General features: G+C 69.3%; 54 protein-coding genes (2 of these 54 only partly in view). 30 read left to right on the forward strand and 24 right to left on the reverse strand.

What is annotated here, in order from left to right; all coding sequences use genetic code 11:
- The 6 genes in view from NVS83_RS13610 to NVS83_RS13635 are tightly spaced (at most 15 nt apart) and all read left to right on the forward strand, a layout consistent with a single transcriptional unit that may run on beyond the window.
- Window positions 1-582 carry the end of an adenylate/guanylate cyclase domain-containing protein gene (locus NVS83_RS13610; RefSeq protein ID WP_258739818.1) on the forward strand. The gene continues 1,143 nt to the left of window position 1, outside the view, so the window shows 582 of its 1,725 coding nt (coding positions 1,144-1,725); the start codon falls outside the window, past its left edge; the stop codon is at window positions 580-582.
- A 3-nt stretch (window positions 583-585) separates the two neighbouring features.
- A complete protein-coding gene (locus tag NVS83_RS13615) occupies window positions 586-2,463 on the forward strand; it encodes an ABC transporter ATP-binding protein (RefSeq protein ID WP_258739819.1) in 1,878 nt (625 codons plus the stop codon).
- 9 nt (window positions 2,464-2,472) lie between these two features.
- Window positions 2,473-4,425, forward strand: a complete 1,953-nt coding sequence (locus NVS83_RS13620; protein ID WP_258739820.1) for an ABC transporter substrate-binding protein — start codon at window positions 2,473-2,475, stop codon at window positions 4,423-4,425.
- Window positions 4,426-4,431: 6 nt separating this feature from the next.
- The gene (locus NVS83_RS13625; protein ID WP_258734277.1) at window positions 4,432-5,430 is read left to right on the forward strand and encodes an ABC transporter permease; all 999 of its coding nucleotides are present in this window, start codon (window positions 4,432-4,434) and stop codon (window positions 5,428-5,430) included.
- Window positions 5,427-6,611: an ABC transporter permease gene (locus tag NVS83_RS13630; protein ID WP_258739821.1), complete on the forward strand. Its 1,185-nt coding sequence runs from the start codon at window positions 5,427-5,429 to the stop codon at window positions 6,609-6,611. The genes NVS83_RS13625 and NVS83_RS13630 overlap by 4 nt, the downstream gene beginning before the upstream one ends.
- A 15-nt stretch (window positions 6,612-6,626) precedes the next feature.
- Window positions 6,627-7,142 (forward strand): class I SAM-dependent methyltransferase, encoded by a 516-nt coding sequence (locus NVS83_RS13635; protein ID WP_258739822.1) that lies wholly within the window; start codon window positions 6,627-6,629, stop codon window positions 7,140-7,142.
- On the opposite strand, the gene NVS83_RS13640 is transcribed toward NVS83_RS13635, so the two are convergent.
- From NVS83_RS13640 to NVS83_RS13675, 8 genes are all read right to left on the reverse strand, one after another.
- Window positions 7,124-9,049, reverse strand: a complete 1,926-nt coding sequence (locus tag NVS83_RS13640; protein ID WP_258739823.1) for a glycosyltransferase — start codon at window positions 9,047-9,049, stop codon at window positions 7,124-7,126. The two genes, NVS83_RS13635 and NVS83_RS13640, sit on opposite strands and share 19 nt — an antisense overlap.
- The gene (locus tag NVS83_RS13645) at window positions 9,046-10,179 is read right to left on the reverse strand and encodes a glycosyltransferase family 4 protein (RefSeq protein ID WP_258739824.1); all 1,134 of its coding nucleotides are present in this window, start codon (window positions 10,177-10,179) and stop codon (window positions 9,046-9,048) included. The genes NVS83_RS13640 and NVS83_RS13645 overlap by 4 nt, the downstream gene beginning before the upstream one ends.
- Window positions 10,180-10,183: 4 nt before the next feature.
- Window positions 10,184-11,527 carry a glycosyltransferase family 4 protein gene (locus NVS83_RS13650; RefSeq protein WP_258739825.1) on the reverse strand — a complete coding sequence of 448 codons (1,344 nt, stop codon included), beginning with the start codon at window positions 11,525-11,527 and terminating at the stop codon, window positions 10,184-10,186.
- Window position 11,528: 1 nt separating this feature from the next.
- Entirely contained in the window at window positions 11,529-12,731 is a 1,203-nt protein-coding gene (locus tag NVS83_RS13655; RefSeq protein WP_258739826.1) for a glycosyltransferase family protein, read from the reverse strand.
- A gap of 410 nt (window positions 12,732-13,141) precedes the next feature.
- A complete protein-coding gene (arsB, locus tag NVS83_RS13660) occupies window positions 13,142-14,200 on the reverse strand; it encodes an ACR3 family arsenite efflux transporter (RefSeq protein ID WP_258739827.1) in 1,059 nt (352 codons plus the stop codon).
- A 6-nt stretch (window positions 14,201-14,206) separates the two neighbouring features.
- Window positions 14,207-15,034, reverse strand: coding sequence for an arsenate reductase (glutaredoxin) (arsC, locus tag NVS83_RS13665; RefSeq protein ID WP_258739828.1), 828 nt, complete (start codon window positions 15,032-15,034; stop codon window positions 14,207-14,209).
- A 14-nt stretch (window positions 15,035-15,048) separates the two neighbouring features.
- Window positions 15,049-15,591, reverse strand: coding sequence for an arsenate reductase ArsC (locus tag NVS83_RS13670; protein WP_258739829.1), 543 nt, complete (start codon window positions 15,589-15,591; stop codon window positions 15,049-15,051).
- On the reverse strand, window positions 15,584-15,955 hold the full coding sequence (locus NVS83_RS13675) for an ArsR/SmtB family transcription factor (RefSeq protein ID WP_258739830.1): 372 nt from the start codon (window positions 15,953-15,955) through the stop codon (window positions 15,584-15,586). The genes NVS83_RS13670 and NVS83_RS13675 overlap by 8 nt, the downstream gene beginning before the upstream one ends.
- 178 nt (window positions 15,956-16,133) lie before the next feature.
- Here NVS83_RS13675 and pncA point away from each other — a divergent pair, with 178 nt between their 5' ends.
- The 7 genes from pncA to NVS83_RS13710 all read left to right on the forward strand — a co-directional run bounded on the left by pncA (window position 16,134) and on the right by NVS83_RS13710 (window position 22,385).
- Window positions 16,134-16,787 carry a bifunctional nicotinamidase/pyrazinamidase gene (gene pncA / locus NVS83_RS13680; RefSeq protein WP_258739831.1) on the forward strand — a complete coding sequence of 218 codons (654 nt, stop codon included), beginning with the start codon at window positions 16,134-16,136 and terminating at the stop codon, window positions 16,785-16,787.
- Between the two features lie 82 nt (window positions 16,788-16,869).
- A complete protein-coding gene (locus NVS83_RS13685) occupies window positions 16,870-17,319 on the forward strand; it encodes a DUF3775 domain-containing protein (RefSeq protein WP_258739832.1) in 450 nt (149 codons plus the stop codon).
- A gap of 66 nt (window positions 17,320-17,385) precedes the next feature.
- Window positions 17,386-17,604 (forward strand): ChaB family protein, encoded by a 219-nt coding sequence (locus NVS83_RS13690; protein WP_258739833.1) that lies wholly within the window; start codon window positions 17,386-17,388, stop codon window positions 17,602-17,604.
- Window positions 17,605-17,673: 69 nt separating this feature from the next.
- Window positions 17,674-18,765: a polyhydroxyalkanoate synthase family protein gene (locus NVS83_RS13695; protein ID WP_258739834.1), complete on the forward strand. Its 1,092-nt coding sequence runs from the start codon at window positions 17,674-17,676 to the stop codon at window positions 18,763-18,765.
- An 18-nt stretch (window positions 18,766-18,783) separates the two neighbouring features.
- Complete coding sequence (locus NVS83_RS13700; protein WP_258739835.1) at window positions 18,784-19,455, forward strand: phosphoribosyltransferase; 672 nt, start codon at window positions 18,784-18,786, stop codon at window positions 19,453-19,455.
- Between the two features lie 105 nt (window positions 19,456-19,560).
- Window positions 19,561-21,606, forward strand: coding sequence for an NAD(+) synthase (locus NVS83_RS13705; RefSeq protein WP_258739836.1), 2,046 nt, complete (start codon window positions 19,561-19,563; stop codon window positions 21,604-21,606).
- On the forward strand, window positions 21,603-22,385 hold the full coding sequence (locus NVS83_RS13710) for an LOG family protein (RefSeq protein ID WP_258739838.1): 783 nt from the start codon (window positions 21,603-21,605) through the stop codon (window positions 22,383-22,385). Before NVS83_RS13705 ends, NVS83_RS13710 begins: the two co-directional genes overlap by 4 nt.
- A 27-nt stretch (window positions 22,386-22,412) precedes the next feature.
- Here the strand turns inward: NVS83_RS13710 and NVS83_RS13715 are convergent, their stop codons facing one another.
- Complete coding sequence (locus NVS83_RS13715) at window positions 22,413-24,131, reverse strand: alpha-amylase family glycosyl hydrolase (RefSeq protein WP_258739839.1); 1,719 nt, start codon at window positions 24,129-24,131, stop codon at window positions 22,413-22,415.
- Window positions 24,128-25,744, reverse strand: coding sequence for an alpha-glucosidase (locus tag NVS83_RS13720; protein ID WP_258739840.1), 1,617 nt, complete (start codon window positions 25,742-25,744; stop codon window positions 24,128-24,130). Before NVS83_RS13720 ends, NVS83_RS13715 begins: the two co-directional genes overlap by 4 nt.
- A gap of 274 nt (window positions 25,745-26,018) precedes the next feature.
- Between NVS83_RS13720 and NVS83_RS13725 the strand changes: the two genes are divergently transcribed.
- On the forward strand, window positions 26,019-27,848 hold the full coding sequence (locus NVS83_RS13725; RefSeq protein WP_374115064.1) for a methanol/ethanol family PQQ-dependent dehydrogenase: 1,830 nt from the start codon (window positions 26,019-26,021) through the stop codon (window positions 27,846-27,848).
- A gap of 15 nt (window positions 27,849-27,863) precedes the next feature.
- Here the strand turns inward: NVS83_RS13725 and NVS83_RS13730 are convergent, their stop codons facing one another.
- Genes NVS83_RS13730 through atpD form a run of 9 tightly spaced genes read right to left on the reverse strand, consistent with a single transcriptional unit; the run spans window position 27,864 to window position 34,569 of the window.
- The gene (locus NVS83_RS13730; protein WP_258739841.1) at window positions 27,864-28,721 is read right to left on the reverse strand and encodes a F0F1 ATP synthase subunit gamma; all 858 of its coding nucleotides are present in this window, start codon (window positions 28,719-28,721) and stop codon (window positions 27,864-27,866) included.
- A 24-nt stretch (window positions 28,722-28,745) separates the two neighbouring features.
- Window positions 28,746-30,326: a F0F1 ATP synthase subunit alpha gene (locus NVS83_RS13735; RefSeq protein ID WP_258739842.1), complete on the reverse strand. Its 1,581-nt coding sequence runs from the start codon at window positions 30,324-30,326 to the stop codon at window positions 28,746-28,748.
- Complete coding sequence (locus NVS83_RS13740) at window positions 30,323-31,099, reverse strand: F0F1 ATP synthase subunit delta (RefSeq protein WP_258739843.1); 777 nt, start codon at window positions 31,097-31,099, stop codon at window positions 30,323-30,325. Before NVS83_RS13740 ends, NVS83_RS13735 begins: the two co-directional genes overlap by 4 nt.
- 13 nt (window positions 31,100-31,112) lie before the next feature.
- On the reverse strand, window positions 31,113-31,361 hold the full coding sequence (locus NVS83_RS13745; RefSeq protein WP_258734197.1) for a F0F1 ATP synthase subunit C: 249 nt from the start codon (window positions 31,359-31,361) through the stop codon (window positions 31,113-31,115).
- Window positions 31,358-32,059, reverse strand: coding sequence for a F0F1 ATP synthase subunit A (locus tag NVS83_RS13750; protein WP_258739844.1), 702 nt, complete (start codon window positions 32,057-32,059; stop codon window positions 31,358-31,360). Before NVS83_RS13750 ends, NVS83_RS13745 begins: the two co-directional genes overlap by 4 nt.
- Window positions 32,056-32,352 carry an N-ATPase subunit AtpR gene (locus NVS83_RS13755; RefSeq protein ID WP_258739845.1) on the reverse strand — a complete coding sequence of 99 codons (297 nt, stop codon included), beginning with the start codon at window positions 32,350-32,352 and terminating at the stop codon, window positions 32,056-32,058. Before NVS83_RS13755 ends, NVS83_RS13750 begins: the two co-directional genes overlap by 4 nt.
- The gene (locus tag NVS83_RS13760) at window positions 32,349-32,651 is read right to left on the reverse strand and encodes an AtpZ/AtpI family protein (protein WP_258739846.1); all 303 of its coding nucleotides are present in this window, start codon (window positions 32,649-32,651) and stop codon (window positions 32,349-32,351) included. Before NVS83_RS13760 ends, NVS83_RS13755 begins: the two co-directional genes overlap by 4 nt.
- Window positions 32,648-33,109 (reverse strand): F0F1 ATP synthase subunit epsilon, encoded by a 462-nt coding sequence (locus tag NVS83_RS13765; RefSeq protein ID WP_258739847.1) that lies wholly within the window; start codon window positions 33,107-33,109, stop codon window positions 32,648-32,650. The genes NVS83_RS13760 and NVS83_RS13765 overlap by 4 nt, the downstream gene beginning before the upstream one ends.
- Window positions 33,106-34,569 (reverse strand): F0F1 ATP synthase subunit beta, encoded by a 1,464-nt coding sequence (atpD, locus tag NVS83_RS13770; protein ID WP_258739848.1) that lies wholly within the window; start codon window positions 34,567-34,569, stop codon window positions 33,106-33,108. Before atpD ends, NVS83_RS13765 begins: the two co-directional genes overlap by 4 nt.
- A gap of 391 nt (window positions 34,570-34,960) precedes the next feature.
- On the opposite strand from atpD, the gene scpC reads away from it, so the two are divergent.
- The 5 genes from scpC (at window position 34,961) to NVS83_RS13795 (ending at window position 40,876) form a co-directional block, all read left to right on the forward strand.
- Window positions 34,961-36,454 carry a succinyl-CoA:acetate CoA-transferase ScpC gene (gene scpC, locus NVS83_RS13775; RefSeq protein WP_258739849.1) on the forward strand — a complete coding sequence of 498 codons (1,494 nt, stop codon included), beginning with the start codon at window positions 34,961-34,963 and terminating at the stop codon, window positions 36,452-36,454.
- A gap of 85 nt (window positions 36,455-36,539) precedes the next feature.
- Window positions 36,540-37,121, forward strand: a complete 582-nt coding sequence (locus tag NVS83_RS13780) for a nucleoside 2-deoxyribosyltransferase (protein WP_258739850.1) — start codon at window positions 36,540-36,542, stop codon at window positions 37,119-37,121.
- Window positions 37,122-37,271: 150 nt separating this feature from the next.
- Window positions 37,272-38,531, forward strand: a complete 1,260-nt coding sequence (locus NVS83_RS13785; protein WP_258739851.1) for an aminopeptidase — start codon at window positions 37,272-37,274, stop codon at window positions 38,529-38,531.
- 100 nt (window positions 38,532-38,631) lie between these two features.
- On the forward strand, window positions 38,632-40,734 hold the full coding sequence (locus tag NVS83_RS13790) for an OmpA family protein (protein ID WP_258739852.1): 2,103 nt from the start codon (window positions 38,632-38,634) through the stop codon (window positions 40,732-40,734).
- A gap of 7 nt (window positions 40,735-40,741) precedes the next feature.
- The gene (locus tag NVS83_RS13795) at window positions 40,742-40,876 is read left to right on the forward strand and encodes a hypothetical protein (RefSeq protein ID WP_258734187.1); all 135 of its coding nucleotides are present in this window, start codon (window positions 40,742-40,744) and stop codon (window positions 40,874-40,876) included.
- Window positions 40,877-41,032: 156 nt separating this feature from the next.
- Here the strand turns inward: NVS83_RS13795 and NVS83_RS13800 are convergent, their stop codons facing one another.
- Window positions 41,033-43,255, reverse strand: a complete 2,223-nt coding sequence (locus tag NVS83_RS13800) for a lytic transglycosylase domain-containing protein (RefSeq protein WP_258739853.1) — start codon at window positions 43,253-43,255, stop codon at window positions 41,033-41,035.
- Between the two features lie 365 nt (window positions 43,256-43,620).
- Here NVS83_RS13800 and dapA point away from each other — a divergent pair, with 365 nt between their 5' ends.
- The 3 genes from dapA to NVS83_RS13815 are packed head-to-tail and all read left to right on the forward strand — an operon-like array spanning window position 43,621 to window position 45,618.
- Window positions 43,621-44,511 carry a 4-hydroxy-tetrahydrodipicolinate synthase gene (gene dapA, locus NVS83_RS13805; RefSeq protein ID WP_258739854.1) on the forward strand — a complete coding sequence of 297 codons (891 nt, stop codon included), beginning with the start codon at window positions 43,621-43,623 and terminating at the stop codon, window positions 44,509-44,511.
- A gap of 39 nt (window positions 44,512-44,550) precedes the next feature.
- Window positions 44,551-45,024: an SsrA-binding protein SmpB gene (smpB, locus tag NVS83_RS13810; protein ID WP_258734184.1), complete on the forward strand. Its 474-nt coding sequence runs from the start codon at window positions 44,551-44,553 to the stop codon at window positions 45,022-45,024.
- Between the two features lie 27 nt (window positions 45,025-45,051).
- Complete coding sequence (locus NVS83_RS13815) at window positions 45,052-45,618, forward strand: peroxiredoxin (RefSeq protein ID WP_258739855.1); 567 nt, start codon at window positions 45,052-45,054, stop codon at window positions 45,616-45,618.
- 79 nt (window positions 45,619-45,697) lie between these two features.
- On the opposite strand, the gene efp is transcribed toward NVS83_RS13815, so the two are convergent.
- On the reverse strand, window positions 45,698-46,267 hold the full coding sequence (gene efp / locus NVS83_RS13820; protein WP_258734182.1) for an elongation factor P: 570 nt from the start codon (window positions 46,265-46,267) through the stop codon (window positions 45,698-45,700).
- A 136-nt stretch (window positions 46,268-46,403) separates the two neighbouring features.
- On the opposite strand from efp, the gene epmA reads away from it, so the two are divergent.
- The gene (gene epmA, locus NVS83_RS13825; protein ID WP_258739856.1) at window positions 46,404-47,447 is read left to right on the forward strand and encodes an EF-P lysine aminoacylase EpmA; all 1,044 of its coding nucleotides are present in this window, start codon (window positions 46,404-46,406) and stop codon (window positions 47,445-47,447) included.
- A gap of 12 nt (window positions 47,448-47,459) precedes the next feature.
- Here the strand turns inward: epmA and NVS83_RS13830 are convergent, their stop codons facing one another.
- Both NVS83_RS13830 and NVS83_RS13835 read right to left on the reverse strand, forming a co-directional pair.
- Window positions 47,460-48,104, reverse strand: a complete 645-nt coding sequence (locus tag NVS83_RS13830) for a uracil-DNA glycosylase (RefSeq protein ID WP_258740111.1) — start codon at window positions 48,102-48,104, stop codon at window positions 47,460-47,462.
- A 59-nt stretch (window positions 48,105-48,163) separates the two neighbouring features.
- On the reverse strand, window positions 48,164-48,775 hold the full coding sequence (locus NVS83_RS13835; protein ID WP_258734180.1) for a LabA-like NYN domain-containing protein: 612 nt from the start codon (window positions 48,773-48,775) through the stop codon (window positions 48,164-48,166).
- 258 nt (window positions 48,776-49,033) lie between these two features.
- Here NVS83_RS13835 and rpoZ point away from each other — a divergent pair, with 258 nt between their 5' ends.
- On the forward strand, window positions 49,034-49,423 hold the full coding sequence (rpoZ, locus tag NVS83_RS13840; RefSeq protein WP_258734179.1) for a DNA-directed RNA polymerase subunit omega: 390 nt from the start codon (window positions 49,034-49,036) through the stop codon (window positions 49,421-49,423).
- A gap of 132 nt (window positions 49,424-49,555) precedes the next feature.
- Here rpoZ and NVS83_RS13845 read toward each other — a convergent pair whose 3' ends face one another.
- The gene (locus NVS83_RS13845; protein ID WP_258739857.1) at window positions 49,556-49,699 is read right to left on the reverse strand and encodes a Z-ring associated ZapG family protein; all 144 of its coding nucleotides are present in this window, start codon (window positions 49,697-49,699) and stop codon (window positions 49,556-49,558) included.
- Between the two features lie 200 nt (window positions 49,700-49,899).
- On the opposite strand from NVS83_RS13845, the gene NVS83_RS13850 reads away from it, so the two are divergent.
- The 6 genes from NVS83_RS13850 to lepB form a co-directional block, all read left to right on the forward strand.
- Window positions 49,900-52,107, forward strand: coding sequence for a RelA/SpoT family protein (locus NVS83_RS13850; protein WP_258734177.1), 2,208 nt, complete (start codon window positions 49,900-49,902; stop codon window positions 52,105-52,107).
- Window positions 52,108-52,235: 128 nt separating this feature from the next.
- Window positions 52,236-53,072, forward strand: coding sequence for a transglutaminase-like domain-containing protein (locus NVS83_RS13855; RefSeq protein WP_258739858.1), 837 nt, complete (start codon window positions 52,236-52,238; stop codon window positions 53,070-53,072).
- A 74-nt stretch (window positions 53,073-53,146) separates the two neighbouring features.
- Window positions 53,147-53,740, forward strand: a complete 594-nt coding sequence (gene pyrE, locus NVS83_RS13860; RefSeq protein WP_258739859.1) for an orotate phosphoribosyltransferase — start codon at window positions 53,147-53,149, stop codon at window positions 53,738-53,740.
- Between the two features lie 5 nt (window positions 53,741-53,745).
- Window positions 53,746-54,516, forward strand: coding sequence for a pyridoxine 5'-phosphate synthase (locus tag NVS83_RS13865; protein ID WP_258739860.1), 771 nt, complete (start codon window positions 53,746-53,748; stop codon window positions 54,514-54,516).
- Between the two features lie 7 nt (window positions 54,517-54,523).
- Window positions 54,524-54,964: a holo-ACP synthase gene (gene acpS / locus NVS83_RS13870; protein WP_258734173.1), complete on the forward strand. Its 441-nt coding sequence runs from the start codon at window positions 54,524-54,526 to the stop codon at window positions 54,962-54,964.
- Window positions 54,965-55,089: 125 nt separating this feature from the next.
- Window positions 55,090-55,433 carry the 5' end (the start) of a signal peptidase I gene (gene lepB / locus NVS83_RS13875; RefSeq protein ID WP_258734172.1) on the forward strand. It continues 412 nt past the right edge of the window, so the window shows 344 of its 756 coding nt (coding positions 1-344); it begins with the start codon at window positions 55,090-55,092; the stop codon falls past the right edge of the window.

Below are 55,433 nucleotides of genomic sequence, written 5' to 3' on the forward strand. Positions count from 1 at the left end.
ACGCTGACCCAGAACCGGCTGCCCTACGAGATCGCGGTGCTGGTCAACCGCTTCTCCAACGAGATGCGCCAGGCGGTGGACAGCCATAGCGGGCGTATCGACGTGATGTATGGCGACGGGCTGACCGCCGTGTTCGACCAGTCCGAGAATCGCGCCACGAACGCCCGCTCCGCGCTGCGCGCCGCGCAGGACATGGGCCGGGTGCTGGAGATGCTGAACGGCGAGATGCGCGGCGTGCTGCCGATCCCGATCCGCGCCGGCATCGGCATCCATAGCGGGCGCGTCGTGCTCGCCCGCATCGGCGACGGCGTCCACCAGCAGGAGATCCGGGCGATCGGCGACACGCTTACCGTCGCCGCGGCGCTGGAGACCGCGTCGAAGGACTTCATCGCCGACTGCATGGTCTCAAAGGAGACCGCCGACGCCTCCGGCTTCAACTTCGCAGGTATGATGTTGCGTGAAGTGATGCTTGACGGCGGCCACGCCAGCGTTCAGGCCTATGCCATTCCCGATGCGGGCCGGCTCGAAGAGGTGACGTCCACCAATCCTGTGCTCGGCACGCTGAAACTGGCGGGGGCCTAGGGCGTGAAGGAGACGGCGTCGAAGGATCTGCTGCGCATCGAGGACCTGCACGTCTCCTTTGCCGTCCATGGCCAGCTCAACGAGGTCGTCAAGGGCATATCGCTGCGCGTGCCGGCGGGGCGGACCGTGGCGCTGGTGGGCGAATCCGGCTCGGGCAAGACGGTGATCTCGCAGTCGGTCATGGGCCTGCTGCCGCGCAACGGCGTGGTCCATGGCGGGCGGATCCTGTTCGCCGACCCGGCCAAGGAGGGCAAGGTGATCGACATCGCCGCGCTCGACCGCGACGGCAAGAAGATCCGCCATCTGCGCGGCGGGCGCATCGGCATGATCTTCCAGGAGCCGATGTCGTCGCTTTCGCCGGTGCACACGATCGGCAACCAGATCCAGGAAGCGCTCCAGCTCCATCGCCCGCATCCGCGCAAGGAGGCGCGCGCCGTCACCGAGGAGATGCTGCGCCTCGTGGGCTTCCGCAATCCGCACCACAGCTACGACCAGTATCCGTTCGAGCTTTCGGGCGGCCTTCGCCAGCGCGCCATGCTGGCCATGGCGCTGATCTGCCGCCCGGCGCTGCTGATCGCCGACGAGCCGACCACCGCGCTCGACGTCACCATCCAGGCCCAGGTGCTGAAGCTGATGAAGGAGCTTCAGAGCGAGATGGGCATGGCGATCCTGCTCATCACCCACGATCTCGGCGTGGTCGCCAACATGGCGGACGAGGTGGTGGTGGTCTATCGCGGCCGGGTGATGGAGGCGGGCACGGTCGACGACATCTTCCGCCACCCCCGGCATCCCTATCTGAAGGCGCTGCTGAAGGCCTCGCCCGATTTCGACATGGCCGAGGGCGAGCGCCTGGTTGCGCTGCGCGAGGTGCCGCCCACCGCCCCGCCGGCGGATCTGCGCCACGAGCCGGTGCTCCGCGCCGCGCCGACGCCGCTCCTGAACGTGCGCAACCTGCGCAAGACCTATGGCAGCAAGCACGGGGCGAGCATCGTCGCGGTCGAGGATGTGAGCTTCGACATCCTGCGCGGCCAGTGCTTCGGGCTGGTCGGCGAGAGCGGCTCGGGCAAGACCACCGTCGGCAACATGATCATGCGCGCGCGCAGCGCCGATTCCGGCTCGGTGATCTTCAACGACCGCACCGGCCCGGTCGACGTGCTGGCGCTGCAGGAAGAGGAGCTGCGCACCTTCCGGCCGCGCATGCAGATGATCTTCCAGGACCCCGTCTCCTCGCTGTCGCCGCGCATGACGGTGCTCGACATCATCCGCGAGCCGATGATCGTGCAGGGGCGCGGCACCGACGCCGAGCAGAAGAAGCGGGCCGTGGAACTGATGGAGTGCGTCGGGCTCGACCCGCGCTTCCTCAGCCGCTACCCGCACAGCTTCTCCGGCGGCCAGCGCCAGCGCATCGGCATTGCCCGCGCGCTCGCGCTCAACCCGGACCTCATCATCTGCGACGAGCCGGTCTCCGCGCTCGACGTCTCCGTGCAGGCGCAGGTGCTGAACCTCCTGAAGGACCTCCAGGCCTCGCTCGGCCTGACGTACCTGTTCGTCTCCCACAACCTCGCCGTGGTGCACTACATGGCCGAGCAGATCGCGGTCATGGCACGCGGGCGCATCGTCGAGATCGGCCCGCGCGAGGCGCTGTTCCGCCGGCCCGCGCATCCCTATACGTGCGCGCTGCTGAAGGCGGTGCCGCTGCCGGACCTCGACCGCAAGCTCGACTTCGACGTCGCCTTCACCGGCGGCGCCTCCGATCCGGCGAGCTGGCCGGAGGAGTTCCGCGCCACCGCGCCCGGCTCGCTCGAGATGATTGATCTCGGCGGCGGACATTTCGTGCTCGCCGACCGCGCCTGCACCGCGCGCGACGTCACGGCGGCATAGGGGCAGGCCATGCTGACGCGACGCGCATTCGGGATTCTCAGCCTCCTGCTCCCGGCGAGCGGGCTCCTGCGGCCGGGCCGCGCGCTCGCCGAGCCGCGCGACCTCTCGCTCGAGCCGCCCTCCTTCGTGCGCGACATCTGGGAGGGGCGGCTTCCCGAGCTGGCGGAGCGGCTGCCGCAGGACCCGCGGGTCATCGACCTGCCGGCGATGGGCCGCGCGCCGGGCCATTATGGCGGCACGATGCGGATGCTGATGGGCGACCAGCGCGACATCCGCATGATGACCGTCTACAGCTACGCCCGGCTGGTGGTGTTCGACCTGAAGGGCGACATCGTCCCCGACATCCTCGCCAAGGTGGACATCGAGCAGGGCCGCATCTTCACGCTGCACCTGCGCAAGGGGCATCGCTGGTCGGACGGCCATCCCTTCACCTCGGAAGACTTCCGCTACTGGTGGGACGACGTTGCCAACAACGCGCATCTGAGCCCGGACGGCCCGCCGCTGCAGCTCGTGGTGAAGGGCGAGCGCCCGGTCTTCGAGGTGGTGGACGAGACCACCGTGCGCTTCATCTGGTCGACGCCCAATCCCGGCTTCCTGCCGGCGCTGGCGGGGGCGCAGCCGGTGCTGATCATGCTGCCCGCCCACTACATGAAGCAGTTCCACCAGCGCTACGCCGACCCGGTGCGGCTCGGGGCGCTGATCCGCGGCGAGCGGGTGAAGGGCTGGGGCGCGCTGCACGACCGCATGGCGCGTTCCTACCGCCCGGAAAACCCGGACCTGCCGACGCTTTCTGCCTGGATGCCCACCACCAAGCCGCCGGCGGAGTTCTTCGTCTTTAAGCGCAATCCCTACTACCACCGGGTCGACGAGCAGGGACGCCAGCTCCCCTATGTCGACGAGGTCACCATGTCGATCGGCACCTCGTCGCTGATCCCGGCGAAGGTGGCGGCCGGCGCGGCCGACCTTCAGGCGCGCTACATCAGCTTCGCCGACTACACCTTCCTGAAGGAGGGCGAGCATAACGGGCACTACCATGTGCGCCTGTGGGAGCGCGGGGAGGGTGCCTATGTCACGCTGGTGCCCAACCTCAACGTCACCGATCCGGGCTGGCGGGCAGTGCTGCGCGACGTCAGGGTGCGCCGGGCGCTGTCGGTGGCGATCAACCGGCGCGACATCAACCAGGTGATCTTCTTCGGGCTCGGCCACGAGGGCGCCAATACGGTGCTGCCCGGCAGTCCGCTCTACGAGTCTCGGTACGACCATGCCTGGGCGCAGTACGACCCCGCGCTCGCCAACAAGCTTCTCGACGAGGCCGGGCTCGACAAGCGCGACGACGACGGCATCCGCCTGCTGCCGAACGGGCGCCGCGCCGAGATCACGATCGAAACCGCCGGCGACAACACCGAGGAGACCGACATCCTCGAGCTGGTCGGCTACGACTGGGAAAAGATCGGCATCAAGCTCTATGCGCGCGGCGTGCAGCGCGACCTGCTGCGGCGCAGCGTCATCGCCGGCAACGCCACCATGGCGGTCTGGCCGGGGCTCGACAACGCCACCGCCGGGCCGAACATGCCCCCGGATTCGCTCGCCCCCACCAGCTCCATGCAGTTCCAGTGGCCGCTCTGGGGCCAGTATGTCGACACGATGGGTCGCGAGGGCGAGAAGCCGGACCTGCCGGCCGCCGAGGAACTGGTCGACCTCGCCAAGCAGTGGCGCCGCTCCGTCACGCCGGAGGAGCGCCGCCAGATCTGGGAGAAGATGCTCCAGATCAATGCCGACCAGGTGTTCACCATCGGCATCGTCAACCGCACCTCGCAGCCCGTCGTGGTCAATGACCGGCTGCGCAACGTGCCGGAGGTCGGGATCTACAGCTTCGAGCCGGGCGCCTATTTCGGCATCTACCTGATCGACACCTTCTGGTTCGAGGACGGCAACGCCGCCCTCGAGGTGAAAAGGGACTGAGGGATGCTGCTGCGCTACATCCTCCGCCGCATCCTCATCATGGTCCCGACGCTGCTCGTCACCAGCGCGCTGATCTTCACCGTGATGGAGCTGCCGCCGAGTGACTATTTCGAGACCCTACAGGCCGAGATGGCGGCGCAGGGGGAGCACGCCGACACCAGCCGCATCGAGTTCCTCAAGCGCGAATACGGCTTCGACCGCCCGCCGGTCGAACGCTATTTCCGCTGGATCGGCGGCTTCGTGCGGGGGGATTTCGGCTATTCCTTCGAATATGAGATGCCGGTGCGCGACCTCGTCGGCGAGCGGCTCGGCCTTACGATACTGGTGTCGTTCAGCACCATCTTGCTGACCTGGCTGGTTGCCTTCCCGATCGGCATCTATTCGGCCACCCATCCCTATAGCTGGGGGGATTACGGTCTCACCTTCGTCGGCCTGCTCGGCATCGCCGTGCCGCACTTCCTGCTGGCGCTGATCACCATGTACTTCGCCAATGTGTGGTTCGGCCTGTCGATCGGCGGGCTGATGGACCCGATCTATTTCAACGAGCCCATGAGCTGGGCCAAGGTGCAGTCGATCCTCGCCCATCTGTGGATTCCGGTGATCATCATCGGTGCCGGCGGAACCGGAACCATGGTGCGCGCAATCCGCGCCAACCTCCTGGATGAACTCCAGAAACAGTACTATGTGACCGCCAAGGCCAAGGGCCTGCCGCCCGGCAAGGCGCTGGTGAAATACCCGCTGCGCATGTCACTCAACTTCTTCGTCTCGAACATCGGCGACATCCTGCCGACGGTGGTCTCGGGCTCGGAGCTCACCGCCGTCGTGCTCTCGCTGCAGACCACCGGCCCGCTGCTGCTGCGGGCGCTGCAGAGCCAGGACATGTATCTGGCCGGTTCGTTCCTGCTGTTCCTGTCCTGCCTGACCGTGATCGGCGTGCTGATCTCGGACATCGCGCTCGCCTTCCTCGACCCGCGCATCCGGCTTCAGGGGGGCAGCCTGAAATGAGCGCGACCACCCACTCGCTGCCGCCGCCAGGCGCGCCGCTGGATCACTTCGTCGACGACGCGCCGTTCGATCCCTACGCCACCGAGCCGATGACCAAGGCGCAGGAGCGGATCTATCTCGCTTCGCAGCTCACCCTGATGTGGTGGAAGTTCAAGCGCCACCGCCTCGCCGTCGTCTCCGGGCTGTTCCTCGCAGTGCTCTACGCCTCGATCCTCATCAGCGAGTTCCTTGCGCCGTATAATTATACCGAGCGGCACACCGACTTCATCCGCAGCCCGCCGCAGGCGGTCCACCTGTTTCATGACGGCAATTTCATCGGTCCGTTCACCTATGGGCTGACCTACACGCTCGACATGGAGAAGCTGCGCCGCAACTACACCGAGGACACCAGCCGCATCTATCCGGTGCGGTTCTTCTGCCGCGGCGACAGCTACCGGTTCTGGGGCCTCATCGAGGGCAATCTGCACCTCGTATGCCCGGGGGAGGGTGGCACGCTGTTCGTGCTGGGAACCGACCGGCTCGGCCGCGACATGCTCTCGCGGCTGATCTACGGCGCGCGGATCTCGCTCACCATCGGCCTGATCGGCATCTCGGTCAGCTTCGGGCTCGGCATCATCATCGGCGGGCTGGCGGGCTATTACGGCGGCTGGTTCGACCTCTTGACCCAGCGCGCCATTGAGGTAGTCCAGTCGCTGCCGCATATCCCGCTCTGGCTGGCGCTCTCGTCGGTGATGCCGCCGACCTGGAGCCCGCTGCTGGTCTATTTCGGCATCACCATCATCCTCGGGCTGATGGACTGGACCGGGCTGGCACGCGCGGTGCGCTCCAAGCTGCTGTCGCTGCGCGAGGACGACTATGTGGTCGCCGCCCAGCTCATGGGCGCGAAGACGCCGCGCATCGTGTTCCGCCACCTCGTGCCGGGCTTCATGAGCCATCTCATCGCCATGGCGACCATCGCCATTCCGAGCATGATCCTCGGCGAGACGGCGCTCTCCTTTCTCGGCCTCGGCCTGCGCCCGCCCATCACGAGCTGGGGCGTGATGCTGAACGAGGCGCAGAACATCAACATCGTCGTGCTCTATCCCTGGCTCATCCTGCCGGTCGTTCCCGTCATCGCGGTGATCCTCGCCTTCAACTTCCTGGGCGACGGGCTTCGCGACGCGGCCGATCCCTATCGCTGAGATTTTTCCCGCCGCATGTCCGACACCTCCCCCTCCGAGATTTCCCGCCTCGAGAAGACGCTGTTCCGCCTCCAGGCCCAGCATGCCTGCCTCGCCTATGCCTTCGACGCCATCGCGGACCGGCCCGGGCCGGTGGTCGAGCTCGGGCTCGGGCTCGGGCGCACCTTCGATCATCTGCGCCGGCACTTGCCCGGGCGCGAGATCTACGTCTTCGACCGGGTGAACAAAGCCTATGAGGACTGCCGGCCGGACCCGGCGCATCTCTTCCTCGGCGAGATCGAGGAGACGCTGCCGGCGCTCGGCGAGCGGCTGGCGGGGCGGGTGGTGCTGGCCAATTCCGACCTCGGCTCGTTCGACCGCGAGCTGAACCGCCGCGTCGCCGCCATGTCGGCGCGGCTGCTGCCGCCGGTGATGGCGCCGGGCGGGATCGTGATGTCCGACCTGCCGCTGGAGCTCGACGGGTTCGAGGCGCTGCCGCTGCCGCCCGGCGCGCGCGAAGGCCGCTACTATCTCTACCGCCGCCCTTCCTGAGCTGGCAGCAACTCGGCCAGCGAGCGGAAGCGGGCGGCGCCGGAGCCGAGCAGGCGCCCGATCAGCTTGTCGAGGAAGCGGTCGATCCAGCCATCGTGCACCAGATGGTGGGTGAGGAGGCCGATCGGCTCGAGCGTGCCCGGCGGGGCGTCGAGCTCCTCCTCGACCAGACGCGCGAACTGCTCGATCAGCACCGTCTCGTCGACCAGCCCGCCGCCGCCGTGCCAGTCGATCGGATCGAGATGGGTGTTGACGGCGACAAGGCCGGGGGCGTGCGCAGGGCGGCGCTGATAGGTCGAGATGATTTGATAGCCGGCTTCGGAAAGACGGCCCGCGAGGGCGGGATCGATGCGGTTCCAAGGCGGCACGAAGACGGGCAAGGCGCGCGGGCCGAACAGTTCGGCGAGCCGCTGGTGGCCGGCCTGCGCTTCGGCGAGCATCGCCTCTGGCGGCCGGTGGGCGCCGAACTCGGCCTTCTTCTCGCCGGACGGGGCGTGGTTGGCGTGCGCCCAGCCATGCACCAGCACGTCGATGCAGCTCTCGCCGGCAAGCCGTTCGGCGAGGGCCGGGGTGGCGCGGGAGGGGATCACCGCGAGGGCGAGCGGCACCTGCCAGCGCGCCCGACGGGCGAGCAGCGCGTCGAGGGCGGGTGTCGGATCGGTCGCGTCGTCGTCGCGCCACCAGAAGTCGATCGTCCGCCCCGCCGCCCGGGCGCGCGCCAGGAGCGCGTCGAGCCGCGTCCAGCCGGCTTCGATCGCGCGCCGCCGCCCGATCTCCTCTGCGACGATGTCGGCCGCCCGTGGCGCCCCCTCGCGCCCGATGCCGCTCCAGTCGGGGGCAGGGCGCTCCAGAAGCTCGCCGAGCGCGCCCGCCAGCGCCTCGGGGGTGAGGTCGGCGGCCGGCAGATGCCGGGCGAGGCCGCGCCGGGCGAGCTCCTCGGCGCGGATGGTCTGTTCCTTCTCGCCGCCCTCGGCGAAGGGCACGAGAATGGCGCGGGCGTTGGCGGCGGCGAGGTCGAGCACGGTGTTGTAGCCCGCCTGGCTGACCGAGGCGGCTGCGCGGGCGAGCAGGGCCGGGAAGTCCGGCCGCGCGCGCTCGACACGCATGTTCGACGGTGCCTGCGCGCCGAGCGCGGCGAAGATCTCCTCGGGAACGCCATGGCCGACGAGCAGGCGCCATTGCCGTGACGGCATCAGCCGGGCGGCCTCGATCGCGGTCCGCGCCAGCGGCAGACCGGCCGCCGAACCGCCGCCGGAGACGACGATCTCGTGGCAGCCTGTATTTCCATCGTCAGTGAAAGCGCGTTCACCGTCATGGACATACCCGGTTTCCCTCAGCCGGTAGTCGAGCTTTCCGGCCTCGGGCCATGAGGCGGCGAGTGGAACCATTTCGGCGGCGCCGTGGAACAGCACCGCGTCGTAGCAGGCGCCGAGCCGGGTCAATGTCGCCGCCGCCCGCTCGGGCCGCGAGGGCGGGTTGAGCACGTCGCGGATCGAACAGAGGATCGCCGGCCGTTCGGGGCGCGCGAGGGCGTGCTTGAGCAGCGCGTCGAACTCCGCCGCCAGCGAGCGGCGACCGAAGGGATAAAGCTCGGTGATGAGCGCGTCCGGCGCCGCAGCGTCGAAGGCGGCGAGAAGCGCGTCGCGGCGCATCGCGAACCATGCCGCGTCAGCGTGCACGTCCGGCGCCGCGTACAGCGTCGAGAAATCGGTGCCGACGCAATGCACCGGCGGAAGCTGCACCAGATCGACCCCGTCGAGCGCGACCGTCGCGGCGCGCCGGCCGCCGGAGACCAGCGTCACCTTCCAGCCGCGCGCCGCCATCGCCCGGCCGACCGCGGCCATACGGGCGAGATGACCCACGCCGAGCAGGTGGGTGACGACGATCATCACGCTGTAGTCGTTCACTCGTTCGTCTCCGGCAGCGGAATGCCCGCGCAGGTGAAGGCTCGGGCGAGCGTCGCGGCAGCGACGGGCAGGGAGCGCTCGCTGGCGACGAAGTGTGCGGCCTCCGCGCCCATGGCGCGTCGCTTCTCCGCATCGGCGAGCAGGCTCTCGATGGCGTCGGCGAAGGCGGCGACCTCGCCCGCGGGGGTGAGCAGGCCGGTCCGGCCCGCGCGCATGGCGTCGGCAATGCCGCCATAGGCGCCGGCGACGCAGGGCAGGCCGTGCGCCTGCGCCTCCAGATAGGCGGCGCCGAACGCCTCGTTGACGCCCGGCCACACGAAGATATCGGCGCTCCGCAGCCTCTCGCTCAGCGCGGCGCGATCGGTGACGGCGCCGTGGAAGACGACGCGGTCGCCGAGCGGGGCAAAGGCGGCCTCGACCTCGCTACGGGCCGGCCCGTCGCCGACGATATCTAGGGTCCAGTTGGCGTTCCGCGTCGCGATCATGGCCAACGCCTCGGCGAGCTGGCGGTAGGAGGCGAGCTTGTCGCCCCGGCGCATCATGGCGACGCTGATGAGCCGCGGCGCCTCGTGCCTCTCGGTCGGTCCGATGCCCGGGGCTGGCAGATGGGGCCATTCCGACAGGTCGATGAAGGGCTTGAGGTCGGCGATGTGCTGCCCGGCGGGCTTCAGCCTCTCCAGCATCTCGCGGTCGGCGGCGGTCGGCGTCAGCAGCAGCCGCGCCGCGTCGATCGCCCGTTCGGCCAGCGTGTGCCCCTCGGCGAAGCGGCCGGTGGCGCGCTTCGGGGCGCGGGAGGGCTCGGCGATGACATAGGGCAGGCCGAGACGCCGCGCCAGCTCGGGGCCGATCAGGTCGGGCGCCTTGTAGTAGACGTGGTAGGTGAAGACGCAGGCGACCCGCTCGCCCTGCGGCGTGCCGGTCAGCCGCTCGATGTCCGCGCGCGCCTCCTCCAGCCTGTCGCGCCAGCCCGCCTCGTCCGGATCGGGCAGGTAGCTGCGCAGCTGCGAGGCCAGCTCGACCTCATAGCCGAGCGTTGTCAGCAGCTTGATGAACAGCCGGGCCATCGTCCGCTCGCCCGAGGGCGTTGGGTGGTCGGGCGATTTGAGCGGCGCGAGGAACAGGCAGCGCATCGCCTCAGGGCCTGGCCGCGACGCTCTCGGCCGCCTCTTCGCCTTCGGCGGCGGTCCCGGCTGGGTGCGGGACGGCAGGGCGATCCGGGGTGCGCAGCAGAGCCTCCAGCCGGTCGATGCCGGCGTCGAAGGTGAAGTCCGCAATGAGCCGCGCATGGGCTGCGCGCCCGAGTTCGCGGCGCCGCTGCGGATCGGCGATGAGGGCGGCGAGCGCACAGGAGAGCGCAGTCGCGTCGCCCGGCGGCACGAGGAGCCCGTTCACGCCGTCGTCGATAAATTCCGGCACGCCGGCGAACCGGGTGGAGACGATGGGCAGCTCCTGCGTCGCCGCTTCCATCAGCACGTTGGGCAGGCCGTCGCGGTCGCCGTCCTCGCCCGGCCGGCTCGGCAGCACGAAGAGATTGGCTTCGCGCAGCGCATCGATCACCGTGCCCTGAGCCTGGCTGCCGCGCCATTCGATCCTGTCGGCGATGCCGAGCCGAGCGGCCTGCTCCTTCAGCGCGTCGACGAGCGGGCCGGTGCCGATATGCACCAGCCGCCAGTCGAGCGAGGCCGGCAGCAGGGCGAGCGCGTCGACCAGCGTGTCGAGGCCCTTCTTGGTCACGGCGCGGCCTACCGCGATGAGCCGGACCGGATCGGCGGGGTCGCTGCCGTCCGCCGGCCGGCGCGCCGCGGGCGGGGCGGGGAAGCGCGCGAGGTCGAGGCCGTGATAGACCAGCTCGACCCGCCCGCCGTCGCTGCCCGCGACGCGGCGCAGCTCGTTCCAGCCGTCGGCGGTGCAGGTCGCGCCCCAGCGTGCTTCGGCGATCTTCTCGCGGCGCTCCCATTCCGGCGTGGTCCAGATGTCCTTGGCATGCGCCGAGAAGGAGAAGCTGCGGCCGGTCAGCAGCGCCGCGTAGCGGGTCACGGAGGCGGGCGTGTGCAGGAAATGGACGTGCAGGTGGCGGATGCCGGGGTCGAGCTCGCGCGCCAGCACGAAGGCCTGGCCGAGCCGGCGCATGCGGCTTGCGGAAGGGTCGCGCTGCAAGTCGCGCAGGAACACGCGCAGGGTCGGCTTCCACCGCAGGTGCCGGAAGGCGTGGACCATGCCCTTCAGCACGCGGCGCGGGTCGTCCTTCAGATATTCCGGCAGGTAGAACAGCCGGGCGGCGATCGCCTCGTGCATGGGGTGGCGGTAGCGGTCGGTCGGATGGCGCAGCGACCAGATGTCGAACGCGAAGCCCCGCCGCTCCAGCTCGAGGATTTCCTGCGCGATGAAGGTCTCGGAAAGGCGCGGATAGCCCTTGAGGACGATCGCGATTCGGGACGCGCCGGCCGGGCGTCCCTCGCCGGAAGGAACGAGCAGCAAATCAGCCCCCGAGACCGATCGAGGCCATGGTGCCCGCCTGCGGCATGAAATGCGGCGCGATGTAGCTGGCGATGCGCGGCAGGCCGTCGAGCAGGCCGGGGGAGGCGACCTGCGAGGGCGCGGGCTGGTCGCGCAGCGCGGTCAGCGCCTGCGCCATGACGAGCGGGTCGCGGCTCGTCTCGCCCTGCTCGATCGGATCGAGCAACATCTGCACGAGGCCGAGCGCGGAGGCGCGGCTGGCGCGGATGAGCTGCTCCTGGCGCGGGCGCGAGCGCGGCATCAGCAGCGCCGGCTTGTCGAAGGAGAGGATCTCGCAAAAGGTGTTGTAGCCGCCCATGGCGACGACCGCCGTGGCCCGGCTCATCAGGCGTTCGATCTTGGGGTCGAACACGATGGCGTCGACCTTCGGCAGCCGCTCGATGCGCTCCAGGAAATGCGTGCGCTGCGCGTTCGAGAGGAAGGGCCCGAAGGTGATGACCGAGGGCAGCGGGATGTCGGGGTCGGCCTCGTAGGCGGAAATCACCCAGTCGATCAGCCCCGCGCCGTCCGCGCCGCCGCCGGTGGTGACGAGGATGAACGGCCCCTTGGTGGAGCGCGGGTAGCGAATCCCCGAGGACCCGCCGGGCACCGAGCGGCGCAGATAGCCGGTGTAGACGATGCGCGAATGCATGTCGGCCGGCAGGGGGATGCCGTCGAGCGGGCGGTAGAACTCCTCGCTCCCGTAGACCAGCACGTCGTCGTAATGGTCGGTCATGACGCGGATGGCGCCCTTGTCGTGCCACTCGGCGCGGATGATCTCCGGGCTGTCGAGCACGTCGCGCACACCGATGATGCGGCGCGTGCCCATGTTGCCCATCAGCTTGAGGCTGGGCACCAGCTCGCCGCGGAAGCCGGCGGGCTCCTTGTCGGCGATGAAGATGTCGGGCCGGAACGATTCCGCGGTCTGGCGGATGAGCGCCTCGCGGATCGCCGTCACCTCTGAGACGTCGAGCCGCAGATTGGCGCTGGCATAGCTTCCGTTCTCGCTCTTGGCGACGCCGGGCACGTGCACGAAGTCAATCCCCGGCGCGAAGTTGAAGCTTCCCGCCAGCGCCGAGCCGGAGATGATGAGCACCGACACGTCGCCATGCGCGGCCACCAGCGCGTTCGCGATGGCGCGCGAACGGCGGATATGGCCGAGCCCGTAGGTGTCGTGGCTGTACATGAGGACACGGGGCGTCCTCCTGCCCTGCCGTACCGACTCGGTAGGGGACGTGTCGCCGGAAGTACGTTCCATCAGTCTTCCCGCAGGCAGTTCGCCATGTCTGTTTCCGGGCCGGTCCGATGACCATGCCCCGTGATGCCGGATGTTGCGCCGATGGTAAGACGGCGCGGTGCGCTCTGTCGAGACGGCCCATCGGATGAGCCGTGGGCGAAAATGCGAACTCGAAAAAACCGGCCGGCGGCCCGCGCCGCTAGCGTTGGAGCCTCATGCAGGAGCAGCATGAACCAAGGCGTCCGCGCCGTCCAGCCGCAGGCCGCCCGCTTCGGGGCGGTGCCTGGCTATGGTGCCGGGGTGGGGGCCCTCCCGCAAGCGGCAGGTCGCATCCGGGCGGAACCGTCCGGCGGCCGCCGTCAGGGCGCGCCGGTCGAGCGGGAGGCGCTTGGGGAGCCTGATTCCTCGTACCAGCCTCTGGAGCGATTCACGATCCACACTACGGAGAGCATCACCGGCACCTCGATGAGCACGCCGACCACGGTCGCCAGCGCCGCGCCGGAGCGGAAGCCGAACAGGCTGATGGCGGCGGCGACGGCGAGCTCGAAGAAGTTCGAGGCGCCGATCAGCGCCGACGGCCCGGCGACGCAATGGCGCTCGCCGGCAAGGCGGTTGAGCAGGTAGGCGAGCCCGGCGTTGAAATAGACCTGGATCAGGATCGGCACCGCGAGCAGGGCGATGACGAGCGGCTGGCGCAGGATCTCGTCGCCCTGGAAGCCGAACAGCAGCACCAGCGTCGCCAGCAGCGCCGCCAGCGAGAGCGGCTGGAGCCGCGCCAGCAGGCCGGCCAGCGCCGCCTCGCCGCCGCTCCGCAGGAGCGCCGCGCGGATGAGCTGGGCGAGGATGACGGGAACGACGATGTAGAGCGCCACCGAGAGCGCGAGCGTCGCCCACGGCACGACGATGGCGGAGAGACCGAGCAGCAGCCCGACGATCGGCGCGAAGGCGACCACCATGATGGCGTCGTTGAGCGCCACCTGGCTGAGCGTGAAATGCGGCTCGCCGCGGGTGAGGTTCGACCACACGAAGACCATGGCGGTGCAGGGCGCCGCCGCGAGCAGGATGAGCCCGGCGATGTAGCTGTCGATCTGGTCGGCCGGCAGGTAGGGGCGGAACAGCCAGCCGATGAACAGCCAGCCGAGCGCGGCCATGGAGAACGGCTTCACCGCCCAGTTGACGAACAGCGTGACGCCGATGCCGCGCCAGTGCCGGCGCACCTCGGCCAGCGCCGCGAAGTCGATCCGCAGCAGCATCGGGATGATCATCAGCCAGATGAGCACCGCGACCGGCAGGTTGACCCTCGCGACTTCGGCGGCGGCAATGGCGTGGAACAGGCCCGGCAGCAAGTGCCCGAGCGCCACGCCCGCGACGATGCACAGGCCCACCCAGACGGTCAGATAGCGTTCGAAGGTCGACATGGTGCCTCAGAGCAGGATGCGACGGGTGAAGAGCTCGGCCCCGGCCGGGCAGAGGGCGGCGAGGAGCGGCGACTGGAGGATCGGGTCGGGCACGCGCCGGCGGTCGACGGCGCCGAAGCCGATCGTCGCGAAGAAGCCGGCCGCGGAGGTTGCCGCCAGCCAGACATGGCGCGCGCCGGCGTCGAAGGCGCGGCTCGACAGCAGGAGGACGAGGTTCCGGCCGATGCCGCGGTGGCGCCACTCCTCCTTGACCAGCAGGGAGCGCAGCAGCGCGTCCGACCCGAACAGCTCGAAGCCGGCATAGCCGACGAGCTTTCCGCCGAGCGTGCGGTAGCTGAAGAAGTGCCCGGTGCTGCCGCGCAGGTCGTCGGCGGGCAGCCCGGCGTCGCGCAGCGCCTTGGCGAGGCGCGGATCGCTCGCCGCGACCTGCTCGTCGCGCAGGAACGGCGTGCCGTCGTCCTTGTCGAAATCGGTGGCCGGCACGATGGGAAGGACGTCCAGCACCGTCTCCGACGGGCGGCAGAGCTTCACGCCGAGCGGCGAGACGACGATCGGGCGGTTGATCAGTATCGGATGCTCGCGCACCGCGGCCAGCAGGGCGTCGTCGTCGAGCGCCGGGTCGTCGAGGCCGAGCTCGGCGAAGGGCGTGCCGCGCTCGCGCAGCAGGTTCCGCAGCGGCCAGCCCATGCGATGCGCGAGCTGGCGCAGCAGCGCGGGGGTCGGGGGCGATTTCAGGTACTCGACGACATGCGGCTCGATGCCGGCATGCCGGATGAGGGCGAGCGCGTTGCGCGAGGTGCCGCAATCGGGGTTGTGGTAGACGATGACGTCCATGGGTCGGACCGTCCTCAGGCCGCGCTCGGGCGGGGGCGGGTCGTGCCCTGCAACTGGCCGATCTCGGCCAGCTTCGCGCCGAGCGTCATGCGGTCGAGGCTGGCGATCGGCAGCGCCGCGAAGACGGAGATGCGGTTCCTGAGGTGACGGAAGGCCGCGACGAAGGCCGCCTCCTTCTGAAGGTCGTTGCCTTCGACCGCGGCAGGGTCCTCGATGCCCCAATGCGCGGTCATGGGCTGGCCGGGCCAGACCGGGCAGGCCTCGCCGGCCGCCGCGTCGCAGACGGTGAACACGAAGTCCATGACCGGCGCGCCGGGCGCGGCGAACTCCTCCCAGCTCTTCGAGCGCAGGCCCTCGAGCGGGTAGCCGTAGCCCTGTAGCACCTTCAGCGCCAAGGGGTTGACGGTGCCCTTGGGCTGGCTGCCGGCGGAGAAGGCGCGGAACCGGCCCGCGCCGTCCTGCGCGAGGATGCTCTCGGCGAGGATGGAGCGCGCCGAATTGCCGGTGCACAGGAACAGGACGTTGTAGATGCGTTCGGTGCGGAACGGGTCAGTCATTGGCCACCTCCCTGGCGGCATTGTCGGGCGAGGCGCAGCAGGGCGACAGGTCGGCGATCAGCGGCGCGCAGATTTCGGGGCGTCCGCCGCAGCAATCCGTGACGAGGAACCCGGCGAGCGCGGCGACGGCATCGAGCCGCGCCCGGTAGATGATCGACCGGCTCTGGCGTTCGGCCTCGATCAGCCCGGCGCGGGAGAGGACGGCGAGATGGGTCGACATGGTGTTGTGCGGCACGTCGAGGCGCCGGGCGATCTCGCCGGCGGGCACGCCCGCGGGCTCATGCGCCATCAGGAGCCGGAACACGTCGAGACGTGTCGGCTGGGCGAGGGCGGCGAAAGCGGCAATGGCGTGTTCCGAGTCCATATGTCGACGATAAACGACATATGGACGTATCGCAACCGAAGATCGTAGCTCGACGAATTTACAAGGGTGGACATGCCGTCTCCCCGGTTCACATCGCCGGCTCGATGCGCATGAATGGTGACATCCGCGCCGCGGGTCAGGGCAACCCGGCGGCGAGCGCGGCAAAGGAGACGGCAAAGTGATCGAGCACATCGTCCCGGGCAGGCATGACCTGCTTCTCGTGGTCGACATCCAGTATGATTTCTGCCCCGGCGGCGGCCTCGCCGTGCCGCGCGGCGACGAGGTGGTGCCGGTGGTCAACCGGGTCGCGGCCGGCTTCGCCCATGTGGCGCTGACGCAGGACTGGCATCCGCCCGGCCATCTGTCCTTCGCGTCCTCGCACCCGGGCGCGCAGCCCTATGAGACCATCGACGTCGACTACGGCGCGCAGATCCTGTGGCCGGACCATTGCGTGCAGGGCACGCCGGGCGCGGCGCTGCGCGAGGACCTCGCGATCCCGCACGCCGAGCTGGTCCTGCGCAAGGGCTATCATCCGGGGATCGATTCCTATTCCGCCTTCTATGAGAACGACCGCCGCACCGCGACCGGGCTCGGCGGCTATCTGCGCGAGCGCGGCTTCAGGCGCATCTTCCTCGCCGGCCTCGCCTTCGATTTCTGCGTGCGCTACTCGGCCGAGGACGCCCGGCGCGAAGGCTTCCACGTGGTGGTGATCGACGATTGCTGCCGGAGCATCGACGTCGGCGGCTCGGACGCCGATACGCGCCGGCAGTTCCAGGCCATCGGTGTCGAATGCATTCCCTCCGCCGCCCTCGGGCAGGACCGGTGCGCTTGACCCGCCTCAAGGACGGGGCGCCGGAACCGTGGTCCGGTCGTCACGTTGGTCTCGTCGAACAGGCAGGCCAAAGGAGTGGTCCATGCAGGACAAGTCGACACCCGAAGACAATGGCGGCGACGAGGACGTGCTCACCGTCTCGCCGGAGAGCGTGTGCTTCCTCATCGTCAAGGCGCGCGAGTTCGATGCCAAGGACGAGGTGACCGAGCCGGACCCCGGCTCCAATCCGTCCGACGACGGCGATATCGCCGTGCTCGAGGACCATGGCGACGACCCGTCGGCGCAGGAAATTCGCTCGTTCATCCATGCGATGTCGATCGACGAGCGCATCGACCTGGTGGCGCTGATGTGGCTCGGCCGGGACGATTATTCCGCCGAGGACTGGGAGAGGGTGCGCGAGCAGGCCGTGCAGGAGTACAATGGCCGTACCGCCGACTATCTGCTGGGCACGCCGATGCTCGGGGATTTTCTGGAGGAGGGTCTCTCGCTGCTGGGCTATTCCTGCGAGGAGTTCCAGACCGGCCGGCTCTGAGCGCCGCCGGCGGTGCGCAGGAGCGGCGCGGGCGGGTACGAGCGGGCGAGGTGAGGGAAGCGACGCATGCCCTACGCTGCCAATGCCGATCTTCCGCCTTCGGTCCGCGAGCACCTGCCGCGGCACGCGCAGGACATTTTCCGCGAGGCGTTCAATCATGCCTTCGACGCGCATCGCGGTGAGCCGCGGGGCGAGGAGGCCGCGTTCCGCATCGCCTGGGCGGCGGTGAAGCGTTCCTATGCCAAGCGAGGCGAGCAATGGGTGCGTTCGGAAGGGGCGGACTGAGCCCTCTCCCTGCCTACCTCGCCGAAAGGACGCGGGGGCAAGGCCCCTCGCGACCGGGAGGAAAGCGCCATGCACCAACCATCTCTGCCCGAAAGACCTTTCGCCGAGCCCCCCGACCTGATGGCCGTGCTGCGCCGGACGCAGCTCGCCGCCATGGAGAACCTGCGCCAGGTGCAGGGGAGAACGCTCGATTGCTTCGGCTTCGGCACCCATGAATGCGCCTATGAGGTCGTCGCCAGCGGCCCGCATTGGCGCCTGCGCCACTATGCGGGACCGGGAGGCGGCGCGCCGCTTCTGCTGGTGCCGGCGCCGATCAAGCGTCCCTACATCTGGGACCTGACGCCGGACGTCAGTGCCGTGCGCTTCTGCCTCGACCATGGCTATGACGTGCGGCTGCTGGAATGGCTGCCGCCTTCGGAGCAGGACGGCGACGCCGGCGTCGAGGCCTATGTCGACGCAGTTGTCGCGGCCCGGCGGGCGGCGGCGAACGGGCCGGCGACGTCTCCCTTCGTCCTCGGCCATTCGCTCGGCGGCACGCTGGCGGCGATCGCCTGCGCGCTCGAGCCGTCGCTCGCGCGGGGCCTCGTGCTGCTCGGCGCCCCGCTCAGCTTCACGCCGGGTTCGAGCCGGTTCCGCGACCTCGTGGTCGCCCGGTCGAAGGACATGGCGCGGCAGGGGCTGGTGGCCGGCTCGCAGCTCTCGCAGGGCTGCGCGATGATGTCGCCCGGCACCTTCGTCTGGTCGCGCATGATGGATGGCATGTTCGCCATGGCCGATCCGGCGGCGATGGCGATCCATATGCACATCGAGCGCTGGGCGCTGGATGAGGTGGCGCTGCCCTCGCGGCTGGTCTGCGAGATGGTGGACTGGCTCTATCGCGAGGACCGCTTCCGGCGCGGGGCGCTGACGATCGGCGGACGGAGGCTCGGACCGGCCGATCTTTCGGTGCCGGTGCTGGCGGTCGTCGTTCCGGCCGACGAGATCGGACCGCGCAGCTCCGTCGCGCCCTTCTTCTCGAAGATGCCGGCCGGGCGGACGCGCATCATCGAGCATCCCGCGGAGATCGGGGTCGGCCTCCAGCATCTGGCGATCCTCGCCGGGCGCCGCGCGCATGCGCAGACCTGGCCGGAGATCGCGCGCTGGATCGATGACAAAGCGTGACGGTGCGGGAGGGGAGCCATGGGTTTCGCCGATCGCAAGGATGCCGGAAGGCGCCTGGCGGCCGCGCTGACGAGCTTCAAGGGGCGGCATCCCGTCATCCTGGCCCTGCCGCGCGGCGGCGTGCCGGTGGCGGCGGAGATCGCCGCCGCGCTCGGGGCGCCGCTCGACCTCGTACTGGTGCGCAAGGTCGGATGGACGATGCAGCCGGAGCTCGCCGTCGGCGCGGTGGTCGACGGCGCCGATCCGATCGTCGTGCGCAACGAGGCGCTGATCGCGCGCATGGGCGTCAGTGAACGCGAGTTCGGCGAGGTCCGCGACGCGGAGCTGGCCGAGATCGAACGCCGCAAGCATCGCTATCTGGGCCAGCGCCGCCGCGCGCCCATCGCCGGGCGGACGGTGATCGTGGTCGATGACGGCATCGCCACCGGCGCCACCGTCAAGGCGGCGCTGCGGGCGATCCGCCAGCGCGGGCCGAAGGAGCTGGTGCTGGCCGTGCCGGTCGCGCCGGCCGAGGCGGTGGCCGATCTCGAAGGCGAGGTCGACGAGCTGGTCTGCCTCGAAACGCCGGAGCCGTTCGGCGCCATCGGCTATTTCTACAGCGATTTCAGCCAGGTGAGCGACGAGGAGGTCATCGCCGCGCTCGCGCGCTTTCCGGTCGAGACGCCGGGCGATCCGCCCCGGCCGGAGTGAAAATGCGCATTTCGTCTGGCGGCGGGCGCGCCCGCGCGCAAAGATCGCGCAGTCGATTCCGGGGCCGTCGCAGCGTCCCGCCGCAAGACCGAGCGCGAGGCCCGAATGGGGGAATTCAACTGTCTCTACAGCCACGGCTTCGCGCGCGTGGCTGCCTGCGTGCCGCGCGGAACCGTGGCCGATCCCGACTTCGCCGCAACCGAAGTGCTGGGGCTCGCGGCCGAGGGCGACCGGCGCAAGGTCGCGGTGATGCTGTTCCCCGAGCTCGGCCTCTCCTCCTACGCCATCGACGACCTGCTGTTCCAGGACGCGCTGCTCGACGAGGTGGAGCGCGCGCTGGCGCGGATTATCGAAGCCTCGCGCGATCTGTTCCCGGTGCTGGTGGTCGGGGCGCCGCTGCGCCATGCCGGCCGGCTCTTCAACGCCGCCGCCGTCATCCATCGCGGCGCGCTGCTCGGCGTGGTGCCGAAGAGCTATCTGCCGAACTACCGCGAATTCTACGAGCGCCGCCATTTCACGCCCGGGCTGGGGCGGCGGGGGGAACAGGCGGTCATCGCCGGGCGTCCGGTGCCGTTCGGTGTCGACCTGCTGTTCCGTTCCGAGGGGGCGATACCCCTGACCTTCCATGTCGAGATCTGCGAGGACATCTGGGTGCCGCTGCCGCCCTCGACCCGCGCGGCCATGGCGGGCGCCGAGCTGCTGCTCAACCTCTCGGCCAGCAACATCACCATCGGCAAGGCGGAGGCGCGCCGGCTGCTCTGCGCGAGCCAGTCGGCACGCTGCGTCGCGGCCTATGCCTATTCGGCCGCGGGTCCCGGCGAATCGACCACCGACCTCGCCTGGGACGGGCATGCTGCCATCTTCGAGAATGGCGACCTGCTCGCCGAGACCGAGCGCTTCCCGGAAGGCGCGGTCTTCACCGTCGCCGATATCGACATCGAGCGCCTGCGGCAGGAGCACATGCGGCTGAACAGTTTCGGTGACTGCGTCGGCGAGGAGATGGAGGAGGGGGCGTTCCGCGTGGTGACCTTCGCCCTCGAGCAACCGCCAGAGCCGGTCGCGCTGGAACGGCTGATCGAGCGCTTCCCCTATGTGCCCTCGGACCCCTCCCGGCTGCGCGAGGACTGCTACGAGGCCTACAACATCCAGGTCCAGGGGCTGGCGCAGCGCCTTGCGGCCACCCGCCTGCCGCGCGTGGTGATCGGCGTCTCGGGGGGCCTCGATTCCACGCAGGCGCTGATGGTCGCGGCCCGCACCATGGACCGGCTCGGGCGCCCGCGCTCGGACGTGCTTGCCTATACGCTGCCGGGCTTTGCGACGTCCGAGGAGACGCGCGCCAATGCCTGGGCGCTGATGGAGGCGCTCGGCGTCTGCGCCGCCGAGATCGACATCCGCCCGGCGGCGCGGCAGATGCTGGCCGATCTCGACCATCCCTTCGCGCGCGGCGAGCCGGTCTACGACGTCACCTTCGAGAACGTGCAGGCCGGGCTGCGCACCGACTACCTGTTCCGCCTTGCCAACCAGCATGCCGCACTGGTGGTCGGCACGGGTGACCTGTCGGAGCTCGGGCTCGGCTGGTGCACCTATGGCGTGGGCGACCACATGTCCCACTACAACGTCAACGCCTCGGTGCCGAAGACGCTGATCCAGCACCTGATCCGCTTCGTTGCCGGCTCGGGCGACGTGTCGGCGGAGACGGTCGAGGTGCTGGAGGCGATCCTCGCCACCGAGATCTCGCCCGAGCTGGTGCCGGCGAGCGCGGCGACCATCCAGTCGACGCAGCAGGTGGTCGGGCCCTACGCGCTGCAGGACTTCAGCCTGTTCTACCTCACGCGCTACGGCTACCGGCCCTCGCGCATCGCTTATCTCGCCGCACAGGCATGGTCGGACGTGGAGCGCGGGCGCTGGCCGGCCAACATCCCCGAGGCCGACCGGCGCGCCTATACGCTCGGCGAGATCCGCCACTGGCTGGAGGTGTTCCTCTCCCGCTTCTTCACCAACCAGTTCAAGCGCTCGACGCTGCCGAACGGCCCCAAGATCTCGTCGGGCGGCTCGCTCTCCCCGCGCGGCGACTGGCGTGCTCCCTCGGATGCGGGGGCGCGGGTCTGGCTGGACGAGCTCGACGCACACCTGCCGAAGGAAGGGCAATGAAGCCGGAACATCGACACGAGAACGGGCAGGCCCCGGCGCGCGACGTCGCCTCGCTGCCCAATTACGGGCTGGCGGCGCTCGACCGGGATTTCATCCTCGGCGATTCGATGCGCGGCGTGCGCTTCATGCTCGAATACGCCAAGGCGGAGGAAGCGCTGCGCAAGTGGCACATCCGCTCCACCATCGTCGTGTTCGGCTCGGCGCGGGTGCGTGAGGACGGGCCGGGGCGCCAACCCTTCTGGTATGCGCAGGCGCGCGCCTTCGGCCGCCTCGCCTCCGAGCGTGGCGGGGCGCTGACGGCCGGCAATGGCGGGCTGCGCGACAACGTCATCGCCACCGGCGGCGGGCCGGGGCTGATGGAGGCGGCCAATCGCGGGGCGGCCGATGCGGGCGCGCCCAATATCGGCCTCAACATCAGCCTGCCGCACGAGCAGGGGCCGAACCCCTATTCGACGCCCGAGCTGACCTTCCGCTTCCATTATTTCGCGATGCGCAAGATGCACCTCGCCATGCGCGCCAACGCGCTGGTCGTGTTCCCCGGCGGCTTCGGCACGCTCGACGAGCTGTTCGAGATCCTGAACCTGAGGTCGACCAACAAGGCGCCGCCGGTCGGCATCGTGCTGTTCGACGAAAAATACTGGCGCTCCGTCATCAATTTCGGCGCGCTGGTCGAGAACGGCATGATCGACGCCGGCGAGTGCGATCTGTTCCACTTCGCCGAGACGGCGGAGGACGTCTGGCTCAAGCTCGAGGCGACCGGCCTGTCGGCGCATGGCTGAACCTGTGCGGGTACCCGCCGCGCCGGCTCAGTCGTCGGCGGGCGGGCGCGCATCGAGCCTTTCGCCGATGAAGGCCTGAAGCGGGGGCAGGTCGATGGCGTCCCCGGAGAGCGCGCCGGCAAGGCCCGGCGCCTCCAGCGCACGCAGCGCCATGCCGGCACCGAACCGCCTCGGCTCGGCGCTGAAATTCAGCACCACGAGCAGGCAGGTGCGGTCGTCGAAGCGCTCGAAGGCGAGCAGGGGCGCGGGAATGTCGAGGAACCGTACGTCGCCGAGCTGGAGCGCGGGCTGGGTCCTGCGCCACGCGATAAATCGGCGGGTGAAGTTCAGCGGCGAGGCCTCGTCTGCGTCCTGCCGGTCCGCCGCCCGCTCCTTGTGGTCCTCGGCGACCGGCAGCCATGGCTCGGCGTCGGTGAAGCCACAATGGGGTGCGCCGTGCTCCCACGGCATCGGCGTGCGGCAGCCGTCGCGTCCCTTGAAGTCCGGCCATAATTGCAGGCCCCATGGGTCGACGATCTGCTCCTTCGGAATTTCGGCCTGCGTCAGCGCCAGCTCCTGGCCCTGATAGATCACGACCCCGCCCCGCAGCGTCATCTGCAGCACGTTCAGCAGCTTGGCCATGGCGTCCTGATGGCCGAGCTCGACCGCCCATTCGCCGAAATTGCTCAGGACGCGCGTGGCATCCTGGTTGTTGAAGACGTTGAAGTTCCAGCCATGGGGCATGACATCGCGCTGGCGCACCAGCAGCGAGCGCCAGTTCTCCACCCGCGGCGTCGTATTGACGAAGTCGTAGTCGTAGGTGGCGTCCAGTCCGTCCGGGCGGCCGGTGTACTTCTCGCAGACGACCGGCGAATCGACGTCGGACAGCTCGCCAAGCAGCATCTTCGGCGGGTCGTAGCGACCGGCGAGTTCCGCCATCGCCTTGAAGATGTCGAGCGCCTCGGGCACGTCGCGGTCGAACAGGTGCAGTTGGCGGGCGAAGGGATTGTCCGGCCCGCCGCCCAGCAGGATGGGCGAACCCTTGTGCGAGACGCGCGGGTTGGGCCGCAGGTCCATGTCGCAGGTGATGCACTGCACGGCGTCGAGCCGCACGCCGTCCACGCCCTGCCTGAGCCAGAAATCGAGCTCCTCCAGCATCGCCGCCAGCACTTCGGGCTTCTGCAGGTTGAGCGCGGGCTGGCACGTCAGGAAGGGGTGGAAATAGAACTGCGCGCGGCGCGGATCCCAGGTCCAGGCCGGCCCGCCGAAGGAGGAGATCCAGTTGTTCGGTGCCGTGCCGTCGGGCGCGGCGTCGGCCCAGACGTACCAGTCCGCCTTGGGGTTCTCGCGGTTGCCGCGGCTCTCGCGAAACCAGGCATGCTGGTCGGAGGTGTGGCCGGGGATGAAGTCGATGAAGAGCTTCATTCCCCGCTCGTGCAGGGCGTCGCGCAGCCGCTCGAAGTCCTCGATCGTGCCCATCTCCGGCTGGACGGTGCGGAAGTCCGACACGTCGTAGCCGAAGTCCTCCTGCGGCGAGGCGTAGAAGGGCGAGAGCCAGACCGCGTCGACGCCGAGGCTGGTGATGTAGTCGAGCCGCTCCAGCACGCCCGGCAGGTCGCCGACACCGTCGCCATTGGTGTCCTGAAAGCTGCGAAGATAGATCTGGTAGACCACCATGCCGCGCCACCACTCATCGTCGGGCGGGCGGCGCATCAGTAAGGGCGGGGCATCGGGCGAAACGAGGCAGGTATCCGGGCCGTGGCTCATGCGATGGTGCCGAAATGAGCGCCCCAGGGCTCGACATGCAGCGCCTCGCCGCGCCGCGTCGCCCCGAAGCCGTGACCGACGAGATCCTCGCCAAGCGGGATCGAAGCCAGAGGCACCTCGCATGCCGCATCGCTCAGGTTGAAGACGCACAGGACCCCGTCTTCCGCGTTGCCGCGCTCGAAGACGAGAAGGTTTTTGTGGGCGGGATAGAAGGCGAGATCGTTGCCGCGCAGCGCCGGCTGCTCGCGGCGCCATTTCAGGAACCGCCGCATGCGGTTCAGCGCCGAGCCCGGCTCACGCTCCTGCAGGTCCACGGAACGGCGGCGATGCTCCTCGGGGATGGGAAGCCAAGGCTCGACGGTGCTGAACCCGCAATGGTCGGCATCGTGCCGCCAGGGGATCGGCGTGCGCGCGCCGTCGCGGCCCTTGAAGGAGGGGTAGAACTCGCGCCCATACGGATCGAGCAGCCGCTCGAACGGCACCTCCGCCTCCGGCAGGCCGAGCTCGCTGCCCTGATAGAGGCATAGCGCCCCGCGAAGGCACGACAGCGCGGCCAGCACGGTGATGGTGAAATCGGGATGGTCGTCGCCCTGCCGCAGGCGCGAGGCGGCGCGCATGAAATCGTGATTGTCGAGCGACCAGCAGGGCAGGCCGTCTTCCGGCTGGTGGCCGAGCCGTTCGGACAGCTCGCGGATCACGTCCCCGTCGACATGCTGCGAGCCGAGCAGCCAGTAGCCATAGGCGAGGTGCAGCCGGCCGGGGCCGGTATAGTCCTTGTGCAGCCGCACGCCGTCGCTCTCGTTCAGCTCGCCGAGCAGGACGCGGTCGCCATATTCGTCGACCAGCGCGCGCAGGCGCTCGAGGAAGGGCAGGTTCTCCTCCTGCCCGATGTCGCGGACATGCTGCTGGAACGAATAGGGATTGAAGTTGAACTGGCTGCCGAGCGGCGAGGTCTCGGCCGGCGGGTTGTCGCGAAGCTGCGCGTCGTGGAAGTAGAAGGCGCACACGTCGAGCCGGAACCCGTCGACGCCGAGCTCGAGCCAGAAGCGGCACGCGTCCAGCACCGCGTCCTGCACTTCGGGGTTGTGGTAGTTGAGGTCGGGCTGGGCGGTCAGGAAATTGTGCAGGTAATACTGGTCGCGCCGCGGCTCCCAGTGCCAGGACGGGCCACCGAACACCGAGAGCCAATTGTTAGGCGGCGTTCCATCGGGCCGGGGATCGTTCCAGACGTACCAGTCGGCCTTGTCGTTGGTGCGCGAGGCCCGGCTTTCCCTGAACCAAGCGTGCTGGTCGGAGGTGTGGCTCAGCACCTGGTCCATCAGCACCTTCAGGCCGCGCTTGTGCGCCTCCTCGATCAGCGCGCGCACGTCGTCGAGCGTGCCGAACAGCGGATCGACCGCGACGTAGTCCTCGACGTCGTAGCCATAGTCCTTCATCGGCGACTTCTGGAACGGGGAGATCCAGATCGCGTCGACCCCCAGCTCGGCCACGTAGTCCAGCTCGTCGGCGATGCCCTGAAGGTCGCCGATGCCGTCGGCCGAGGTGTCTTTGAAGGAGCGTGGATAGATCTGATAGATGACGGCGCCGTGCCACCAGGAATGTCCATGTGTCATGGCTAACGGAGATTAGCGTGCCGAGCCCGGCTGGCAACCCGTCCGGTCACATTTCCGGCGGCATGTGCCTACCGGCGGCCATTCCCGTAGCCGGCATGGGTTTTTTCACGGGCTGCTCGGCCGGAGCCAGACCACGCCGGACGGGGAGGGGCGAGGCGGCCCATTTCGTTACGGCAGCGGCATCTGGTCAATTGTCGCCGGCAAGGCTCCGCATGCTATCCCTTCCGGCAATGAGAGGCCGGACCAACCGGCCTCCGTCGGCTGGGAGAGACGCATGAGGGCTATGGCCGCAGCAGGAATCGCCGGCATCGCGACGGGCGCGGTGCTGCTGGCGGGTGCGCTTTCCGCCCATGCCGAGGACGACGTGCCGGCGCGGATCGCCGATCCCGCGCAGCAGGTGATCCAGACGCTGGACTACGCCAACACCCGCTATTCGCGGCTCGACCAGATCAACGTCGGAAATGTCGGAAAGCTGAAGGTTTCCTGGACCTTCTCGACCGGCGTTCTCAGAGGACATGAAGGCAGCCCGCTGGTCGTCGACGGGGTGATGTATGTCCACACCCCGTTTCCGAACAATGTCTACGCGCTCGATCTCGACCATGAGGGGCGCATCCTGTGGAAGTACGAGCCGCGGCAGGACAACGAGGTGGCGGCCATCATGTGCTGCGATCTCGTCTATCGCGGGCTCGCCTATGCGCAGGGCATGGTGTTCCTCCATCAGGCCGACACGACCATCGTCGCGCTCGACGCCAAGACAGGCGCGGTGCGCTGGCGCGTCGCGAATGGCGACCCGAAGCGCGGCGAATCCAACACCGCCACCGTGATGCCGGTGAAGGACAAGCTGATCGTCGGCATAGCGGGCGCGGAGTTCGGCGCGCGCGGGCACATCAGCGCCTACAACATCAAGGACGGCACGCTCGCCTGGCGGGCCTATTCGACCGGGCCGGATGCGCAGATGCTGATCGACCCGGCGAAGACCACCGAGCTCGGCAAGCCGGTCGGCCCGGATTCGTCGCTGAAGAGCTGGGAGGGCGAGCAGTGGAAGATCGGCGGCGGCGCGCCCTGGGGCTGGTTCGCCTACGACCCGAAGCTGAACCTCGTCTATTACGGCAGCGCCAACCCCGGCACGTGGAACCCCTCGCAGCGTCCAGGCGACAACAAATGGGCGATGACCATCTTCGCCCGCGATGCCGATACCGGGCTCGCCCGCTGGGTCTACCAGATGACGCCGCACGACCAGTGGGACTATGACGGCGTCAACGAGATGATCCTGACCGACCAGGTGGTTGACGGGCGCCTGCGCACGCTGCTGACCCATTTCGACCGCAACGGCTTCGCCTACACGCTCGACCGCGCGACGGGCGAGTTGCTGGTGGCGGAGAAGTTCGACCCGAGCGTGAACTGGGCCAAGGGCATCGACCTCGACAAGGCGAGCCCGACCTATGGCCGCCCGATCCTGGACCCGAAATACGGCACCGAGGCCGAGGGCGAGGACGTGACCTATCAGGGCATCTGCCCGGCGGCGCTGGGCTCGAAGAACCAGCAGCCGGCGGCCTGGTCGCCCGAAACCGGTCTGTTCTACGTGCCGACCAGCCACATGTGCATGGATTACGAGCCGTTCTTCGTCGACTACGCGGTCGGCCAGCCCTATGTCGGCGCGACGCTGACCATGTATCCCGCGCCCGACGCGAAGGACGGGCACACCGGCAACTTCATCGCCTGGGACAACCTCAAGGGCCGCGTCGCCTGGACCATACCGGAGCGCTTCTCGGTCTGGTCCGGCGCGCTCGCCACCGCCGGCGGCGTGGTGTTCTACGGCACGCTGGAAGGCTATCTGAAGGCGGTCGACGCGAAGACGGGCAAGGAGCTTTTCCGCTTCAAGACGCCCTCGGGCATCGTCGGCAACGTCATGACCTATGAGCATCGCGGCCGGCAATATGTCGCCGTGCTGTCCGGCATCGGCGGATGGGCCGGCATCGGCCTCGCCGCCGGGCTCACCGATCCGAATGCGGGCTCGGGCGCCAAGGATGCCTATGCGGCGCTGAGCAGCTACACCGCGCTCGGCGGCCAGCTCACCGTCTTCGCCCTGCCGGACGGGCGGTGAGGGCGGGCCCGTCGCCTAGTTCGCGTCGGTCTCGGTGCTGGAGAGCTCGAGGATCTCGTTGGTGATTTCCTCCTGCCGCAGCCGGCGCGAGCGGGCGACGAGGTCGTCGAGCGTGTGCTCGACATTGCTCTTGGCGGCGATCATCGCCCGCATGCGCGCCTCGTTCTCGGCGGCGAAGGACTGGATCACCGCCTCGCACAGCTCGGCGAAGATGTATTCCTCGGCGAGGCGCGCCAGCAGGATGTCGGGCGGCAGCGTCACCAGCGGGCGCTGGCTGCGGGCGTCGATCGGGAAGCGCGCATAGTCGAACGGGATGAGCACCTGCTCGCGCACGTCGACCGTCGCCGAGGCGCCGGGGAAGGCGTGGACGATCGACACGCTGCGCACCTCGTCCTGGTCGAGCGCGCGGTAGAGCTCCTCGACGATCCGGTTGGCGAGCGACGTCGCCTGGCCGACATGGGCGATCATCGCCGCCGACCATGAGACGTCGAAGCGCCGCTCGCCCGCCGCCATCAGGCCGCGGTCGCCGACGAGGAGGAGCCGCGTCGTGCCCGGCGTCCGCTTCATCCGCTCTTCCACCGCGTCGAGCACGCGCTCGTTGAAGGTGCCGGCGAAGCCCTGCTCGGCGCACAGCGCCACGATGGCATGGCGGTCCTCGGCCGGCGCGGCGGCAATGGGCGGGCCGGACGGCAGGTGCTCGAGCGCATCGCCGATGGCGACCGCGATGGTCTCGGCATAGGCGCGCACGCCGTCGAGCTGGCCGCGCGCCTCGCGCGAGCGCGCCGCCGAAATGCCGCGCATCGCCGCGATCACGGCTGAGAGCTGCTGCACCGACTGGATGCGGACGACGACGTCGCTCAGCCGCTCGCTCATGGGGAAGCCCTCACCCGCGGCGCCTCATGAGCCCGTGCCCTTCAGCCCGGCGGCGAGAGCGTGCACGCTCGCGACCAGCGTGTCGCGCAAGACGTCGTCCAGCTTCGCGTCCGCCTCCAGCGACTTCGCGGCGTCGGGAACGGCGGCGTCGAGATGGCCGGGAAGCCGCGCCCGCAGCTCCGGCATCGCCTCCACCGGCATATCGTCCAGCACCCCGGCCGAGAGCGCGGCCAGCAGCGCGATCTCGTCGACCGGCCGCAGCGTGGCGAAGCGGGGCTGGGAGAGCAGCGCGCGGATGCGCTCGCCGCGCGTCATCTGCGCCTTCACCCGGGTGTCGGCGATGCCGCCAAAGCGCGAGAACATCTCCAGTTCGAGAAACTGGGAATAGTCGAGCCGGATGCGACCCGAGACCTGCCGCAGCGCGGGATGCTGCGCCTTTCCGCCCACCCGGCTGACGCTGAGGCCGACATCCACCGCCGGCCGCTGGTTGGCGGCGAAGAGCTGCGAGCCGAGCACGATCTGCCCGTCGGTGATCGAGATCAGGTTGGTGGGGATGTAGGCGGAGAGGTTGCCGGCATCGGTCTCGGCGATGGGCAGCGCGGTGAGCGAGCCGGAACCGAGCTCCTTCGAGAGCTTGGCGGCGCGCTCCAGCAGCCGCGCATGGAGATAGAACACGTCGCCGGGATAGGCCTCGCGCCCCGCCGGCTCGCGCGTCAGCAGCGCCAGCTCGCGATGGGTAGCGGCGTGCTTGGTCAGATCGTCGATGATGATCAGCGCATGCTGGCCGCGGTCGCGGAAATATTCGGCGATGGTGGTGCCGGCGAAGGGAGCGATCCACTGCAGGCCCGGCGCGTCGGCCGCGGAGGCGATAACGAAGATGCACTTCTCCGGCGCGCCGTGCTGGCGCACCGCCTCGATGACCCGCTCCACGGCGGTCGCGCGCTGACCGACCGCGACATAGACGCAGACGATGTCCGAGTCCTTCTGACTGATGATGGTGTCGACGGCGATGGCCGTCTTGCCGGTCGCCCGATCGCCGATGATGAGCTCGCGCTGGCCGCGCCCGAGGGTGAAGAGGGCGTCCACCACTAGAAGGCCGGTGTCGACCTGCTCGGTGACGAGGTCGCGCTCGATGATCGCCGGGGCGGGGCGCTCGATCGGGTGATAGGCCTCCGCCACCACCGCCTCGCCGCCGTCGCGCGGCCGGCCCAGCGGATCGACGATGCGCCCGAGCAGGCCGGGCCCGACCGGCACCTGCACCACCGCGCCGGTGCGCGAGACCTTGGTGCCGGCCTCGACGGTGCTCGCCGCGTCGAGGATGACGGCGCTAATCGCGTCGCGGTCGAGGGTGAGGGCGAAGCCGGTCTGCCCGCCCTCGAAATGCAGCAGTTCGTTCAGCCGCACCTCGGGCAGGCCCGAAACCTGGGCGATGGCGTCGGCAACGCGCTCGACCCGGCCGATCGAGGTCGCCTCGGGGCCGAGTGTCACCTGGGCCAGCTCGTCGCGGCTGCGCGCCAGCCATTCGCGGGCGGCGCCGTCGGCGGCGCCGTCGACGTCGGAGGCGGCGGTGATCGTCGAAGCCGTGTCGTTGCCGGTCGTGCTCATGGCGTCGCGCTCCCGTTGCTGCTCGGCGCCCCCGCCTTGCTACCCTTGGCGAGCGCTCCGGCCACCCGGTCGAGATCCGCCCGCAGGCTGTTGCGCACGGCCGCGTGCGGCATGTCGAGCTCCAGCCCGGCGATCAGCGCCGGATCGGTCTCGCAGGCGATCTCGATCGGCCGGCCGAGCGCCTTGGAGAGCTGATCGCGGCAGGCATTCACCTCGGCGTCGGAGAGCGCACGCGCCGCCTTCAGCCGCACGGGATGGCCGTCGGCGCCGAGGCTGGCGCGGATCTCGTCGGGCAGGGCTGCCAGCCCCTGCGCGAGGCCGGGGATGAAGCCGTCGATGCGGGCCTGTTCAGGCAGGCGGGAGAGCAGCTTGTCGGCGATGTCGAGCGCCAGCGCGCTGGCCCGCCCCTGCGCGGCGGCGGCTTCGTCGGCGCGGGCGCGGGCGATGTCGGCCTTCGCCGCCTCGCGCAGCCGCTCCGCCTCCGCGCGGGCGGCGGCGATGATGCCCTGCCTCTCGGCCTCCGCCTCCTGCGCGGCCTTCTTCAGCGCGTCGGCGCGTGACCGGGCGAGGTCCGCCGTCGTGTGCTCGGCCTCAACGCGCGCGGCCTCCGCCGCCGCCTGCGCGGCGCGGGCGTCGTCGAGCGCCTTCGAGGCCAGCACCCGCCGCTGCTCGATCATGCCGGCCACCGGCCGGAACAGAAACCGGCCGAGAATCCAGACGAGGACGAGGACGTTGGCGGTCTGGAGGCCGAGGGTCCACCAGTCGATCTGCATCGCCTGACGACACTCACTTGATGAAGGGGTTGGCGAAGAGCACGAGCAGCGCGATGACCAGGCAGTAGATCGCCATGGTCTCGATCATGGCGAGGCCGACGAACAGCGTGCGCGAGATCGTGCCGGCGGCTTCCGGCTGGCGGGCGATGGCGTCCATCGCCGCTGCGACGGCGCGCCCCTCGCCCAGCGCCGGCCCGATCGCCCCGAAGGAGACGGCAAGCGCCGCGGCGAGGATGCTGACGGCTTCGATCGATATGTTCATGGGCTTGTCGGCTCCTTTCCGTCGGACTTCCGGGACGCCTGTCCCTCGCTGATGGCCGCGCCGATGAAGACGCAGGCGAGGACGGCGAAGATGTAGGCCTGCACGGCGCCGGTCAGCAGATCGAGCGCCATGAACGGGATCGGCACCAGCAGGCCGGCGAGCGAGAGCACGATGCCGATGACGAACACGCCGCTCATGATGTTGCCGAACAGGCGTACCAGCAGCGAGAAGGTGCGGGTGATCTGCTCGACTACGTTGAGCGGGATCATCACCCAGCTCGGCTCGGCGAAGGTCCTGAGGTAGCCGCCGAGCCCGAGCGCGCGCACCCCGTAATAGATGGTCGCGCAGAACACGATGAAGGCGAGCGCCGCGTCGGTTTCCAGATGCGCGGTCGGCGGCTCGATGCCGGGGATCAGCGACGACCAGTTGGCGATCAGCACATAGATGAGGATGGTGCCGATCAGGGCGCGATAGCGCGTCGGCTCGCTCTGCATGGTGTCGGCGACGAGCCCGTCCACCGTGCTCACCAGCAGCTCCAGCACCGCCTGGAAGCGCGAGGGCTCCAGCGTCAGCCGGGCGGTGGCGAAGCGGCAGATCAGCGCCAGCGTGATCATGATCGCCCAGGTCACCAGCACCGGCGAGGTGATGGGGATCGGGCCGAGATGGAACAGCGGTTCGAGGACGAGGGGCGAGTTCACGGCAGCCCTCCCGCGCGGCGCAGATAGAACCGGCGCGTGACCAGCAGGCCGATCGCGGCGGCCAGCAGCGGGCCGGCGCCGAGCCGGGCGAGGGCGTAGAACGCGGCGCCGAGCACCGCGAAGCGGAAGAGCTGCAGGCCGAGCGCGAGCGCGAAGCTGCGCCCGAGATAAAGCTCGGTGTTCCACCTGAGCGTCGCGAAATAGACGAGGCCGAGCAGCGCGCCGACCGCCAGCCCGAGCGCGACGAGGAGCGCGGTCTGTGCCGTTGGGAGATGGGCGGCGATGTCGGTCACGGGCGATGCATCCATTTCCAGGCGGACCAGAAGCCGAAGCCGGCACCGATCATGATGAGCGGCGCGGAGAAGAACACGCCGCTGTCGAACAGGCCGTCCAGCCAGCGGCCGAGCACGAGGCACAGCAGGGTGGGGACGACGATGGTCCAGCCCAGAATGCCGATCTGACCCAGCCGCACGCCGAGCGAGGGCTCGGGCGTCTGCGCCCCACTGGCGGCGCGCTCGGCCGCCTGTCGGGCCGCCGATCCCATGCGGTCGGGCGGCGGATCGGGCGTGGCTTCCTGCGGCGCGGCCGTCATGAGGCCTCCTCACCCATTGCCTCGCCGAGGATCGCCTCGGCATTGCCGGTCTGACCGGGACGCAGATAGCGCATGAGCTGGCGCACCGCATGCGCATGAAGACGTAGCTGCTCGGTGCGCGCGCGCCGGTCGGCGTCAGTGTCGGCCGCGCGCATCGTGGCGACGTCGGCCTCCAGTGCGCCGAGATCGTCGCCGACGGTACCCTGCCGGCAGGCGAGCGAGACGTCCCGCCCGCCCGTCACCGTCAGCACGCCGCCGCCGACGACGCAGAAATGCTCGGCCTGGTCCGGGCCGCGCCAGCGCACCACGGAGGCCGGCAGTACGGTGAGGAAGTCGGCATGTCCGGGCAGGATGCCGAACCCGCCGCTCTCATCCTCCGCCCGCACCGAGACCACGTCCGCCCGGTCGACGAGGACGCTGGAGGGCGTGGTGATGGTGAGGTGGATCGTCCGGCTCACGCGGCCTTCTCCCCGGCCTTGGTGGGCTGGGCCTGCGCGGGATTGGAGGATGTCGGAGCGGTGCTCTTCGCCGCCTTCTCCTTCTCGCGCCCCTCGTCCAGCGTGCCGATCATGTAGAGCGAGCTCTCCTGCCAGTCGTCGCATTCGCCGGCGAGGATCGCCTTGCAGCCGGCGATGGTGTCGGCCACCGCCACCGAGCGGCCCGGAACGCCGGTGAAGGCCTCGGTCACGGTGAAGGGCTGGGTGAGGAAGCGCTGCAGCCGGCGCGCGCGCTCGACGATCCGCCGGTCCTCGGCGCCGAGCTCCTCCATGCCGAGCAGCGAGATCACGTCCTGCAGCTCGCGGTAATGCTCGATGGTCCGGCGCACCTCGTTGGCGACGTCCACATGCTCCTGCCCGACGATCAGCGGGTCGAGCAGCACCGAGGAGGAGGTGATCGGGTCGACGGCGGGGTACATGCCCTCCGCCGCCATGGCGCGCGAAAGCACGACCATGCTGTCGACATGGCTGGCGATGGTGGTGACGGCCGGGTCGGTGAAGTCGTCGGCCGGCACGTAGACCGCCTCGATCGCCGTCACCGCCGCCCCGCCGACCGAGGCGATGCGCTCCTGAAGCGCCGCCACCTCGCTCGCCAGCGTCGGCTGGTAGCCGACCCGCGAGGACATGCGCCCGAGCAGGCCGGACACCTCCGCCCCCGCCTGCACGAAGCGGAAGATGTTGTCCATCAGCAGCAGGACGTTGCGGTGCATCTCGTCGCGGAAATATTCGGCGATGGTGATCGCGGTCATGGGCACGCGCCAGCGCGCGCCGGGCGGCTCGTTCATCTGCCCGTAGACCAGCACGGTGCGGTCCAGCACCTTCGAGGCGCCCATGTCCTGCAGCATCTCGTGGCCCTCGCGCGAGCGCTCGCCGACGCCCGCGAACACCGAGATGCCCTGATAGCTCGCCACCATGGCGTGGATCAGCTCCATCACCAGCACCGTCTTGCCGACGCCGGCGCCGCCGAACATCGCCGCCTTGCCGCCCTGCGCCAGCGGGGTCAGCAGGTCCAGTACCTTGATGCCGGTGGCGAACAGGTCGGAGGTGCCGGTCTGCCGGTCGAGCGGCGGCGCCTCGCGGTGGATCGGCCGCCGCGGCACGTCCTGCGGCAGGGGGCCCAGCCGGTCGCCGACATTGCCGGTGACGTCGAGCAGGCGCCCAAGCACCGCTTCGCCGACCGGCACCGCGATCGGCCCGTGCTCGCGCCGCACCGTGTCGCCGCGCCGGAGCCCGGTCGTCGCCTCAAGCGCGATGGCCCGCACCGTCGAGCGGTCGAGATGCGCCTGCACCTCGGCGACAAGCGTGCCGCTCGCCTCGTCGCCGATGGCGACGGCTTCGTTGATCTCCGGCAGGGCGGCGTCGGCGAAGGCGATGTCGACGACCGCTCCCCGGATGGCCACGACTCGTCCGTTCGTTTCCATGGCTCAGGCCTCCTCGGGTCAGACTAGTCGCCTGCGGCCGCGGCCCCTTTGATATCCCTCAGGACATAGGTCTGCGGGAACCGTCAGGCCGCGCGCCGGTGACAGACTACAGCAGGAGGGTCGGGGAAGGGCAATGCCCGGGGCTGCCCATTCGGGCGGCAGAAACCCGCATCCGCCGCCTGTCGCGAGGCGCCCGCGCATGGGCGGTCCAGGGCGGAAATCGCCGCCGCGGCCCGTCGCCCGCTGCGTCGCCAAGGGTTCGGGAAAACTCCCGATGTGCCGAGCTCTGCGTCCTGTGCATAACAGGGTGACCGGATTACCAAAGTCCAATCGCGGCGGCCGCGCGCCGGCGCTATCCGGGCGACGCTCGTCACGACAACAAGGCAACGCCATGCATCGAGATCGCATCCGCCTTCCCGCGCTCCTGGACAAGGTGGTGAGCGCCGAAGCGGCGGCCGCCTATATCCGCGACGGCATGACGGTCGGCATGAGCGGCTTCACCCGCGCGGGCGAGGCGAAGGCGGTGCCAATGGCGCTGGCCGAGCGCGCCAAGACCGAGCCGATGAAGATCACGCTGATCACCGGCGCCTCGCTCGGCAACGACCTCGACAAGCAGATGGCGGAGGCGCACCTGCTCTCGCGCCGCATCCCGTTCCAGTCCGATCCCGCGCTGCGCCGCGAGATCAACGACGGCGAGGTGATGTTCGTCGACCAGCACCTCTCGGAAACGGTGGAGATGCTGCGCACCCACCAGCTCGGGCCCGTCGACGTGGCGGTGATCGAGGCAGTGGCGATCACCGAGCAGGGCGGCATCATCCCAACCACCTCGGTGGGCAATTCGGCGAGCTTTGCGATCCTCGCGGAGAAGGTGATTGTCGAGATCAACCTCAGCCAGCCGCTGCTGCTGGAGGGGCTGCACGACATCTACATCCCCACCCGCCGCCCGGTGCGTCATCCCATCCCGGTGGTGGCGCCGGAGAACCGGGTCGGCCTGCCGTTCATCCCGGTCGATCCGGGCAAGATCGTCGCGATCGTCGTCACGCAGAAGCTCGACTCCTCCTCGACCGTGCTGCCGCCGGACCAGGAGACGCGCGACATCGCCGGCCACCTGACCGAGCTCCTGAAGCACGAGGTGAAGGCGGGCCGGCTCACCAACACGCTGCAGCCGCTTCAGGCCGGCATCGGCACCATCGCCAACGCGGTGATGCACGGGCTGATCGACAGCCCGTTCCACAACCTGACCATGTATTCCGAGGTGCTGCAGGACTCGACCTTCGACCTGTTCGACGCCGGCAAGCTCGACTTCGCCTCCGGTTCGTCGATCACCCTGTCGAAGGCGAAGTATCAGGCCGTGCTGCCCGATTTCGCCCGCTACAAGCCGAAGCTGGTGCTGCGGCCGCAGGAGATCAGCAACCACCCGGAGGTGATCCGGCGGCTCGGCGTGATCGCGGTCAACACCGCGCTGGAGTTCGACCTCTACGGCAACGTCAACTCGACCCATGTCGGCGGCACGATGATGATGAACGGCATCGGCGGCTCCGGAGATTTCGCGCGCAACGCCTATCTGTCGGTCTTCGTAACCAAGTCGGTGGCGAAGGGTGGGGCGATTTCCAGCGTGGTGCCGATGGTGAGCCATGTCGACCATACCGAGCATGACGTAGACATACTCGTCACCGAGCAGGGGTTGGCGGACCTGCGCGGCCTCGCCCCGCGCGAGCGGGCGCGGCTGGTGATCGCCAATTGCGTCCATCCCGCCTATCGCGACGCGCTGGCGGACTATGTCGAGCGCGCGACCGCGCGCGGCGGGCACACGCCGCACCTCATCGAGGAAGCGCTCGGCTGGCATGCGCGGCTGCGCGAGACGGGCAGCATGCAGGCGGGCTGACGGCACGGCCTCGCAGCAGGCGGGCGTTGCGCGGGGAAGGGGCGGGCGGCTAAAGCTGTCCTCCCATTGCCCAGCGAAGAAGCCGATGTCCCTGCTGCGCCTCTATCTCGCCGGACCCGAGGTGTTCCGGCCCGACGCCGCCGAGGAGGGCGCGCGGCTCAAGCAATTGTGCGCGGCGGCGGGCGCGGAAGGGCTCTACCCGCTCGACACGCGCGGCGACGACATCCGCCGGAGCTGCATCGAGCTGATCGGCGAGGCCGACGCCCTCGTCGCCAACATCTCCCCGTTCCGCGGCCACCACATGGACCCCGGGACCGCGTTCGAGATCGGCTATGCCGAGGCCACGGGAAAGCCGGTGTTCCTGTGGTCGAGCGACCTGCGCGACCTCGCCGAGCGCATTCCCTCCGACGCAGCGGGCCGCGACGGCGAGGGTATGCTGGTCGAGGATTTCGGCAAGCCGGAAAACCTGATGATCGTTCGCGAAGGGGAAACGGTCTGGCCGGGCCCGGAGCAGGCGATCACCGCCGCGGTGGGGCGCCTCGGCCATGCGGCGAGGAATCGCGCGCTGCAGCGCAGCACGCGGTGGGCCGTGCTGCTGGCCGCGCTCATCAGCCTGGCGGTCGCTCTCGGCGCCGGCGCGCTCGTCGATCGGCTCGTCGGCTGGTAGCTTGATGCCGTGCTGGTGGTAGAGATGTGACCGCGGGGCCTCAGCACCGCCTATTTTCCCTATCATAAAGGTGGTGCTTGACGCTCACCCGCCTCGCTTCCTTGAATGTCGGCCGAGTCGCGGCCCGGCCGCTTGCATGTGGAGACGTAGATGACGAAGCACGCCGGACTTCCCCCGGAGGCGCTTTCCCACGACGAGCGGCTCGATCGCCTCGCGGAAGTGGCGGTTCATGTCGGCCTCGGCCTGAAGGCCGGGCAGGAGCTGGTGATGACCGCCTCCATCGACGCGCTGCCGCTGGTGCGCCGCATCACGGACCACGCCTACCGGGCGGGCGCGAGCCTCGTCACGACGCTGTTCGGCGACGAGGAGGCGACGCTGATGCGCTTCCGCAATGCCCCGGACGACAGCTTCGACACAGCCAGCGGCTGGCTCTACGAGGGCATGGCGAACGCCTTCCGGAACGGTGCCGCGCGCCTCGCCATTTCTGGCGAGAACCCCTCGCTGCTGGCCCATGAGGACCCGGAAAAGGTCTCCCGCGCCAATCGCGCCCGCTCCAAGGCCTACATGCCGGCGCTGTCGCTGATCGCCGGCTTCGACATCAATTGGACCATCGTGTCCTTTGCCTCGCCCGCCTGGGCGAAGGCGATGTTCCCGGACGATCCGGAGGACATCGCGGTCGCCAAGCTCTGGCACGCCATCTTCGCGGCCTCGCGCGTCGACACGCCGGACCCGGTGGCGGCCTGGACGGCGCATAATGACGAGCTCCACGCCCGCACCGCCCGGCTCAACGGCCGCCGCTACGCGGCCCTGCGCTTTCGCGGCCCGGGCACGGACCTCACCGTTGGCCTCGCCGACGACCATGAATGGGCTGGCGGGGCGTCGATGGCGAAGAACGGCGTCACCTGCAACGCGAACATCCCCACCGAGGAGGTGTTCACCACGCCGCACAAGGACCGGGTCGAGGGCTATGTGGCGAGCACCAAGCCGCTCTCCTACCAGGGCACGCTGATCCAGGACATCGCGGTCAGGTTCGAGGGCGGGCGCATCGTCGAGGCGAGCGCGCGCACCGGGCTCGACGTGCTCTCCAAGGTGCTCGACACCGACGAAGGCTCGCGCCGGCTCGGCGAGGTGGCGCTGGTGCCCCATTCCTCGCCGATCTCGAAGAGCGGGCTGCTGTTCTACAACACGCTGTATGACGAGAACGCCGCGAGCCACATCGCGCTCGGCCAGTCCTACAGCAAGTGCTTCATCAACGGCTCCGACCTGTCGCCCGAGCAGCTGGCCGCGCGCGGCGCCAATTCCAGCCTGATCCACATCGACTGGATGATCGGCTCCGGCGAGGTCGATGTCGACGGGATAACCGCGGGCGGGAACGCGGAGCCGGTGATGCGCAAGGGCGAATGGGTGTGAGCATTGTTGCGATGGCGCCCGGCCATCGGCGTGGCGTTGCGGTGACTCCGCGCGGTGTATTGCCCGGCTTGGACGGGCTTCAGGACGGGGGACGAGCCTGATGTGTCGCTGGCGTGCCTGGTGGAAGGGCCTGCCGGCCTTGCTGCTGTTGTTGGCGGCGGCCATTTACTTTGCCCGGGCGCCGGTCGAGGACGACCTGGCGGCGCGCTCGGGAACGCTGCTCATGCAGATCGGCGAATCCTGGGCGCATGCCGACTTCAACGGCCGCGACGCGGTGCTCGAGGGCGAGGCGCTCTCGGAAGAGGCGCGGGTGAAGGTGCGCCGCGAGCTGGCGCGCCTGTCGGGCGTGCGCTCCGTGGACGACCAGACCACGCTGCTGCCCGAGCGCCGGCCTTTCACCTTTACCGCCATCCGCGACGGCGCACAGCTCCGGCTGGAGGGCTACGTCCCCTCGGTCTGGGCGCGCGAGCGGATCGCCGACGCCGCCGAGAAGATGGCACCGGGCGTGGTCGTCACCGGGGTCAAGGATCTGGTGCGCGCACGCGGCGTGCCGGCGGGCGATTTCGTCGGCGTGGTGATCTTCGGCATCAACCAGCTCGCGCGGATGCCGGCCGGGCGCATCACCATCTCCGACGACGCCTTCTCGATCGAGGGGCGGGCGCCGGACTTCAAGACCTATGACGCGCTCGAGGTCACGGTGCGCAGCGAACTGCCGGCCGACTTCAAGCTGGCGCGCTTCGCCGTGTTGCCGCCGGCAGTCTCGCCCTTCGTCTGGCAGGCCTCGCGCGAGCCGGACGGGGTCAGGCTGTCGGGCTACATCCCGCTCGGCGATGCGCGGCGCGCGCTGCTCGACATGGTGCGCTCGGCGGTGCCGGGCGCGGCCATTTCCGACCAGCTCCGCCTCGCCGACGGCTCACCGCCCACCGACGGGTGGCTGAAGGCGGTCGATTTCGCGCTGGAGCAGCTCGGCCGGCTGCCGGACGGCACGGTCGGGCTTTCCGACACCACGATCTCGATCGAGGGCACGGCACCGGACTTCGCCGCCTATGACGCCATCGCCGGCGCGCGCCGCTCGGTGCCCGAGGGCTACACGCTGACGCGCTTCGCGGTGACGCCGCCGGCGGTCAACCCCTTCACCTGGGCGGTCATGCGCGGCAGCGCCGGGCTTCGGCTGACGGGATTCGCGCCGTCGGAGGACGCCAAGCGGCTGGTGATCGACGCCGTGCGCGCCGGCTTCCCCGGCGTGCCGATCAGCGACGAGATGCGCATCGCCTCCGGCGGACCCGCCGCCGAGGCCTGGGTGAACGCCACCGTGTTCGGCGTCGGCCAGCTCGCCAAGCTGCGCAGCGGACAGGTGAAGGGCAAGGGCAACACGCTGTCGGTCAGCGGCGAGGCGCAGGATTCGGCCTCCTACACCGCGATCCGCGGCGCGTTCGTAGGCCAGCTTCCGAAGGACTTCTCGATCCAGTCCGACGTCCGCCCGCCGGTGGTGTCGCCCTATGTGTTCGGCATGCGCCGCGATACGGACGGGCTGACCATCTCCGGCTTCTACCCGTCGACGCAGGGCCACGAGGCGCTGATCGCGGCCGCCAAGTCGGAGATGCTCGGCGTGCCGGTCAACGACGTGTCGGCGCTGGCCTCCGGCGCGCCGGACGGCTTCGAGCAGGCGACGCTGGCTGCGCTGCACGAGCTCGCCCGGCTCAGTAATGGCGAGGCCCGCTTCGACGATGCCAAGCTGCGCTTCACCGGCACCGCTCTCTACGCGGCGGCGGTCGATTCGATCCGCGCCAATCTGGAGGCGGCGCTACCCAAGGGCTTCGTGCTCGACCTCAGCCTCGACGTGGTCTCGCGGCATGAATCGACCAACAACGCCGCCTGCCAGAAGGCCATCGACGACCTGCTGGCGCGCGGCGCCATCGAGTTCTCGCCGAAGGGTACCGCCATCGCGCCGGTCAGCCGCGGCCTGCTGGACCATATCGCGGTCGCCGCGAGCGGCTGCCCGGACGCGGTGATCGGGGTTTCCGTGCAGCAGACGACCACGCCCGACCGGGCGGCGGCGCGCGCGCAGGCGGTGACGGACTATCTGGCCCAGGCCGGCATCTCGCCCGAGCGCCTGCTCACCGGCACGCCGAGCGCGCTGGCGATCCAGAGCCAGAGCGAGGTCGCGCCTGCCCAGGCCGGCCTGCAGGTGATCGTGAGGTAATCGTCCTATGTGGTTCCTGACACTGGAGATGTGGCCCTATCTCGGCGGGGCGCTGGCCATCGGCCTGGTCACCGGCTGGTATGCGGGCTGCGCGCCGCGCCCGCCGAAACGGCCTGCCGAGCCGGCGGAGAAGACGCCATGACGGGCTTCGCGATCGACGTCTCGATCCTGATGGGGGTTGCCTATCTGGTCGGCTGCGCCGGCGGCTGCTGGCTGCGCCGCAATCTCGGCCGCCGCAGCGCCGGCCGCTGACGAGCCGATCTGGAAGCCGCCGGCCGTATCGCGGCCGGCGGTAGGCTCAGAGCCGGGTGCCGCGCAGGTCGGCCTCGATCTGCAGCTTGCCGCGCGATCCGAACAGGGCCTTGTAGACCTGCGCATTCTCCATCACGCGCTGCACATAGTTGCGCGTCTCGGAATAGGGAATGCGCTCGACCCAGTCGATCGGGTCGACATCGGGGTCGCGCGGGTCGCCATAGGCGGCGATCCATTTGGCGACGTTGCCGCGCCCGGCATTGTACCCGGCGAAGGTCAGCACGTAGTTGTTCTGGTAGCTGTCGAGCAGGCTGCGCAGCTCGGCCGCGCCAAACTGCACGTTGACCGCCGGGTTGTTGAGCTGCGACGGGTTGAACTTGACCCCGTTGCGCCGCGCGATGGTGCGCCCGGTGGCCGGCATCACCTGCATCAGCCCGGTCGCGCCCGCATGCGAGCGGACGGTAGCGTTGAACATGCTCTCCTGGCGCGCCACCGCATAGACCAGCGCGCGGTCGACCTCGGGGGCGATCGGCTGGTACTTCGGGATGCCCATGGTCGGGTACGCCTCGGCCTCGAGCGCGAAGCCGCGGCCGAGCGAGACCTTGCCGATCGTCGTCATGATGCGGGCATCGCCGTCGGCCTTGGCGAGGTTCGCGAGCATGCCGAGCTGGCCGGCATCGGGCAGGCGCTCGGCGAGGTCGTAGGCGAGGGTGACGGCGAGGTTCGACCGGTCGAGCTTCTGCAGCAGCCGGAAGATCATCACGCCCTCGTCGGCGTTGAACGCGGCGCGCTGGATGACGTTGGCCGGCGGCGCGGCGTGCACCTGCACGTTCGGAATGCCGAGCCGGGCCCGGGCGAGCTGGCCGTAATAGGCGGTGTCGTAGCCGGCCGCCGCCTCGTATTCGGCGCGCGCCTTGGCGGTCGAGCCCATCGCCTCCAGCGCGCGGCCCTGCCAGTAATAGCCACGGGCGACGGTCGCGGGATGGCTCTGGTTCTCGCCGACCCGGCTGAAGTGCTGGAGCGCGGTGCGCGGGTCCTTCAGGAAGCGCAGGGCGATCCAGCCGGCGGTGAACTGCGCGTCGGCGCGCTTATGCTCGTTCTCCGGCGCCACGGTGTCGCTTGCCACGCGGTAGGCGGTGCGCGGGTCGCCCGCATCGAGCAGCTCGCGCGAGACCAGCCGGCGCTCGATCCACCACTCGTCGGTGTCGACCAGCAGGTTCGGGTCCTTCGGGGCCGAGGAGAGCAGCCGGGCGGCCGCCTCGTCATTGCCGGCGCGACGCTGGATCTTGGCGGCGGTGTAAATGTAGGCCGGGTCCGAGCGCATCGAGGACGGCACGGCGGCGAGCAGCTTCGCCGGATCGCCACCGCGCGAGAACAGCGCGATGCGCGCCTTGGCCAGGGCCACCACGTCGTCGCCCGCCCGCTTGGCGGCGCGCATGCCGCGGTCGGCATCCTCGGCGTAGAGCTGCTTGTCGGCGCGGTACTTGTGATCGGCGCGCGTGAGCACGCCGCCGAACTCGACCATCACCGTCGATTCGATGTCGGAGGAAAGCGGGTCCTCGCGCCAGGCGTCGCGCAGCCACGCAGTGCCGGCGGCCCGGTCGCCGGCGGCGAACAGGGCGCGGGCGAGGGCGATCTTGCCTTCGCCGGAATAGGGGCGCTGCTCGGCGAAGAAGGTCAGGATCGTGCGCGGATCCTTGTTCTCGGCATAGAGCAGGTACTCCATCCGCCGGCGCAGCACGATCGGGGTCGGCAGGGTGGGGTGCGCGTTTAGGATCGCCGCGGCACGGTCGAAGCCGACATCGCGCGGCGTCACGCGCAGGGCGAGCCAGCGCACCAGCGCCTGCGAGCCCGGATCGCGCATCCGGTCGGCCATGTCGAGCGCGTCGCCGGTCTGGCCGTTCTCGACCAGCGAGACCGCCTGCTGCAGATCACCCACCGCGCCGGAGAGCTTGGGCGCGGGAAGGGCGGCATCGCCGTCGGCCTCGGCCTCCGCCGCCTCAAGCGCGGCCGGCCGGCTCGGCGGGGTGGGAACCTCGACGGCGGCGGTGCGGGTCGCGGCCGGGTGCGCCGTGGGCTGGTGCGCCGGGGGCTTGGGCACCGGGCGGGGAACCGCGCTCGCCGCATAGGCGGAGAAGGTGTGCGCAGTGGAGGCGAGCAGGATCGCCATGAGCGGCAACGCCACGAGCCGGCGCGCCGTTACGGGGCGCACGGTCACGGGTCGCGGGGGCCGGGAGCCTGTCGGCTGGCCGCTGCTGAATTCGCTCATGGACTACCCACTCCCCCGACGCTGAAACGGACGTTCGGATGATGTCGATACGGCTGCGTTGTGCGGGGCGCGCATCTTTCGGCGCCGCTTCCCCCGGTACGGCCAGTCTCAGGCCGCGTCACGCTCAGTTGTCTCGCGATCTTATTGACGAATTGCTAACCACATCGCCGCGCGGCCTTAACGAGGCCGGGCATTTTGTCGCTTATGCTCCGGCAACCCGGCAAAATGGGGGCAGGCGGCGCATTCGGCGGCGTTGCGGCAACAATCTCCTTGTCTTCCCGCGCGCCGACGCGATATCTCATGCCCCCTTCGCAGCAACCCGATCGCTGGTTGGCGACAAGACGAGAAAATTCCAGGAGCGCGCCATGACGCACACTCTGCCCTTCCGTGGATCCTTTACGGCGCTCGTGACGCCGTTCCGCGACGGCGCGCTCGACGAGAAAGCCTTCCGCGATCTGGTCGACTGGCAGATCGAGGAGGGCATCCACGGCCTGGTGCCGGTAGGCACCACCGGCGAGAGCCCGACCGTCTCCCATGACGAGCACAAGCGCGTGGTCGAGTGGACGGTGGCGCAGGCCGCGGGCCGCGTGCCGGTCATCGCCGGCGCGGGCTCGAACAACACGGTGGAAGCGATCGACCTCGCCCGCCATGCGGAGAAGGCCGGCGCCGACGCGGTGCTGGTCGTCACGCCCTACTACAACAAGCCGGGCCAGGAAGGGCTTTACCAGCACTACAAGGCCATCAACGACGCGATCGGCATCCCGATCTTCCTCTACAACATCCCCGGCCGGTCGGTGATCGACATGTCGGTGGAGACGATGGCGCGGCTCTACGAGCTGCCGAACATCGCCGGGGTGAAGGACGCGACCGCCAATCTCGCCCGGGTGAGCCAGCAGCGCCAGGTCATGGGGCCGGGCTTCAATCAGCTCTCCGGCGAGGACGGAACCGCGCTCGCCTTCATGTCGCATGGCGGCGACGGCTGCATCTCGGTGGCCTCGAACGTGGCGCCCAAGCTCTGCGCGCAGCTCATCAACGCCTGCATCGCCGGCGACTACAAGGGCGCGCTGGAGCTTCAGGACCGGCTGTTCCCGCTGTTTCAGGCGCTGTTCGTTGAAACCAATCCGAGCCCCACCAAATATGCGCTCAACCTTCTCGGCAAGATCGCCGACGAAGCCCGGCTCCCCATGGTGCCGGTGAGCGCGAAGACCAAGGAGATCGTCCAGGCGGCCATGAGGCATGCCGGGCTGATCAACTGACGCAAGGCCGGGGCGCAGGCTCCGGCTCGGAGCTGGAGCATGGCCGACAAGAAACAGCTGCCCCGCAAGGTTGTCGCCGACAACCGGCGGGCGCGGTTCGACTACGACATTGGCGAGACGTTCGAGGCCGGCATCGCGCTGAGCGGCACGGAGGTGAAGAGCCTGCGCGGCGGCAAGGCGACGGTGGCGGAGAGCTACGTCTCGGCCAAGACCGGGGAGGCGATCCTCTACAATTCGTTCATCCCGGAATACCTTCAGGCCAACCGCTTCAATCACGAGCCGCGCCGCCCGCGCAAGCTGCTGCTGCACAAGCGCCAGATCGCCCGCCTCTGGCAGGCGGTCGAGCGCGAGGGCATGACCGTGGTGCCGCTGCGCATCTATTTCAACGAGCAGGGGCGGGCCAAGGTCGAGATCGCCGTCGCGCGCGGACGCAAGGCGCACGACAAGCGCGAGGCGCTGAAGGAAAAGGACTGGGCGCGCGACAAGCAGCGCTTGCTCCGCGACCGGGGCTGAGCGCGGCGAGCCCTTCGGGAGGTCGTCATGTCGATGAGCTATGAGGGCCTGCCCGAGGACCTGCCGGTGCCGGACGACGACGGGGCGGCCCGCCATCTGAAGGGCCTCGCCTTGCCGGATGTCGAGCTCGCCGCGACCGACGGGCGCCGGGTCAATCCGTCCCGGCTGTCCGACCGCACGGTGATCTACATCTATCCACGGAGCGGAAAGCCCGGCGTCGCGCTGCCGGAGGGCTGGGACGCCATTCCCGGCGCGCGCGGCTGCACCCCGCATTCCTGCGGCTTCCGCGACCATTTCGCCGAGCTGCGCGCAGCGGGTGCCGACGCGGTGTTCGGCCTGTCGACGCAGGACAGCGCCTACCAGCGCGAGCTGGCGGAGCGCTTGCACCTGCCGTTCCCGATCCTGTCCGACGAGGCGCTGGCCTTCCGGCGGGCACTCGGCCTGCCGACCTTCGAGGTCGACGGCATGGTGCTGCTGAAGCGGATGGCTCTGATCGCCGACGAGGCGACGATCACGCATGTGTTCTATCCGGTGTTTCCGCCGGACCGGAACGCGGCGGACGTGCTGGCCTGGCCGCGCGCCAATCCGCGCTGAGGTCTCTCACGCTTCACAAAAGAAAAAGGCCGCAAACCATTGATCTGCGGCACTTAATCGTCAGGAGCCGAAAATCCGCTCAGTCCTTGGCGCGCTCGACATAGGAGCCGTCGGCGGTCATCACCACGATCCGGGTGCCGGTGCTGATATGCGGGGGCACGGCGGACTTCACGCCGTTGGAGAGCACCGCCGGCTTGTAGGAGGAGGAGGCGGTCTGGCCCTTCATCGCCGGCTCGGTCTCTACCACCTCGAGCACCACGCGCTGGGGCAGCTCGATGGCGATGGCGTTGCCTTCGTGGACCGAGAGCATGACCTGCATGCCCTCCTGCAGATAGGCGGCCTGGTCGCCCACCACGTCGGGCTGAACCGCGACCTGGTCGTAATTGTCCGGGTTCATGAAATGGAAGCCCTCACCGTCCGAATAGAGGAAGGTGTAGGGGCGGTCCTCGACATGGGCGCGCTCGACCTGCTCCGTGGTGCGGTAGCGCTCGGAGATCTTGGTGCCGTCCGAGATGCGGCGCATGTCGAGTTGCGTCACCGGCGTGCCCTTGCCGGGGTGGATGTTGTCGGCGGTGAGCACGACGTAGAGCCTGCCGTCGATGTCGACCACGTTGCCCTTGCGCAGCGTGCTGGCGATGACCTTGACCATTTCGGTCCTCTGACTGTTGGGTACGCCGCCATGCGCGGCATATCCGGGATTCTTCTGGGCGCCTCCTATACAAGCGCGTCCGTCATCCGCCAACCCCGCCGCTGCCGCGCGGTCCTTGCCCTGCCGGAGCCTGCCGATGTCCGTTCCAGCCTCTCCTTGGTGGTCGCCCGCCATCTATGCGGACCGGCGCCCGTTCCTGATCGCGCGCCAGCGCGTGACCGGCGCGGTGCGCGCCTTCTTCGCGGAACGCGGCTTCATCGAGGTGGAAACGCCGATCCTTCAGGTCTCGCCCGGCAACGAGACCCATCTCAAGGCGTTCGCGACCGAGCTGGAGGCGGCGGACGGCACCCGGGCACCGCGCTATCTGCACACCTCGCCCGAGTTCACCGCCAAGAAGCTGCTCGCCGCCGGCGAGGAGCGGCTGTTCACGCTGGCGCGGGTGTTCCGCAATGGCGAGCGCACCGCGCTCCACCATCCCGAGTTCACCATGCTCGAATGGTACCGGGCGGGCGAGACCTATGACGTGCTGATGGAGGACTGCGCCGAGCTGCTGCGCGCGGCGGCTGAGGCGACCGGCGCGGCCGCCTTCCACTATGGCGGGATGAGCTGCGACCCTTACCTGCCGCCCGAGCGGCTGACGGTGGCGGACGCCTTCACCCGCTATGCCGGCATCGACCTGCTGGCGAGCGTAGGTGCGCAGGCGAACGCGCGCGATGAGCTTTGGCAGGCGGCGCGCTCTGCCGGCATCCGGGTGGCGGCGGACGACACATGGGCCGACGTCTTCACCCGGGTGATGGTGGAGAAGGTCGAGCCGCATCTCGGGCAGGGGCGGGCGACCATCCTGTGCGAATACCCGATCTCGGAGGCGGCGCTGGCACGCCCCAAGCCCGGCGACGCGCGCGTCGCCGAGCGGTTCGAGCTTTATGCGTGCGGCGTCGAACTCGCCAATGCCTTCGGCGAGCTGACGGATGCCGACGAGCAGCGCCGGCGCTTCGTGGGCTGGATGGACGAGAAGGAGCGCCTCTATGGCGAGCGCTACCCGATCGACGAGGACTTCCTCGCCGCGCTCGCCGTCATGCCGGAAGCGTCGGGGATTGCGCTGGGGTTGGATCGGCTGGTGGTGCTCGCCGCCGGCGCGCGGCGGATCGAGGACGTGCTGTGGGCACCCGTCGCGCCGTGAGCTGAGGCGCGCTCAGCCCAGCGCGTCGATATGCGCGCGCACCTTGGCGAAAACGGCGCGGAACATTTCCGGCGTCAGCACGCCGGTGTTCGTGTTGTAGCGCGAGCAGTGATAGCTGTCGAAAAGTACGAGATCGCCGATCCGGTGCACGGCGCCATGGGCGAACTTGTGATGGCTCAGCCGTTCGCCATGGGCCGCGAGCACCTGGTCATGGGCGATCTTGCCGAGCGCGACGATGGCGCTCAGCCGCGGCAGAAGCCCGATGGTGGCGGCGAGGAAGGGGCGGCAGGTGCGCATTTCCTGCGTGGTCGGCTTGTTCTCGGGCGGGACGCAGCGCACCGCATTGGTGAGGCGTGAATCGACGAGGCGCAGCGTGTCGTCCGGCCGCGCCTCGAAGCGTCCGGTGGCGAAGCCGTAGCGGATCAGCGTGTCGTAGAGCAGTTCGCCCGCATAGTCGCCGGTGAAGGGGCGGCCGGTGCGGTTGGCTCCGCGCAGGCCCGGCGCCAGCCCGACGATCAGCAGCCGGCCGTCGAGCGGCCCGAAGGAGGGCACCGGGGCGTTGTGCCAGCCGGGCTCGGCCGCGCGCCACTGCTCACGGAAGGCGACGAGGCGCGGGCAGAGCGGGCAGTCGCGCGCCGGCTCCGCCTCGGCCGGCAGGGGCGCCGTGGCATGGAGGACGGCACCCGTCGCAGCGGGGCGGGTCGCGGTGGCGCGGGTCAGGAGTCGCCCTCGTCGTCATCGTCGGCACTGCCCGAGGGCGCGGCACGTCGCTCGAGGAAGCGCGGCGTCTCCTGCAGCCGGTTCGAGCGCTCGGCCGGGTCGCGGCCGACGCGGCCCTGAAGATCGACCAGATCGATGAACACGTCCGCCTGCCGGCGCAGCTCGTCGGCGATCATCGGCGGCTGGGTATGGACGCTGGAGACCACGCTCACCCGCACGCCGCGGCGCTGGATCGCCTCGACCAGCGAGCGGAAATCGCCGTCGCCGGAGAAGATCACGATGTGGTCGACATGGGGGGCGAGCTCCATCGCGTTCACGGCGAGCTCGATATCCATGTTGCCGCGGATGCGGCGCCGGCCAAGATTGTCGGTAAACTCACGCGCCGGCTTGGTAACGACGGAGTAGCCGTTGTAGTCGAGCCAGTCGAGCAGCGGCCGAATGGAGGAATATTCGGTGTCCTCGACGAGAGTCGTATAATAAAAGGCGCGGAGAACATATCCGCGCGACTGGAACTCCTTGAGCAGGCGCTTGTAGTCAATGTCGAATCCGAGCGACTTGGTCGCGGAATAAAGATTAGCGCCGTCGATGAAAAGAGCGATCTTTTCCATGCCGTGAGCCGAAGTGGGCAATACGCAACTCCCAGACAATCCAGAATTCCCCGCCGCCCGCGGCGAAGCAATCCACGCCCCTCATCTAGACATAGCCGATTTATGGCGCCGGTGAGGCCGGCCCGAGAACACGCCGTCACAATTCCACAAGGGCGTTGCCTCAGGGTATCAGGATACGGATTTGGCCGGCTTGCATGCCGATCGGCATTGGTTTAAATGCACACTCTTCTCCAGATACACCGACAGGAGTGCCGAGGCATGGCTCGCGTCACCGTCGAGGATTGCATCGACAAGGTCGACAATCGTTTCGAGCTCGTTCTGCTTGCGGGGCACCGCGCCCGCACTATCGCGTCCGGCTCGCCGATCACCGTCGATCGCGACAACGACAAGAATCCGGTCGTCGCCCTGCGCGAGATCGCCGAGCAGACCGTCTCCCCGGAGGACCTGCGCGAGGAACTGATCCACTCGCTGCAGAAGTTCACCGAGGTGGATGAGCCCGAGCCCGAGACCGTTCCGATGATCGCGTCCGGCAACCAGGAAGGCGTGGACGATTCGGACATCATGCTCGACCGCATGACCGAGGAAGAGCTGCTCGCCGGCCTGCAGGGCCTCGTGCCGCCCGAGCCGAGCGACGACGAGGAAGGCTGAGCCCCGAAGAAGGGGATCGTTTTTCTCAGTCGAGACGGAAATCAACGCCGCTTGCCATATCTCCCGACAAGTCCGGGACCGTGTGGCCGGCGGCGTTTTTCGTTCTGCTGGAAAGGGACGGATCTCGCGCGTCTATTCCGCCGGTTCATGACGGGCCCGAAGGCGTTCCAGCTCGTTGATCAGCTCCACCTTGGAGGCGCCGCAGAACAGGCCCACGGTCAAGAAGCCGGACACGCCGCCAATCAGATACGCAATGATGTAGCCGAACCAGTTCATCGATGGGGCCCTCTGTGCGAGCGGCACCATTAAGAGGACATTTCCTTACCAATTGCAACCTATGCGCGTGTACTAAGAAATAGGTACCTCTTGCATTGTATTTCCGCGCGATCCTCCGCTCTTGCCTTCCACCCGACCCGTGGCAATAGTGACGTAAGATCGTCCTGGAGGACGAGTCCAGTCCAACGGGTTAGCCTGTCATGATGCGGCAGTACGAGCTCGTCGAGCGCGTGCGCCGGTATAATGCGAATACCGACGAGGCGCTGCTCGATCGCGCCTATGTCTATGCCATGCGCGCGCATGGCACGCAGAAGCGCGCCTCGGGCGACCCCTATTTCTCGCACCCGCTCGAAGTCGCCGCCATCCTCACCGACCTGAAGCTCGACGACGCGACCATCGTCGCGGCGCTGCTGCACGACACGATCGAGGACACCGACACCACGCGCGACGAGATCGACGGCATCTTCGGGCCGCAGATCGGCGCGCTGGTCGAGGGGCTGACCAAGATCAAGAAGCTCGACCTGGTCTCCAAGCAGGCCAAGCAGGCGGAAAACCTGCGCAAGCTGCTGCTCGCCATCGCCGACGACGTGCGGGTGCTGCTGGTCAAGCTCGCCGATCGGCTCCACAACATGCGCACCCTGAAATGGGTGCCGGAGGAGAAGCGCAACCGCGTCGCCCAGGAGACGCTGGACATCTATGCGCCGCTCGCCGGGCGCATGGGCATGCACGACATGCGCGAGGAGCTGGAGGACCTGTCGTTCCGCCAGCTCTCGCCGGAGGCCTATGAATCGATCCGCTCCCGCCTGCAGACGCTGAAGGAAAGCAATGGCGAGCTGGTGGCGGCGATCGAGCGCGAGCTGTCCGAGGCCGTCGCCCAGAAGGGCGTCTCCGCGATGGTGAAGGGGCGGGAGAAGCGGCCCTATTCCATCTGGCGCAAGATGGAGCAGAAGTCGGTCGCCTTCGAGCAGCTCTCCGACATCTACGGCTTCCGCATCCTCGTCGACACGGTCGAGGAATGCTACGCCGCGCTCGGCGTCGTTCACACCAAGTGGCCGCTCGTTCCCGGCCGCTTCAAGGACTACATCTCGACCCCGAAGCAGAACGACTACCGCTCGATCCACACCACCGTGGTCGGGCCCGGCCGCCAGCGGGTCGAGCTGCAGATCCGCACCCGCATGATGCACGAGGTCGCCGAGTACGGCATCGCCGCGCACGCGATCTACAAGGACATGGGCGCCCCGACCGAGGACGTGCTGGCCCGTGATTCGAGTGCCTATGCCTGGCTGCGCCGCACCATCGAGCTGCTGGCGGAGGGCTCCAGCCCCGAGGAGTTCCTCGAGCACACCAAGCTCGAGCTGTTCCACGACCAGGTGTTCTGTTTCACCCCGAAGGGGCGGCTCATCATCCTGCCCCGCCGCGCCACGCCGATCGACTTCGCCTATGCGGTCCACACCGGCGTCGGCGACCGGGCGGTGGGCGCCAAGGTGAACGGCAAGGTGTCGCCGCTGGTCTCGGAGCTGCAGAACGGCGACGAGGTCGAGGTCATCACCGCCGAGGGCCAGACCCCGCCGGCGGCGTGGGAATCGATCGTCGTCACCGGCAAGGCGCGCGCCGCCATCCGCCGTGCCACCCGCGCCGCCGTGCGCGCGCAATATGCCGGGCTCGGCAAGAAGATCGTCGAGCGCGCCGTCGCCCGTGCGGGCAAGGCGTTCTCGGAGGAGAAGCTGACCGGCGCCGTCGGCCGGCTCGCGCGCTCCTCGCTGGAGGACGTCTACGCCGCCGTCGGGCGCGGCGAGATCCGCCCGGACGATGTGGTCAAGGCGCTCCACCCGGAATGGACCGGCCCGCGGCCGGAGGAGAAGGCGGCGCTGAAGGGCGAGGGCTGGTTCGAGCTCGAGCAGGGCCAGAGCCTGAAGTTCAAGATTCCCGGCATCGAATCGAACCCGGACCCGGAAACCGCGATCCCCATTCGCGGCATCAATCGCGGGCTCCCGGTCCGCTTCGCGCCCAATGGCGGGGCGGTGCCGGGCGACCGCATTGTCGGCATCCTCACGCCGGGCGAGGGGATCACCATCTACCCGATCCAGTCGCCGGCGCTGCAGGACTTCGAGGAGGAGCCGGAACGCTGGCTCGATGTGCGCTGGGATGTCGACGAGAACGACGCACAGCGCTTCCCGGTGCAGATCGTGGTGGTGGCCACCAACGAACCGGGCTCGCTGGCCCAGATCGCGCAGGTCATCGGCGAGCGCGGCGGCAACATCGACAATCTGCGCATGTCCTCGCGCTCGGCCGATTTCACCCAGATGGTGATCGATATCGGCGTCTACGACCTGCGTCATCTCAACGGCATCGTCGCCGACCTCAGGGCGCGCGAGGTGGTGTCGAGCGTCGAGCGCGTCAACGGCTGACGGCGGAACCGCGAGGGCGGCCTCGCGTTGTCGGGAGCGGGCCGGCCGACACCGGCCGGCGACCTGCCCGCCCTTCGATGGGCAGGTTCGGAACGTCCATTCATCCCGTCTTCCGGAGGTGATCCGCGATGCGGATTCGCTATGGTTTTCGCCTCGCGCTGGACTGCACCCAGCCCACTGCCGCCAGCTTCGCCGTCGATGTGCATCCCTCGCGGGCCGTTGACGTCATCGTCTCCTCGCCATTCGCCATCCGCGACGCGAACCGCAACATCGTGCCGAGCACGCGCACGCTCGACCTGTTCGGCAATGTCCGCCGCCGCGCGGTGCTGCCCGCCGGCCGCTCCCTGCTGGAGCTCGACGGGCTGGTCCGTGACAGCGGCCTGACCGATCCGGTGGTGCCGTCGGCCGGCCAGATGCCGACCGGCGACCTGCCGGAGGACGTGATGGGCTTCCTCGTCGGCAGCCGCTATTGCGAGACCGACCTTATCGGCGCCGAGGCGTGGAGCCGCTTCGCCGGCGTGCCGGAAGGGTGGGAGAGGGTGCAGGCGATCTGCGATTTCGTGCACGGGCACATCACCTTCGGCTACGGCCACGCCGACTGCACCCGCTCGGCCATGGGCGCGCTGCGCGAGGGGCGCGGCGTGTGCCGGGACTTCGCGCATCTCGCCATAACGTTCTGCCGCGCCATGAACATTCCCGCGCGCTACTGCACCGGCTATCTCGGCGACATCGGCGTGCCGGCCGATCCCGCGCCGATGGATTTCAGCGCCTGGTTCGAAGCCTATATCGACGGGCGCTGGTACAGCTTCGACGCGCGCCACAACAAGCCGCGCATCGGGCGCATCGTGATGGCGCGCGGGCGCGACGCCGCCGACGTGCCGATCGTCAACACCTTCGGCGCCCATACGCTGGTCGCCTTCGAGGTCTGGACCGACGAGGTCGAGGAGCAGCGCGCCGTGGCGTGAACGGAACGGCGGTGACGGCGCGGGCGGGATCGGCTATCACGACGCCGATCCACAACCGCTCAGCAGGCACCGACATGACACAGGACGAGGTACTGGCCGAATTCCGCGAGGCGGGCGCGCTGCTCGAGGGCCATTTCATCCTGACCTCGGGCCTGCGCAGCCCGGTCTTCCTGCAGAAGGTGTTCGTGTTCCAGGACCCGGTCCGCACCGAGCGCCTCTGCCGCGCGCTGGCGGCGAAGGCCGAGGCCGCCTTCGGCAAGATCGACTATGTGGTCTCGCCGGCGGTCGGGGGCATCGTCCCCGGCTACGAGACCGCGCGCCACCTCGGCGCCAAGGCGATCTTCGTCGAACGCGAGAACGGCGCGTTCCAGCTCCGGCGCGGCTTCACCATTCCCGCCGATGCCCGCGTTCTGATGGTCGAGGACATCGTGACCACGGGCCTGTCCTCGCGCGAATGCCTCGCCGCGCTCGCCGAGCACACCAGCCACGTCGTGGGCGCCGCCTGCCTGATCGACCGCTCCGGCGGGCGAGCCGATCTCGGCGTGAAGCTGATCTCGCTGGCCCAGCTCGACATCCCGGCCTACCCGGCCGACGCGCTGCCGCCCGAGCTCGCGGCGCTGCCGCCGGTCAAGCCCGGCAGCCGCGGCATCCAGGGCGCGAAGGCCTGATCGCCATGACCGCGATCGTCCCTCCGCTTCGCCTCGGCGTGAATGTCGACCACGTGGCGACCGTGCGCAATGCGCGCGGCGGCGCGCTTCCCGACCCGGTGCGCGCGGCCCAGCTCGCCGCCGCCTCGGGCGCGGACGGCATCACCGCGCATCTGCGCGAGGATCGCCGGCATATTCGTGACGACGACATGAAGCGCCTGCGTGAAGTGCTTCAGATTCCGCTGAATTTCGAGATGGCGGCAACCGACGAGATGGTCGCGCTGGCGCTCGCGCTGAAGCCGCACGCCTCCTGCCTGGTGCCCGAGCGGCGCGAGGAACGCACCACCGAGGGCGGGCTCGACGTCATCGGCGGCGGCATCGACCTCGCCCATAAGGTCGAGGCGCTGGGCAAGGCGGGCATCCGCGTCTCGCTGTTCATCGCGCCCGACCCCGACCAGATTGCTCGCTCGGCCGATATCGGCGCGGCGGTGATCGAGCTGCACACCGGCGCGTGGTGCGAATTCATCGCCGCCGGCGAGGGCGAGGCGGCCAAGGCCGAGTTCGCCCGGCTGGTCGAGGGCGCGCGGCAGGCGACGGCGCTGGGCCTCGAGGTGCATGCCGGCCACGGGCTCGACTTCGCGACCGCCGAGCGGATCTCCGGCCTGCACGAGATCCGCGAGCTCAATATCGGCCATTTCCTGATCGGCGAGGCGATCTTCGACGGGCTCGAATCCGCCATCCGGCTGATGCGTACGGCCATGGCGCGCGGGCGGGCGCAAGGCGCGAAGGCGGCGTGAGGCGGCAATGATCATCGGCATCGGCTCGGACATCACGGATGCGCGGCGCCTCGCCGAGGTGCTGGAGCGCCATGGCGAGCGCTTCCTCGACCGTGTCTTCACGCCCGTCGAGCGGGCCAAGTCCGACCGGCGGCGGCGGCGCGCGGAGAGCTACGCCAAGCGCTTCGCGGCCAAGGAGGCCTGCGCCAAGGCGCTCGGCACCGGCCTCTCGCAGGGCGTGTTCTGGCGCGACATGGGCGTCGTGAACCTGCCGTCCGGCCGGCCGACCATGCAGCTCACCGGCGGCGCGCGCCGGCGGCTCGACGCGCTGACGCCGCCCGGCTTCGAGGCGCGCATCGACCTGACCATCACCGATGACGGGCCGCTGGCGCAGGCCTTCGTCATCATCAGCGCCGAGCCCGCAAGTGCGGGACCCGACAGCGGCAAATCCAAGGCCGACAACGGTTGACGCTCGGTTACCTCCAAGGAACGTGACCGGCGTGCGTTGCCGCAGGACCGGGGAGCGTTTATAGGAGCCGGCACGCCCCCGCCGGGCGGCGCACATCGCGCCCAGGGGGCGCAACGGAAGGCGATATGACCTCGACCACCGAACCCAAGAAGAAAGAAGGCGGCCTCGGCGAGACCGTCAAGGTGATCCTTCAGGCGTTTCTTATCGCCATCGTCATCCGTACCTTCCTGTTCCAGCCGTTCAACATTCCGTCCGGCTCGATGAAGGAGACGCTGCTGGTCGGCGACTATCTGTTCGTCTCCAAGTTCAGCTACGGCTACAGCCGCTTCTCGTTCCCGTTCTCGCCGCCGCTGTTCGACGGGCGCGTCCTCGGCTCGTCGCCGAACCGGGGCGACGTGGTCGTCTTCAAGCTGCCGCGCGACGAGTCGACCGACTACATCAAGCGCGTGATCGGCCTGCCGGGCGACGA

It is taken from the genome of Ancylobacter mangrovi, from assembly GCF_024752335.1.
Classification (GTDB): Bacteria; Pseudomonadota; Alphaproteobacteria; order Rhizobiales; family Xanthobacteraceae; genus Ancylobacter; species Ancylobacter mangrovi.

What these genes read in the sequence shown, in the direction of transcription:
- NVS83_RS13620 (WP_258739820.1), top strand. Translation starts at nt 2,473, where the DNA reads ATGCTGACGCGACGCGCATTCGGGATTCTCAGCCTCCTGCTCCCGGCG.
- NVS83_RS13630 (WP_258739821.1), top strand. Translation starts at nt 5,427, where the DNA reads ATGAGCGCGACCACCCACTCGCTGCCGCCGCCAGGCGCGCCGCTGGAT.
- NVS83_RS13635 (WP_258739822.1), top strand. Translation starts at nt 6,627, where the DNA reads ATGTCCGACACCTCCCCCTCCGAGATTTCCCGCCTCGAGAAGACGCTG.
- NVS83_RS13645 (WP_258739824.1), bottom strand. Translation starts at nt 10,179, where the DNA reads ATGCGCTGCCTGTTCCTCGCGCCGCTCAAATCGCCCGACCACCCAACG.
- NVS83_RS13655 (WP_258739826.1), bottom strand. Translation starts at nt 12,731, where the DNA reads ATGTACAGCCACGACACCTACGGGCTCGGCCATATCCGCCGTTCGCGC.
- arsB (WP_258739827.1), bottom strand. Translation starts at nt 14,200, where the DNA reads ATGTCGACCTTCGAACGCTATCTGACCGTCTGGGTGGGCCTGTGCATC.
- arsC (WP_258739828.1), bottom strand. Translation starts at nt 15,034, where the DNA reads ATGGACGTCATCGTCTACCACAACCCCGATTGCGGCACCTCGCGCAAC.
- NVS83_RS13670 (WP_258739829.1), bottom strand. Translation starts at nt 15,591, where the DNA reads ATGACTGACCCGTTCCGCACCGAACGCATCTACAACGTCCTGTTCCTG.
- NVS83_RS13675 (WP_258739830.1), bottom strand. Translation starts at nt 15,955, where the DNA reads ATGGACTCGGAACACGCCATTGCCGCTTTCGCCGCCCTCGCCCAGCCG.
- NVS83_RS13685 (WP_258739832.1), top strand. Translation starts at nt 16,870, where the DNA reads ATGCAGGACAAGTCGACACCCGAAGACAATGGCGGCGACGAGGACGTG.
- NVS83_RS13690 (WP_258739833.1), top strand. Translation starts at nt 17,386, where the DNA reads ATGCCCTACGCTGCCAATGCCGATCTTCCGCCTTCGGTCCGCGAGCAC.
- NVS83_RS13695 (WP_258739834.1), top strand. Translation starts at nt 17,674, where the DNA reads ATGCACCAACCATCTCTGCCCGAAAGACCTTTCGCCGAGCCCCCCGAC.
- NVS83_RS13700 (WP_258739835.1), top strand. Translation starts at nt 18,784, where the DNA reads ATGGGTTTCGCCGATCGCAAGGATGCCGGAAGGCGCCTGGCGGCCGCG.
- NVS83_RS13705 (WP_258739836.1), top strand. Translation starts at nt 19,561, where the DNA reads ATGGGGGAATTCAACTGTCTCTACAGCCACGGCTTCGCGCGCGTGGCT.
- NVS83_RS13710 (WP_258739838.1), top strand. Translation starts at nt 21,603, where the DNA reads ATGAAGCCGGAACATCGACACGAGAACGGGCAGGCCCCGGCGCGCGAC.
- NVS83_RS13715 (WP_258739839.1), bottom strand. Translation starts at nt 24,131, where the DNA reads ATGAGCCACGGCCCGGATACCTGCCTCGTTTCGCCCGATGCCCCGCCC.
- NVS83_RS13720 (WP_258739840.1), bottom strand. Translation starts at nt 25,744, where the DNA reads ATGACACATGGACATTCCTGGTGGCACGGCGCCGTCATCTATCAGATC.
- NVS83_RS13725 (WP_374115064.1), top strand. Translation starts at nt 26,019, where the DNA reads ATGAGGGCTATGGCCGCAGCAGGAATCGCCGGCATCGCGACGGGCGCG.
- NVS83_RS13730 (WP_258739841.1), bottom strand. Translation starts at nt 28,721, where the DNA reads ATGAGCGAGCGGCTGAGCGACGTCGTCGTCCGCATCCAGTCGGTGCAG.
- NVS83_RS13735 (WP_258739842.1), bottom strand. Translation starts at nt 30,326, where the DNA reads ATGAGCACGACCGGCAACGACACGGCTTCGACGATCACCGCCGCCTCC.
- NVS83_RS13740 (WP_258739843.1), bottom strand. Translation starts at nt 31,099, where the DNA reads ATGCAGATCGACTGGTGGACCCTCGGCCTCCAGACCGCCAACGTCCTC.
- NVS83_RS13745 (WP_258734197.1), bottom strand. Translation starts at nt 31,361, where the DNA reads ATGAACATATCGATCGAAGCCGTCAGCATCCTCGCCGCGGCGCTTGCC.
- NVS83_RS13760 (WP_258739846.1), bottom strand. Translation starts at nt 32,651, where the DNA reads ATGACGGCCGCGCCGCAGGAAGCCACGCCCGATCCGCCGCCCGACCGC.
- atpD (WP_258739848.1), bottom strand. Translation starts at nt 34,569, where the DNA reads ATGGAAACGAACGGACGAGTCGTGGCCATCCGGGGAGCGGTCGTCGAC.
- scpC (WP_258739849.1), top strand. Translation starts at nt 34,961, where the DNA reads ATGCATCGAGATCGCATCCGCCTTCCCGCGCTCCTGGACAAGGTGGTG.
- NVS83_RS13780 (WP_258739850.1), top strand. Translation starts at nt 36,540, where the DNA reads ATGTCCCTGCTGCGCCTCTATCTCGCCGGACCCGAGGTGTTCCGGCCC.
- NVS83_RS13785 (WP_258739851.1), top strand. Translation starts at nt 37,272, where the DNA reads ATGACGAAGCACGCCGGACTTCCCCCGGAGGCGCTTTCCCACGACGAG.
- NVS83_RS13790 (WP_258739852.1), top strand. Translation starts at nt 38,632, where the DNA reads ATGTGTCGCTGGCGTGCCTGGTGGAAGGGCCTGCCGGCCTTGCTGCTG.
- NVS83_RS13795 (WP_258734187.1), top strand. Translation starts at nt 40,742, where the DNA reads ATGTGGTTCCTGACACTGGAGATGTGGCCCTATCTCGGCGGGGCGCTG.
- NVS83_RS13800 (WP_258739853.1), bottom strand. Translation starts at nt 43,255, where the DNA reads ATGAGCGAATTCAGCAGCGGCCAGCCGACAGGCTCCCGGCCCCCGCGA.
- dapA (WP_258739854.1), top strand. Translation starts at nt 43,621, where the DNA reads ATGACGCACACTCTGCCCTTCCGTGGATCCTTTACGGCGCTCGTGACG.
- smpB (WP_258734184.1), top strand. Translation starts at nt 44,551, where the DNA reads ATGGCCGACAAGAAACAGCTGCCCCGCAAGGTTGTCGCCGACAACCGG.
- NVS83_RS13815 (WP_258739855.1), top strand. Translation starts at nt 45,052, where the DNA reads ATGTCGATGAGCTATGAGGGCCTGCCCGAGGACCTGCCGGTGCCGGAC.
- efp (WP_258734182.1), bottom strand. Translation starts at nt 46,267, where the DNA reads ATGGTCAAGGTCATCGCCAGCACGCTGCGCAAGGGCAACGTGGTCGAC.
- epmA (WP_258739856.1), top strand. Translation starts at nt 46,404, where the DNA reads ATGTCCGTTCCAGCCTCTCCTTGGTGGTCGCCCGCCATCTATGCGGAC.
- NVS83_RS13835 (WP_258734180.1), bottom strand. Translation starts at nt 48,775, where the DNA reads ATGGAAAAGATCGCTCTTTTCATCGACGGCGCTAATCTTTATTCCGCG.
- rpoZ (WP_258734179.1), top strand. Translation starts at nt 49,034, where the DNA reads ATGGCTCGCGTCACCGTCGAGGATTGCATCGACAAGGTCGACAATCGT.
- NVS83_RS13845 (WP_258739857.1), bottom strand. Translation starts at nt 49,699, where the DNA reads ATGAACTGGTTCGGCTACATCATTGCGTATCTGATTGGCGGCGTGTCC.
- NVS83_RS13850 (WP_258734177.1), top strand. Translation starts at nt 49,900, where the DNA reads ATGATGCGGCAGTACGAGCTCGTCGAGCGCGTGCGCCGGTATAATGCG.
- NVS83_RS13855 (WP_258739858.1), top strand. Translation starts at nt 52,236, where the DNA reads ATGCGGATTCGCTATGGTTTTCGCCTCGCGCTGGACTGCACCCAGCCC.
- pyrE (WP_258739859.1), top strand. Translation starts at nt 53,147, where the DNA reads ATGACACAGGACGAGGTACTGGCCGAATTCCGCGAGGCGGGCGCGCTG.
- NVS83_RS13865 (WP_258739860.1), top strand. Translation starts at nt 53,746, where the DNA reads ATGACCGCGATCGTCCCTCCGCTTCGCCTCGGCGTGAATGTCGACCAC.
- acpS (WP_258734173.1), top strand. Translation starts at nt 54,524, where the DNA reads ATGATCATCGGCATCGGCTCGGACATCACGGATGCGCGGCGCCTCGCC.